The sequence below is a fragment of the Rhodoferax sp. BAB1 genome (assembly GCF_013334205.1).
Taxonomy (GTDB): Bacteria; Pseudomonadota; Gammaproteobacteria; order Burkholderiales; family Burkholderiaceae_C; genus Hylemonella.
In genome coordinates this window covers 20,001-77,671 of sequence record NZ_CP054424.1, presented here as the reverse complement: position 1 = coordinate 77,671, position 57,671 = coordinate 20,001, and the positions used below count along the sequence as shown (strand labels likewise).

General features: G+C 66.0%; 44 protein-coding genes, 2 rRNA genes and 2 riboswitches (2 of these 48 cut by a window edge). Of the genes, 9 read left to right on the top strand and 37 right to left on the bottom strand.

Annotation, left to right across the window (positions count from 1 at the left end; translation table 11 throughout):
- Positions 1-1,224: the 5' portion of an adenosylhomocysteinase gene (ahcY, locus tag HTY51_RS00335; RefSeq protein WP_174250866.1), read on the bottom strand. Its footprint begins 207 nt before the window's first position; 1,224 of the gene's 1,431 nt are visible here — the first part of the coding sequence; the start codon lies at positions 1,222-1,224; the stop codon falls past the left edge of the window.
- 71 nt (positions 1,225-1,295) lie between these two features.
- Positions 1,296-1,410, bottom strand: a riboswitch (S-adenosyl-L-homocysteine riboswitch).
- A gap of 43 nt (positions 1,411-1,453) precedes the next feature.
- Complete coding sequence (locus tag HTY51_RS00330) at positions 1,454-2,488, bottom strand: nitronate monooxygenase family protein (protein ID WP_174250865.1); 1,035 nt, start codon at positions 2,486-2,488, stop codon at positions 1,454-1,456.
- Between the two features lie 156 nt (positions 2,489-2,644).
- Between HTY51_RS00330 and HTY51_RS00325 the strand changes: the two genes are divergently transcribed.
- Positions 2,645-4,276: a peptide chain release factor 3 gene (locus HTY51_RS00325; RefSeq protein ID WP_174250864.1), complete on the top strand. Its 1,632-nt coding sequence runs from the start codon at positions 2,645-2,647 to the stop codon at positions 4,274-4,276.
- Here HTY51_RS00325 and HTY51_RS00320 read toward each other — a convergent pair whose 3' ends face one another.
- Positions 4,277-5,167, bottom strand: a complete 891-nt coding sequence (locus HTY51_RS00320) for an alpha/beta hydrolase (RefSeq protein ID WP_174250863.1) — start codon at positions 5,165-5,167, stop codon at positions 4,277-4,279. It lies immediately after the preceding gene.
- A gap of 51 nt (positions 5,168-5,218) precedes the next feature.
- Between HTY51_RS00320 and HTY51_RS00315 the strand changes: the two genes are divergently transcribed.
- Together HTY51_RS00315 and HTY51_RS00310 are read left to right on the top strand one after the other, a co-directional pair.
- Complete coding sequence (locus HTY51_RS00315; RefSeq protein WP_174250862.1) at positions 5,219-6,004, top strand: HAD family hydrolase; 786 nt, start codon at positions 5,219-5,221, stop codon at positions 6,002-6,004.
- Between the two features lie 210 nt (positions 6,005-6,214).
- Complete coding sequence (locus HTY51_RS00310; protein WP_174250861.1) at positions 6,215-8,068, top strand: sensor domain-containing diguanylate cyclase; 1,854 nt, start codon at positions 6,215-6,217, stop codon at positions 8,066-8,068.
- 4 nt (positions 8,069-8,072) lie between these two features.
- On the opposite strand, the gene HTY51_RS00305 is transcribed toward HTY51_RS00310, so the two are convergent.
- Positions 8,073-8,894, bottom strand: a complete 822-nt coding sequence (locus HTY51_RS00305; protein ID WP_174250860.1) for a DUF4399 domain-containing protein — start codon at positions 8,892-8,894, stop codon at positions 8,073-8,075.
- 111 nt (positions 8,895-9,005) lie between these two features.
- On the bottom strand, positions 9,006-14,828 hold the full coding sequence (gene uvrA / locus HTY51_RS00300; RefSeq protein WP_174250859.1) for an excinuclease ABC subunit UvrA: 5,823 nt from the start codon (positions 14,826-14,828) through the stop codon (positions 9,006-9,008).
- A 136-nt stretch (positions 14,829-14,964) separates the two neighbouring features.
- On the opposite strand from uvrA, the gene HTY51_RS00295 reads away from it, so the two are divergent.
- Positions 14,965-16,068, top strand: coding sequence for an ABC transporter substrate-binding protein (locus tag HTY51_RS00295; RefSeq protein WP_174250858.1), 1,104 nt, complete (start codon positions 14,965-14,967; stop codon positions 16,066-16,068).
- Between the two features lie 22 nt (positions 16,069-16,090).
- On the opposite strand, the gene HTY51_RS00290 is transcribed toward HTY51_RS00295, so the two are convergent.
- From HTY51_RS00290 to HTY51_RS00250, 9 genes are read right to left on the bottom strand one after another with little or no spacing between them, the layout of a single operon-like run.
- A complete protein-coding gene (locus tag HTY51_RS00290; RefSeq protein WP_174250857.1) occupies positions 16,091-16,714 on the bottom strand; it encodes a 2-hydroxychromene-2-carboxylate isomerase in 624 nt (207 codons plus the stop codon).
- On the bottom strand, positions 16,711-16,938 hold the full coding sequence (locus HTY51_RS00285; protein ID WP_174250856.1) for a DUF1289 domain-containing protein: 228 nt from the start codon (positions 16,936-16,938) through the stop codon (positions 16,711-16,713). Before HTY51_RS00285 ends, HTY51_RS00290 begins: the two co-directional genes overlap by 4 nt.
- Before the next feature lie 10 nt (positions 16,939-16,948).
- Positions 16,949-17,854: a hydroxymethylglutaryl-CoA lyase gene (locus HTY51_RS00280; protein ID WP_174250855.1), complete on the bottom strand. Its 906-nt coding sequence runs from the start codon at positions 17,852-17,854 to the stop codon at positions 16,949-16,951.
- 22 nt (positions 17,855-17,876) lie between these two features.
- Entirely contained in the window at positions 17,877-18,797 is a 921-nt protein-coding gene (locus HTY51_RS00275) for a glyoxylate/hydroxypyruvate reductase A (protein WP_174250854.1), read from the bottom strand.
- 35 nt (positions 18,798-18,832) lie between these two features.
- Complete coding sequence (locus HTY51_RS00270) at positions 18,833-20,836, bottom strand: acetyl/propionyl/methylcrotonyl-CoA carboxylase subunit alpha (RefSeq protein ID WP_174250853.1); 2,004 nt, start codon at positions 20,834-20,836, stop codon at positions 18,833-18,835.
- Positions 20,829-21,515: a dethiobiotin synthase gene (gene bioD, locus HTY51_RS00265; RefSeq protein WP_254606936.1), complete on the bottom strand. Its 687-nt coding sequence runs from the start codon at positions 21,513-21,515 to the stop codon at positions 20,829-20,831. Before bioD ends, HTY51_RS00270 begins: the two co-directional genes overlap by 8 nt.
- A gap of 4 nt (positions 21,516-21,519) precedes the next feature.
- The gene (gene bioF, locus HTY51_RS00260; protein WP_174254102.1) at positions 21,520-22,710 is read right to left on the bottom strand and encodes an 8-amino-7-oxononanoate synthase; all 1,191 of its coding nucleotides are present in this window, start codon (positions 22,708-22,710) and stop codon (positions 21,520-21,522) included.
- A 2-nt stretch (positions 22,711-22,712) separates the two neighbouring features.
- Entirely contained in the window at positions 22,713-24,053 is a 1,341-nt protein-coding gene (gene bioA / locus HTY51_RS00255; protein WP_174250851.1) for an adenosylmethionine--8-amino-7-oxononanoate transaminase, read from the bottom strand.
- Between the two features lie 48 nt (positions 24,054-24,101).
- Complete coding sequence (locus HTY51_RS00250; protein WP_174250850.1) at positions 24,102-25,709, bottom strand: carboxyl transferase domain-containing protein; 1,608 nt, start codon at positions 25,707-25,709, stop codon at positions 24,102-24,104.
- Between the two features lie 184 nt (positions 25,710-25,893).
- On the opposite strand from HTY51_RS00250, the gene HTY51_RS00245 reads away from it, so the two are divergent.
- The gene (locus HTY51_RS00245) at positions 25,894-28,059 is read left to right on the top strand and encodes a bifunctional diguanylate cyclase/phosphodiesterase (RefSeq protein ID WP_174250849.1); all 2,166 of its coding nucleotides are present in this window, start codon (positions 25,894-25,896) and stop codon (positions 28,057-28,059) included.
- A 3-nt stretch (positions 28,060-28,062) separates the two neighbouring features.
- Here HTY51_RS00245 and HTY51_RS00240 read toward each other — a convergent pair whose 3' ends face one another.
- The 11 genes from HTY51_RS00240 to HTY51_RS00190 all read right to left on the bottom strand — a co-directional run bounded on the left by HTY51_RS00240 (position 28,063) and on the right by HTY51_RS00190 (position 39,075).
- Complete coding sequence (locus HTY51_RS00240; protein ID WP_174250848.1) at positions 28,063-28,713, bottom strand: HAD family phosphatase; 651 nt, start codon at positions 28,711-28,713, stop codon at positions 28,063-28,065.
- A 10-nt stretch (positions 28,714-28,723) separates the two neighbouring features.
- Positions 28,724-29,122: a YchJ family protein gene (locus HTY51_RS00235; RefSeq protein ID WP_254606935.1), complete on the bottom strand. Its 399-nt coding sequence runs from the start codon at positions 29,120-29,122 to the stop codon at positions 28,724-28,726.
- Between the two features lie 2 nt (positions 29,123-29,124).
- Entirely contained in the window at positions 29,125-29,541 is a 417-nt protein-coding gene (locus HTY51_RS00230) for a rhodanese-like domain-containing protein (RefSeq protein WP_174250846.1), read from the bottom strand.
- Between the two features lie 16 nt (positions 29,542-29,557).
- The gene (locus HTY51_RS00225) at positions 29,558-30,445 is read right to left on the bottom strand and encodes an amidohydrolase (protein WP_174250845.1); all 888 of its coding nucleotides are present in this window, start codon (positions 30,443-30,445) and stop codon (positions 29,558-29,560) included.
- 16 nt (positions 30,446-30,461) lie between these two features.
- Positions 30,462-31,589 (bottom strand): acyl-CoA dehydrogenase family protein, encoded by a 1,128-nt coding sequence (locus tag HTY51_RS00220; protein WP_174250844.1) that lies wholly within the window; start codon positions 31,587-31,589, stop codon positions 30,462-30,464.
- Positions 31,590-31,666: 77 nt separating this feature from the next.
- Complete coding sequence (locus tag HTY51_RS00215) at positions 31,667-33,187, bottom strand: methyl-accepting chemotaxis protein (RefSeq protein ID WP_174250843.1); 1,521 nt, start codon at positions 33,185-33,187, stop codon at positions 31,667-31,669.
- Positions 33,188-33,287: 100 nt separating this feature from the next.
- Entirely contained in the window at positions 33,288-34,469 is a 1,182-nt protein-coding gene (locus tag HTY51_RS00210) for an acetyl-CoA C-acyltransferase (protein ID WP_174250842.1), read from the bottom strand.
- A gap of 84 nt (positions 34,470-34,553) precedes the next feature.
- Positions 34,554-36,440, bottom strand: coding sequence for a phosphomethylpyrimidine synthase ThiC (gene thiC, locus HTY51_RS00205; RefSeq protein WP_174250841.1), 1,887 nt, complete (start codon positions 36,438-36,440; stop codon positions 34,554-34,556).
- Positions 36,441-36,554: 114 nt separating this feature from the next.
- Positions 36,555-36,654, bottom strand: a riboswitch (TPP riboswitch).
- Between the two features lie 98 nt (positions 36,655-36,752).
- On the bottom strand, positions 36,753-37,412 hold the full coding sequence (gene can / locus HTY51_RS00200) for a carbonate dehydratase (protein WP_174250840.1): 660 nt from the start codon (positions 37,410-37,412) through the stop codon (positions 36,753-36,755).
- A gap of 47 nt (positions 37,413-37,459) precedes the next feature.
- Positions 37,460-38,638, bottom strand: coding sequence for an isovaleryl-CoA dehydrogenase (locus HTY51_RS00195; RefSeq protein WP_174250839.1), 1,179 nt, complete (start codon positions 38,636-38,638; stop codon positions 37,460-37,462).
- Between the two features lie 35 nt (positions 38,639-38,673).
- A complete protein-coding gene (locus HTY51_RS00190; RefSeq protein WP_174250838.1) occupies positions 38,674-39,075 on the bottom strand; it encodes a MerR family DNA-binding transcriptional regulator in 402 nt (133 codons plus the stop codon).
- A gap of 113 nt (positions 39,076-39,188) precedes the next feature.
- Here HTY51_RS00190 and HTY51_RS00185 point away from each other — a divergent pair, with 113 nt between their 5' ends.
- Both HTY51_RS00185 and HTY51_RS00180 read left to right on the top strand, forming a co-directional pair.
- Positions 39,189-40,271, top strand: a complete 1,083-nt coding sequence (locus HTY51_RS00185; protein WP_174250837.1) for an MBL fold metallo-hydrolase — start codon at positions 39,189-39,191, stop codon at positions 40,269-40,271.
- 48 nt (positions 40,272-40,319) lie between these two features.
- Positions 40,320-41,429, top strand: a complete 1,110-nt coding sequence (locus HTY51_RS00180) for an HPP family protein (protein ID WP_174250836.1) — start codon at positions 40,320-40,322, stop codon at positions 41,427-41,429.
- A 6-nt stretch (positions 41,430-41,435) separates the two neighbouring features.
- Here HTY51_RS00180 and HTY51_RS00175 read toward each other — a convergent pair whose 3' ends face one another.
- The 10 genes from HTY51_RS00175 to HTY51_RS00130 form a co-directional block, all read right to left on the bottom strand.
- Entirely contained in the window at positions 41,436-42,167 is a 732-nt protein-coding gene (locus HTY51_RS00175; RefSeq protein WP_174250835.1) for an ABC transporter substrate-binding protein, read from the bottom strand.
- 131 nt (positions 42,168-42,298) lie between these two features.
- Positions 42,299-43,552 (bottom strand): DUF4010 domain-containing protein, encoded by a 1,254-nt coding sequence (locus HTY51_RS00170; protein WP_174250834.1) that lies wholly within the window; start codon positions 43,550-43,552, stop codon positions 42,299-42,301.
- A gap of 1 nt (position 43,553) precedes the next feature.
- The gene (locus HTY51_RS00165; RefSeq protein ID WP_174250833.1) at positions 43,554-44,510 is read right to left on the bottom strand and encodes a M48 family metallopeptidase; all 957 of its coding nucleotides are present in this window, start codon (positions 44,508-44,510) and stop codon (positions 43,554-43,556) included.
- A gap of 19 nt (positions 44,511-44,529) precedes the next feature.
- The gene (locus tag HTY51_RS00160) at positions 44,530-45,264 is read right to left on the bottom strand and encodes a 1-acyl-sn-glycerol-3-phosphate acyltransferase (protein ID WP_174250832.1); all 735 of its coding nucleotides are present in this window, start codon (positions 45,262-45,264) and stop codon (positions 44,530-44,532) included.
- 11 nt (positions 45,265-45,275) lie between these two features.
- Positions 45,276-45,833 carry a D-glycero-beta-D-manno-heptose 1,7-bisphosphate 7-phosphatase gene (gmhB, locus tag HTY51_RS00155; RefSeq protein WP_174250831.1) on the bottom strand — a complete coding sequence of 186 codons (558 nt, stop codon included), beginning with the start codon at positions 45,831-45,833 and terminating at the stop codon, positions 45,276-45,278.
- 20 nt (positions 45,834-45,853) lie between these two features.
- On the bottom strand, positions 45,854-48,001 hold the full coding sequence (gene glyS, locus HTY51_RS00150) for a glycine--tRNA ligase subunit beta (protein ID WP_174250830.1): 2,148 nt from the start codon (positions 47,999-48,001) through the stop codon (positions 45,854-45,856).
- Between the two features lie 4 nt (positions 48,002-48,005).
- Positions 48,006-48,911, bottom strand: a complete 906-nt coding sequence (gene glyQ / locus HTY51_RS00145; protein ID WP_174250829.1) for a glycine--tRNA ligase subunit alpha — start codon at positions 48,909-48,911, stop codon at positions 48,006-48,008.
- Positions 48,912-49,034: 123 nt separating this feature from the next.
- Complete coding sequence (gene lnt, locus HTY51_RS00140; RefSeq protein ID WP_174250828.1) at positions 49,035-50,549, bottom strand: apolipoprotein N-acyltransferase; 1,515 nt, start codon at positions 50,547-50,549, stop codon at positions 49,035-49,037.
- Positions 50,542-51,423 (bottom strand): HlyC/CorC family transporter, encoded by an 882-nt coding sequence (locus tag HTY51_RS00135; RefSeq protein ID WP_174250827.1) that lies wholly within the window; start codon positions 51,421-51,423, stop codon positions 50,542-50,544. The genes lnt and HTY51_RS00135 overlap by 8 nt, the downstream gene beginning before the upstream one ends.
- An 86-nt stretch (positions 51,424-51,509) precedes the next feature.
- Entirely contained in the window at positions 51,510-52,226 is a 717-nt protein-coding gene (locus tag HTY51_RS00130; protein ID WP_174250826.1) for a GNAT family N-acetyltransferase, read from the bottom strand.
- A gap of 141 nt (positions 52,227-52,367) precedes the next feature.
- Here HTY51_RS00130 and HTY51_RS00125 point away from each other — a divergent pair, with 141 nt between their 5' ends.
- Together HTY51_RS00125 and HTY51_RS00120 are read left to right on the top strand one after the other, a co-directional pair.
- On the top strand, positions 52,368-54,053 hold the full coding sequence (locus tag HTY51_RS00125; RefSeq protein WP_174250825.1) for an AMP-binding protein: 1,686 nt from the start codon (positions 52,368-52,370) through the stop codon (positions 54,051-54,053).
- Entirely contained in the window at positions 54,050-54,982 is a 933-nt protein-coding gene (locus HTY51_RS00120) for an MBL fold metallo-hydrolase (protein ID WP_174250824.1), read from the top strand. Before HTY51_RS00125 ends, HTY51_RS00120 begins: the two co-directional genes overlap by 4 nt.
- A 64-nt stretch (positions 54,983-55,046) precedes the next feature.
- Here the strand turns inward: HTY51_RS00120 and rrf are convergent.
- Both rrf and HTY51_RS00110 read right to left on the bottom strand, forming a co-directional pair.
- Positions 55,047-55,159, bottom strand: a 5S ribosomal RNA gene (rrf, locus tag HTY51_RS00115).
- A 112-nt stretch (positions 55,160-55,271) separates the two neighbouring features.
- Positions 55,272-57,671 (bottom strand): 23S ribosomal RNA (locus HTY51_RS00110) (it continues 477 nt past the right edge of the window).

Below are 57,671 nucleotides of genomic sequence, written 5' to 3'. Positions count from 1 at the left end.
CTGGTTGGCGAAGGAGGAGCTCATCACGAAGCTCGGGTGACCCGTGCCGCAGCCCAGGTTCACCAGGCGGCCCTTGGCCAGCAGGATGATGCGCTTGCCGTCCGGGAAGATCACGTGGTCCACCTGGGGCTTGATCTCTTCCCACTTGCACTTGGTCTCCAGCGTGGCGACCTGGATCTCGTTGTCGAAGTGACCGATGTTGCAGACGATGGCCTGGTCTTTCATCTTGGCCATGTGCTCATAGGTGATGACGTCCTTGTTGCCGGTCGTCGTCACGAAGATGTCGGCCTTGTCGGCGGCGTACTCCATGGTCACGACCTTGTAGCCTTCCATGGCAGCCTGCAGGGCGTTGATGGGGTCGATCTCGGTCACCCAGACCTGGGCGGAGAGGGCGCGCAGGGCCTGGGCCGAGCCCTTGCCCACGTCGCCGTAGCCGGCCACGCAGGCCACCTTGCCGGCGATCATCACGTCGGTGGCGCGCTTGATGCCGTCCACCAGGGACTCGCGGCAACCATAGAGGTTGTCGAACTTGCTCTTGGTCACCGAGTCGTTGACGTTGATGGCGCGGAACATCAGGGTGCCCTTGGCGGACATTTCCTTGAGGCGGTGCACGCCGGTGGTGGTCTCTTCGGTCACGCCGATGATCTGGGCGCCCTTGCGGCTGTACCAGGTGGGGTCCACGGCCAGCTTGGCCTTGATGGCGGAGAACAGCTCGCGCTCTTCCTCGCTCTTGGGGTTGGCGATCAGCGAGGCATCCTTCTCGGCGTTCTTGCCCAGGTGCATCAGCAGGGTGGCGTCACCGCCATCGTCCAAGATCATGTTCGGGCCTTCGCCGTCCGCGCCCTTGGGGCCGAAGTCGAAGATGCGGTGGGTGTAGTCCCAGTAGTCCTTCAGGGTCTCGCCCTTGTAGGCGAAGACCGGCGTGCCCTTGGCCACCAGGGCGGCGGCGGCGTGGTCCTGCGTGGAGAAGATGTTGCACGAGGCCCAGCGCACTTCGGCGCCCAGGGCTTCCAGCGTTTCCACCAGCACCGCTGTCTGGATGGTCATGTGCAGGGAGCCGGTGATGCGCGCGCCCTTCAGGGGCTGCTTGGCCGCGAACTCTTCGCGGATGGCCATCAGGCCGGGCATCTCGGTCTCGGCGATGCGGATTTCCTTGCGGCCCCAGTCGGCCAGCGTCAGGTCGGCAACAACGTAGTCTTGGGCGGGTTTGAGAACGGCACTCATGGTGTACTCCTGCTAAAGGTTGAACACCACTGGCTGTGCAAGGGGAAGGCAGACTCACCTCACAGCAAACCAGTGGGTGAGCGCAGTTGGAAGGCGGGGCACTGGGTAAGCCCCAGCCCCGGGTTCCGAGCCTCACCCGTCGGCCTGGTGAAACAGGCGGGACGAGCTGCAACGCTCCTCGGAAAGGCGTGATTATACGGAGCCTGAAGCTTTTGCGCTGGTCAAGCGATCAAGGGCTGGCCAGCTCACGCGTCAGCTGCGCCGCCGGCACCGGACGGCAAGCACTGGTGTTTTGCCCAGCCCAGAGGGGCGAGAAATCCCCGTTGCCCGCGGCTTCCGCTTTGGCTCGCAGGGGGGCCACTGCCGCCGTGGCCAGCGGGAAGGCGGGGGCCATGGCATTCATCGGGCCCTGCTCACGCATCAGCCGGGTCAGGATGCCGCGCGCCGGGCGGCCGGTGTAGAGATTGGTCAGGGCCGTATGCGTGGCCGCCGGGCTCTGCAGGGCGGCCCGGTGCACGGCGCTGGTGGTGGCTTCCGGGCACAGCAGGTAGGCCGTGCCCACCTGCACCCCTGCCGCACCCAGGGCCAGGGCAGCCCGCACACCAGCGGCATCGCTGATGCCGCCGGCGGCGACCACCGGCACCCGCACCGCCCGCACGACCTGCGGCAGCAGCGCGAAGGTGCCGACCTGGGTGCTCAGGTCCTCGCTCAGGAACATGCCGCGGTGGCCGCCGGCTTCCAGCCCCTGGGCAATGATCACGTCCACGCCGCGCGCCTCCAGCCAGCGCGCCTCGTCCACCGTGGTCGCCGAGGACAGGATCTTGGCGCCCCAGCTGCGTACGCGCGCCAGCAAGGATTCATCGGGCAGGCCGAAATGGAAACTCAGCACCGGCGGCTTGAATTCGGCCAGCAGTTCAGCCGTAGCGGCATCAAAAGGCAGGCGGCCGGGTCCCGTGGACAGGGTCGCCGGGTCGATGTCGAACTCGCGGTAGTAGTGGGCCAGGTTCTGCCGCCACAGCGCCTCGCGCATCGCATCCGGGGCCGGCGGACGATGGCAGAAGAAGTTGACGTTGTAGGGCCGGTCGGTCTGCGCGCGGATCTTGCCCAGCTCGGCCCGCATCGCGTCCGGCCCGAGCATGGCGCAGGGCAGTGACCCCAGCCCCCCGGCATTCGAGACGGCAACAGCCAGCGCACTGTCCTGCACGCCGGCCATGGGCGCCTGGATGAGGGGCAAGGCCATGCCCAGTGTTTGCTGAAGAACCATGGATGCCTCCTGTCGCTGCGAGCTGCTTCCAGGCGACTGTACAAGACCGGCCGGTTAAAATTGCCACCCTGGCTGCCGCCTGCCCCCGGGCAGAGTCGGCGACCCGCTCCTCCATCCTGGCTGCGCCACGCGCCGCCCCTAGCTTCTGGAACCCCTGTGTCCTACGCCCCCGAAACCCGGCGCCGCCGTACCTTTGCCATCATCTCGCACCCCGACGCCGGTAAAACGACGCTGACCGAGAAGCTGCTGCTGTTCTCGGGCGCGATCCAGATCGCCGGCTCGGTGAAGGCGCGCAAGGCCTCGCGCCATGCCACCTCGGATTGGATGGAAATCGAGAAACAGCGCGGCATCTCGGTGGCCAGCTCGGTGATGCAGATGCAGTACCGCGACCACGTGATCAACCTGCTGGACACGCCCGGCCACAAGGACTTCTCCGAAGACACCTACCGCGTGCTGACCGCTGTGGACTCGGCGCTGATGGTGATCGACGCGGCCAACGGCGTGGAGGCTCAGACCCGCCGCCTGATCGAGGTCTGCCGCCAGCGCGACACGCCCATCATCACCTTCGTCAACAAGATGGACCGCGAGGTGCGCGACCCGCTGGACATCCTGGACGAAGTGGAACGCGAGCTGGGCATGCCCTGCGTGCCCATGACCTGGCCGGTCGGCCAGGGCAAGAGCTTCGGCGGCATCATCAACCTGCGCACCCAGGCCATGACGGTCTTCGAATCGGGCAGCGAACGCCGCCCGCAGGACTTCGACACGGTGCCGCTGAGCGACCGCGACAATCTGATCAAGCGCTTCGGCTCCGAGTTCGAAGCCGCCGAAGAAAGCATGGAACTGGCCACCGGCGCCTCGCCGACGTTTGACCGCGCAGCCTTCCTCGCCGGCAAGCAGACTCCTGTGTTCTTCGGCTCGGGCGTGAACAACTTCGGTGTCATGGAGGTGCTGGACGCGCTGGTGGACCTGGCGCCCTCGCCCGGCCCGCGCACCAGCTCGCTGGTGGTGAACAAGCAGCCGGTCGTGAAAGAGATGCAGCCCGACGACGAGGCCTTCTCCGGCGTGGTGTTCAAGGTGCAGGCGAACATGGACGCCAACCACCGCGACCGTATCGCCTTCGTGCGCGTCTGCTCAGGCAAGTACGCGCCGGGCATGAAGCTCAAGGTGCAGCGCTCGGCCAAGGAGCTGCGCCCCACCAGCGTGGTGACCTTCATGAGCCAGCGCCGCGAGGCGGTGGAAGAGGCCTATGCCGGCGACATCGTGGGCTTCACCACCCACGGCGGCGTGCAGCTGGGTGACACCATCACCGACGGCTCCATCGCCCTGCAGTACACCGGCCTGCCCTTCTTCGCCCCCGAACTCTTCATGACTGTGGTGCTCAAGAACCCGCTGCGCACCAAACAACTGCAGCAGGGCCTGGCCCAGCTCGGCGAGGAAGGCGCCATCCAGGTCTTCCGCCCCGAGATGGGCGGCAACATGCTGCTTGGTGCTGTCGGCCAACTGCAGTTCGAGGTGGTGCAGCACCGCCTGAAGGGCGAGTACGACGCCGACGTGCGGCTGGAAGGCTGCCAGTACACCGGCGCGCGCTGGATCACCGCCGACACACCGGCCGAGCTCAAGGCTTTTGTGGACGCCTATCCCACGCGCATGGCGCGTGATGCGGCGGATACGCTGGCTTATCTGTGCACCTCACCGTATGACGTGCGGCTGGCGCAGGAGCGGTTTCCGAAGATCCATTTCCATCCGCTGCGGGAGCATGCGGGGCTGGCGTTGCAGAGCGCGGGCTGATCAGGGCGCAGCGAACCAATCCGCCACCGCGCGCTGCAAGCGCGCATGGCCTTTCTGCAGGTGCAGCATGTGCCCACCCTCGGGCACCACGGTGTACTGCTTGTCCGGATTCGGCAGCGCCGTGAAAAAGGGCAGCAGTCCGGGCAGATCCGCCACGTCGTCGTACTGGCCGTGAATCATCATCGTCGGGACGGTGATCTTGCTCGCGTCGATCAGCGGCTGGCGCGTGAGCAGGTCCACCTGCGGACCCGTGGGTGATTTGAGCTCGACCAGAGCGGCGGCCTTGGCGAAAGCGTCCATCACCACCGGGTCATTGACCTCCGGGGGCGTGAGGGAGTTGAAGCGCAGCTTCCAGCCTTGTTCCGTGATGCGGATGTACGGTGCGCGCTGGAAGGTCGCCAGCCGTTCGCGGCGCGCCTCCAGGTCCGGGCTCCTGGCATGCATCTGGGCATAGGCTGCGTAACGCTTTACCTTTTCGGGATGCGCCATCACGAACTGGCCGCCGTACTGCGTGCCCCAGGACCAGGCCAGCAAGTGCACTTGCGAGACGCCGCGCAGCTTGAGGATGAAATCGACCACGGCACTCAGATCGCCGGCGGCCTGCTCGGTCGTGATATGCCCCTCGGGTTTGGTGGAGCTGCCGAAGCCCCGCATGTCGGGCGCAAAGACGTCGAAGCCCTGCTTGGCCAGAAAGTCCATCAGGCTGTACTCCGGGTGGCCCGGCACCCTGAGGTCGAAGGTCTCACGGCCCGCCGTGGCCGAGCCGTGGGCCAGCACCAGCACGGGCTTGCCCTGGGGACTGCCCTGGTATTTCTCCCAGAGGAAGAGGCGCACCTCGTCCTGCAACACCCAGTGCTGGGTGCCCTGCACGGGCAGCTCGTTCTCTTTCATAGCGTTTTGGACGTCTCAGTTAAAGTGGCTGCGATTTTGCTTGAACTCCGCATGCACCCCTTATCCGACTGGCCCGCCGAGCAGCGCCGCACCATCCACGGCGTGCTCACCGACATCGACGACACGCTGACCACCGAAGGCGCCATCACCCCTGACGCGCTGCAGGCCCTGCACGCGCTGCGCGCGGCCGGCCTGCACGTGATCCCCGTCACCGGCCGGCCGGTGGGCTGGAGCGTTCCCTTTGCGCAGAGCTGGCCGGTGGACGCCATCGTGGCCGAGAACGGCGCGGTGGCGCTGGTGGACGGCGGCACGCGCAAGATCTACCAGCAAGACGCGGCCACGCGCGCCACGAACTACGCCCGCCTGCAAGAGGTAGCGCAGCAGGTGCTGCGCGAGGTGGCCGGCGCCACGCTGGCACAGGACAGCCCGGGCCGAGAGACCGACATCGCCATCGACCACAGCGAGTTCAGCCACCTGCCGCCGGAGCGCATCGACCAGGTGGTGGCCCTCATGCGCCGCGAGGGCCTGCACGCCACGGTCAGCAGCATCCACATCAACGGCTGGATCGGCGCGCATGACAAGCTGGCCGGCGCACGCTGGATCGTGCGCGAGCTGCTGGGCCGCGATCTCGATGCGGAAATCGAGCACTGGGTCTACGTGGGCGACTCCACCAACGACCAGCTGATGTTCCAGCACTTCCCGCACAGCGTGGGTGTGGCCAACATCCGGCGTTTCGAGGCCCAGCTCAGCCACAAGCCGCGCTACATCACACGCCTGGAGCGGGGCGGCGGTTTTGCCGAAGTCGCGCAGGCCCTGCTGCAGCACCTGCCGCCCTGAAGCGGCGCCGGGCGACGGGCTGGCCGCAGCCGTCAATCTACGTATACTGAGTCGCGGGAACAGGAGGAGCCCCACTTCCTCCCTCACGGCCGGGGAGGTCGTCGCGTCGATGTCAGTCGTCTCCAACTTCTGTCCAGGCTTGAACGGATGGCCCCGCCGCCTGGTCGGCATGCTGATCGTGCGCAGGCGCCTGCGTCGCAAGCCCATGCCATGAGCCCCGCCGCCTCCGAACCAGCGCTCACACTGCGCCAGGCCCTGCTGGTCCTCGTGCTTTACGGTCTGGCGGCCCTGCTGTCCATCTGGCTCTCGGCCCGGCCGGGCCAGATCGCCGCCCCCTGGTTTGCCAACCCCATCGGCACCGTGGCCCTGCTGGCCTTGCCGTCCCGGCGCTGGCTGCCCATGCTGCTGGCCCTGGGCCTGGTCAACCTGCTGGTCAATCTGGGCACCCTGCCGGGTGCCTGGCGCTGGGCGCTGCAGCCCGGCCTCGATGCCGTCGCCTTCGTGCCGGGCAACGCCGCCGAAATGCTGCTGGCAGCCGTGCTGCTGCGCCACCTGGGCATGAACGCCGACACGCTGCGCCAGCCCGGGCGTTTCGGTCGTGTGCTCGTGCTGGGCGCCTTGCTGCCCACCTTCTGCAGTGCCTTTGTCGGGGCGGCCCTGGTCGCAGCGCCGACGCACCCATTTACCGAAGCCTGGACCGAGTGGTTTGCCGGCAGCCTGATCGGCAGCGTGGCCGTGCTGCCGCTGGTCTTGGCCATCTGGCTGCTCGGCACGGCCGCTTTGCGCCGGTCACTGCGTCAGCCCCGCACCATCGCTTATCTGGTACTCAGCGCAGCCATCACCCTGCTGGCCATGACCACGCTGCCGCGTCCCTTCGTGGTGATGAGCATCGGCCTGGTTCTGGTGGCGACGCAAACCAGCTTCGCCGTCACCACCCTGGCCACCCTGGTCAACACGGTCCTGCTGGCACTGCTGCACACCACGGGCATGCTGGTCCCGCCGCCCGCGGTCGCCTGGTGGGAACCCGGCCTCTACCAGCTCTCGGTCATCGCCAGCCTGCTGCCCGGCCTGCTGCTGTCGAGCTCGATGGAAGGCCAGACCCAGGCCATGCGGCATCTGCTCGCCAACGAGCAGCGCTTTCGCTCGCTCTACACGCGCACACCGGCCCTGATGCATTCGATCGACCCGCAGGGCCGGATCCTCAGCGTCAGCGAACTCTGGCTCCAGACCCTGGGGTACGAAGAACGCGAGGTGCTGGGCCATCACACGACCGAGTTCATGACGCCGGAAACGGCACGTTATGCGCGTGATGTCGTGATTCCGCAAGCCAAGCGCAACGGCCGCTGCGACAACATCGAATACCAGATGCGCGCGCGCGACGGCCGCGTGCTGGACGTGCTGCTCTCGGCCATATGGCTCTACGACAAGGACGGCCAGCCCCTGCACAGCCTGGCTGTGCTGCAGGACGTGACCGAGAAAAAGCGCCTGCAGGCCCTGAGCTACTACGCCGCCCACGACCCGCTGACCGGCCTGCCCAACCGTGTGCTGCTGCAGGACCGGCTGGAACGCAGCTGCGTGCAGCACGCACGGCATGGCACGCGCTTTGCCATCGGTTTCCTGGACCTGGACCACTTCAAGGCGGTCAACGACACACACGGCCACCATGCCGGTGACCTGCTGCTCAAGCGTGTGGCGCGTCGCCTGCTGACAGCGCTGCGCGCTTCCGACACGGTCTGCCGGCTGGCGGGTGATGAATTCGTGCTGCTGTTCGCCGACGTGGAACACGACACGGACCTGCACCACCTGGTGCAGAAGATCCTGGCCAGCGTGGCCCTGCCTGTGCGCCTGGGAGATCTGCCGGACTCTCCGGTCGTCACCGTGGCGGCCAGCATGGGCCTGGCCCTCTGTCCCGACCACGGGCAGGATCCCCAGACCCTGATGAGCCATGCCGACCAGGCCATGTACACCGCCAAACGCAGCGGGCGCAACCACTACGAGATCTACCAGCCCGGGAGCACCCCCGGCGTATCGAGCCGGCGCGAGGCCGGTGAAGGCGCCAGCTGAGACTTCAGCGCGCGACGACCTTGACGGCGACCGGCTCGGAGCGGGTCATCACGTTGCCGGCCGCCGTGGTGCTGACCAGTTCCAGGCGCAGGGTGTAGTCATCGACGGGCGGGTTGAGCCAGACTTCCGTCTGCCCCGCCGTGAAGTTCATCACCTCCGGCTTGCGGCCGCTACGCTCCATCAGCAGGCGGAAGTGGCCCGTGTCAGCCGCCTTGGCCCCGATGTGGGAGATGTTGTAGCCGCTGGCATGGAACTGGACACGGAAGGGCGGACGCACCGCTTCCTGGTCAGCCGGGCTCTGGATCTCGATGCGCGCCGGGCCCAGCAGGCTGGCCGGCGTCACGTCCTGGTTCTGCTTGCTGATGGTCAGGCTCAGGGGTTTGCTGTAGACGAAAAAGGGGATGTGGCCCTGGTCAGCCAGCAGCATGCGCAGTTCGTACTTGCCCGGCGGCAGGTTCAGCACCGTTTCCATCTGTCCCTTGCCGAAGTGGATGTACTTCTCGGTGAAGGGCAGCGGCTTGTTGAAGTCCAGCGGCAGGGACTGGTTCACCAGCAGGTGGTGGTGTCCGGCGCGGCCAGCCGTCTTGCCGGCCGGCACGATGCCGCGCATGGACAGGCCGAAACGCACAACCAGTGGCGCTTCCCTCACCTCCCCGTCCTTGAGGTTGGTGAAATAGGACTCGGCCGTGCGCGACGTGGGCAGCGTCACCCAGGGGTGGGGCAGCAGTTCGGGTGCGTCGGCAGTGGCCGCCGGCACCTGGGCGGCCACCGCGGTCGTGAAGAGCAAGAGGGCCGCAAGCACCGTCCGTGACATCTTGTTCTGCATAAGGTCTTCTATAAGAGTAGAGGTCAAGGCTAACAGGAAACCTTGACTTCCGTCAAAACAGGGGCATTCGCAGGGACGACGGCGCCCTGATATTCCGCATGCTGCCCGGGCTCAGCCCCGCGCCAGCACCGGCCCCAGTGCCTGCCCCGTGTGCGTGGCCAGCCGCACCACCTCTTCCGGCGAGGCCGCCGCCACGATACGACCACCGTCCTTGCCCCCGTCGGGACCGAGGTCCAGGATCCAGTCGGCTTCGGCGATCACATCCAGGTCGTGCTCGATCACCACCACGCTGTGGCCGCCATCGACCAGGCGGTGCAGCACGCGAATGAGCTTGTCCACGTCGGCCATGTGCAGGCCTACGGTGGGTTCGTCCAGCACATAAAGCGTGTGCGGCGCCTTCTGGCCGCGGCGACCGACCTCGTCACGCACCTTGCTCAGTTCGGTCACCAGCTTGATGCGCTGCGCCTCACCGCCACTCAGGGTGGGCGAGGGCTGTCCCAACGTGAGGTAGCCCAAGCCCACGTCCTTGAGCAACTGCAGCGGGTGGGCGATGCTGGGCATGGCGGCGAAGAAGTCCACCGCCTCGTCCACTTCCATCTGCAGCACGTCGCCGATGCTCTTGCCGCGCCAGGTCACGGCCAGGGTCTCGGGATTGAAACGCGCGCCCTTGCAGCTCTCGCACAGCACCTTCACGTCGGGCAGGAAGCTCATCTCGATGGTGCGCACGCCCTGGCCTTCGCAACCCGGGCAACGGCCTTCGCCGGTGTTGAAGCTGAAACGACCGGCCGCGTAACCGCGCGCCTTGGCCTCCAGGGTTTCGGCAAAGAGCTTGCGGATGGTGTCCCAGAAACCGATGTAGGTGGCAGGACAACTGCGCGGCGTCTTGCCGATGGGGGTCTGATCCACTTCGAGCACGCGGTCCACGGCCTCGTAGCCACTGACACCTTCGCAACCGCTCCAGTCCACGCCACGGGCCAGCGCATCGCGCCCAGCCTTGGTGGCACGCTTGGCCACGACGGCCGCCACATTGGCCAGCAGCACGTCGCGCGCCAGCGTGGACTTGCCGGAACCGCTGACACCGGTGACGGCCACCAGGCGCTTGAGCGGCACCTGGGCCGTGACCTGCTGCAGGTTGTGCAGCTGCGCGCCCTGCACGGTGAGCCACTGCAGATCCGCGGCCTTCATGTCACGGCGCGGCTGCAGCGGGTGCTTCATGGCGTGCAGCAGGTAACGGCCGGTCTGCGAGTCTTCCGTGTCAGTCACGTTTTGCACCGAACCTTGCGCCACCAGCCGGCCGCCGCGTTTGCCAGCGCTGGGGCCGATATCGATGATGTGGTCGGCCCGGCGTATGGTGTCCTCGTCGTGCTCCACCACCACCAGGGTGTTGCCCTGGTCGCTCAGGCGCTGCAGGGCATTGAGCAGGATCTGGTTGTCACGCGCGTGCAGGCCGATGGTGGGCTCGTCCAGCACGTAACAGACCCCCTGCAAGTTGCTGCCCAGTTGGGCGGCCAGGCGGATGCGCTGCGCCTCGCCGCCACTGAGCGTGGGCGCGCCACGGTCCAGCGTGAGGTAGCCCAGGCCCACCTGCTCCAGGAACTCCAGCCGGCTCTTGATCTCGGGAATCAGGTCACGTGCGATGTCGCTTTCGCGCTGGGTCATGCGGCCGATTACCTGCAGGGTCTCCACCCAGGCTCGCACATCGCTCACGCTCAGTCGCGCGATCTCGGTGATGCCCACGCCGTTGAACTTGACCGCGCGTGCGGTGGCGTTCAGGCGGGTGCCCTGGCACGACGGACAGGCGATGTCGGCCACATCCTCCACCTCGGGTTCGGCAAAGGTCTGCTCACGGCCCTTCTCCTTGTCGTCGCGCACCGAGTCGTCGAGCAGCTTGCGCTGTTCCTTGCTGAGCTTGACGCCCGTACCCACGCAGTCCGGGCACCAGCCGTGTTTGCTGTTGTAGGAGAACAGGCGCGGGTCCAGCTCGGCGTAAGACGTGGCGCAGACCGGACAGGCGCGCTGCGTCGAATAGGCCTGCAGCTTGCCGATGCCGGCGGTGGGCGCGCCGCTCTTCATGGCCTCGGCCAGGCCGTCCAGGGAACTCAGCACGTGCAGCACGCCCTTGCCGTGCTCCAGCGCTGTCGTCAGCGCCAGGCGCAGCGCAGCCTCGTTCGCAGGATCCACCATCAGGCTGGCGACCGGCAGCTCGATGGTGTGCTCCTTGAAGCGGTCGATGCGCGGAAAACCCGTGGTGGGCAGGAAGTTGCCGTCCACCCGCAGATGGGTGTAACCCCGCGGGCGCGCCCACTCGGCGAGTTCGGTGTAGACACCCTTGCGGTTCATCACCAGCGGCGCCAGCAGGCCGATTTCCTGGCCGCGGAACTGCTTCATCAGCTGGGCCAGGATGCTGTCGGGCGTCTGCGGCGCCACCGCAGCGCCGTCGTGCACGCAGTGCTGCATGCCGAGCTTCACGAACAGCAGGCGCAGGAAATGCCAGACCTCGGTGGTAGTGCCGACCGTGGACTTGCGGCCACCGCGGCTGAGGCGCTGCTCGATCGCCACCGTGGGCGGGATGCCGTAGACCGCGTCCACCTCGGGCCGGCCCGCGGGCTGCACGATGCTGCGGGCGTAGGCGTTGAGCGACTCCAGGTAACGGCGCTGCCCCTCATTGAACAGGATGTCGAAAGCCAGGGTGGACTTGCCCGAGCCGCTGACGCCGGTGATGACGTTGAACTTGCCGCGCGGGATGTTGACACTCAGGCTCTTGAGGTTGTGCTCCTTGGCGTTGACGATCTGGATCGCGTCGGGCGCGTCCGACTTCTTGCGCACCGGCTTGTGGCCGGGTGTGAAAGCCTGCGGGATGAAACGCGCTGCGCCCTCCTGCGCCTCGTGCACCTCGCCCATGGCCAGCGCGTACTCGCGCAGGGCGCGGCCGGTGTGGCTACTGGGGTGCAGGCGCACCTCTTCCGGTGTGCCCACGGCCACCAGCTCGCCACCGGCGTCACCACCTTCGGGGCCGAGGTCGATCAGCCAGTCGCTGGCGCGCATCACGTCCAGGTTGTGCTCGATGATGAGCAGGGAGTGGCCGGCATCGAGCAGCTTGCGCAGTGCGCGCATGAGCTTGGCGATGTCGTCGAAATGCAGGCCGGTGGTGGGCTCGTCGAACAGGAAGAGCGTGCCCTTCCTGCCCACGACCTGCCGGCTGGCCGTGGCGCTTTTGGCAGCCTCGGCCAGGAAGCCGGCGAGCTTGAGGCGCTGCGCCTCGCCGCCCGAAAGCGTGGGCACAGGCTGGCCCAGGCGCACGTACTCCAGGCCCACGTCCACGATGGGTTGCAGGGCGCGGATCACGTCACGGTCGTTGGCGAACAGCCCGGCCGCCTCGCTGACGGTGAGCTCCAGCACGTCGGCCACGTTGAGCAGGCGCCCGCCACGCTCCACGGTGATCTCCAGGATCTCGGGCCGGTAGCGTTTGCCATCGCAATCCGGGCAGCGCAGGTAGACATCGCTGAGGAACTGCATCTCCACGTGCTCGAAGCCCGAACCGCCGCAGGTGGGACAGCGGCCGTCGCCGCTGTTGGCGCTGAACTTGGCCGCGGTGTAGCCACGCTGGCGCGACAGCGGCGCATTGGCGTAGATCTCGCGGATGGCGTCCCAGGCACCCACATAACTCACGGGGTTGGAACGCGCGGTCTTGCCGATGGGCGACTGGTCGACAAACACCACGTCGGCCAGCTGCTCGGCGCCCAGCAGACGCTCATGCGCCCCCGGGGTTTCCGTGGCCCGGCCGAAGTGGCGCATCAGCGCCGGGGCCAGCACGTCCTGGATCAGCGTGGACTTGCCCGAACCCGAGACGCCGGTCACGCAGACCAGGCGGCCCAGCGGAATGTCGACGGAGATGTTCTTGAGGTTGTGCTCGCGCGCACCCTCGAGGATGAGGCGCGGCGTGTTCTCGGCCACCATGCGCTTGAAGCCCATGCCGACCTGCTTGCGCGCGCCGAGGTAGGCGCCCGTGAGCGTGTCGGCATTGCGCAGGTCATCCGTGCTGCCGTCGAAGACGATCTGGCCACCGCGCTCACCCGGCCCCGGGCCCATGTCGATCATGCGGTCGGCGGCGAACATCACGGCCGGGTCGTGCTCGACCACCACCAGGGTGTTGCCGGCATCACGCAGGCGGTGCATGGCCTCGATGATGCGGTGCATGTCGCGCGGGTGCAGGCCGATGCTGGGCTCGTCCAGCACGAACAGGGTGTTGACCAGCGAGGTGCCCAGGGCCGTGGTGAGGTTGATGCGCTGCACCTCGCCGCCCGAGAGCGTGCGGCTCTGGCGGTCCAGCGTGAGGTAGCCGATGCCCACGTCGCACAGGTACTTCAGGCGGGTGGTGATTTCCTCGAACAGCAGTTTCAGCGCCTGCGCTTCGCCCTCGGCATGGGTCGAGGCGGTGATCTCGCTTTGCTGGAAACCGTCGAAGAAGCGGCGCAGGCGGTCCAGCGGCAGCAGCATCAGGTCGTGCAGGCACAGGCCGGGCAGCGCCTCCAGCTGGGCGCGGCTCCACTGGGTGCCGGCCGGCAGGAAACGCTTGGCGGGTTCGAGCACGGCATCGGCGTCGGCCTTGCTGCCGATGCGCCAGAGCAGGCTCTCGGTCTTGAGGCGGGCACCGTTGCAGGTCTCGCAAGGCGTGTAGCTGCGGTACTTGGACAGCAGCACCCGGATGTGCATCTTGTAGGACTTGGTTTCCAGGTACTCGAAGAAACGCTTGATGCCGTACCACTGCTGGTTCCACTTGCCCTTCCAGTTGGGTGAGCCGTAGATGACCCAGCCCTTCTGCTCCTCGGTCAGCTTGTACCAGGGGGTGTCGCGCGGGATGCCGGCCGCCTCGGCGTGGCGCATCAGGTCGTCCTGGCACTCGGCCCAGGCGGGGGTCTGGATGGTCTTGATGGCGCCGGCGCGCAGGGTGAGCTTGTCGTTCGGGATGACCAGGCCATAGTCCACCCCGATCACGCGGCCGAAACCGCGGCAGACCTCGCAGGCACCCACGGCCGAGTTGAAGGAGAACATGGAGGGGATGGGGTCGGCGTAGCGCAGGTCGCTGTCTGGGTTGTGCAGGCCGGTGGAGAAACGCCAAATCTCAGGCTCGCCTTCATCCTGCAGACGGTAGACGTTGAGCCGCCCGCTGCCGCGCTTGAGCGCGACCTCGATAGCCTCGACCACACGGGCACGCTCGGCGCCCCCGATGCGGAACCGGTCCGCCACCACGTCAAGGACTTTGACAGCCCCCACGCTCGACACTGACGTGTCCTCGCTGCCCCCCGAGGGGGCGCTCGCTTGCTTGGGGCGGCCCGGCGCGGCGCTCGTGCGCGGCCCGGCCGGTGTGGCCACCTCGCGCTCGGCCTGCACCTTGGTGAAGCCGCTGGCCGACAGCCACTGCTCGATCTCTTCGCGGCTGGTATTGCCGGGCAGTTCGACCGGGAAGGTGAGCACCAGGCGCGGATCGCCGGCTTGGGCGGCACGTTTCTGCAGCTCGGCGTAGATGCTGTCGGCGCTGTCGTGCCGCACGGGCTGGGCCGTCTGACGGTCGAAGAGCTGGGCGGCGCGTGCATAGAGCAGCTTGAGGTGGTCGTTGAGTTCGGTCATCGTGCCCACCGTGGAGCGCGAGGAGCGCACCGGGTTGGTCTGGTCGATGGCGATGGCCGGGGGCACGCCCTCCACCTTGTCGACCGCCGGCTTGTCCATGCGGTCGAGGAACTGGCGGGCGTAGGCGCTGAAGGTCTCGACGTAACGGCGCTGGCCCTCGGCGTAGAGGGTGTCGAACACCAGGCTGGATTTGCCGGAGCCGCTGGGCCCCGTGACCACCGTCAGCTCACCCGTACGTATGTCCAGATCGAGGTTCTTGAGGTTGTGCTGGCGCGCGCCGCGGATGCGGATGGTCCCCTGGGTCATGGCTGCTGTCTTTCGGTGTGGCCCGAACATTCTAGGCATGCCCCCTTACCCCAGCATGACCACGGGGCATGCACCCGGACAGCCCGCTTCCGCTAGACTAGCCCCTCCTCCAAAACTACAAATCCACGGAGACAAGATGCAAAGCTTCAAAGTGTTGGGAACCGTCCTGCTCACCCTGGCGGCGGCGGCCAGCCAGGCCCAGATCCTGATCGGCCAGACGGCCGGTTTCAGCGGCGCGGTGGCCGCCGGCGTGAAAGAAACCACCGACGGCGCCAAACTCTATATCGATGCCATCAATGCCAAGGGCGGCATCGCCGGCCAGAAGATCGAACTGATCTCGCTGGACGACAAGTTCGACCCCAAGCTCGCGGCGGAAAATGCCCGCAAGCTGATCGAGGAAAACAACGTCTCGGCGCTATTCCTCAACCGCGGCACGCCGCACTCCGAAGCCATCATCCCCCTGCTGGACAAGCATGGCATTGCGCTGATCGCCCCCTCCACCGGTGCCATGAGCCTGCATCAGCCCGTGAAAAAACACGTCTTCAACGTGCGGGCCACCTACCAGCGCGAAGCCGAAAAGGCCGTGGGCCATCTGGTGACGATCGGCATCACCAAGATCGCCCTGGTGCATGTGGACGACAGCTTCGGCAATGACGTGCTGATCGGCGCACAAAGAGGGCTGGCCAGCGCCAAGCTCCAGCCGGTGCTGCTCGAAAAATACGACCGCACCAAACCCGACTTCTCCAGGATCGCCCCGGCACTGGCCCAGTCCGGCGCGCAGGCCGTGGTCCTGATCGCCTCGGGCGCGGCCGCGGCGGACGCCGTGAAGGCCTTCCGGGCCGCCGGCAGCATCGCCCAGGTGGTCACCCAGTCGAACAACGCCTCCGGTGGTTTCATCAAGAGCCTGGGTGAACATGCGCGCGGTGTCATCGTCTCCCAGGTGTTCCCGCAGTCGCTGTCCTACACCTTGGTCAAGGAAGCACAGGACATGGCACGCGCCAAGGGCTTGGCGGAAGTCACGCCCGCCATGCTCGAAGGTTTCGCCGCAGCCAAGGTGCTGGTGGAGGCCCTGCGCCGTGCCGGCCCCAAACCCAGCCGCGAGCGCATCCAGGCCGCCCTGGAAGGCCTGAGCAAGTTCGACATCGGCGGCCTGGAAGTGAACTTCAGCCCCCAGGACCACACGGGCCTGGACTTCGCCGACCTGTCCATCATCACGGCGGACGGCCGCTTCCGGCGCTGAGTCGCGGGCGCCAGCGCGCGGCTCAGACTGGGCCGGCCGTCTGCGCCAGCCAGCCTGGGCCGTCGAACCAGGCATCACCTTCGAGGTAACGGCGCAGCATGGGCAGGCTGTCCAGGCCCCAGAACATGCGCCCATCCACCACAAAAGACGGCACGCCGAACACGCCGGCGGCCACGGCCTCGTCGGTGTTGGTCCGCAGGCGGGCCTTGACGGTCTCGTCGTCGGTTTCGAGCCTTGGCGCCAACTGCTCACGCAGGGCCTGCAGGCGCACGGGGTCGTTGGCATCCAGACCGCCATGCCAGACATGGCGCAGCAGGGTCTCGCAGACATAACGGTTGGGGTCGCCGCCCTGCGCGGCAGCAATCGCCAGGCGCAGCAGGGGCAAGGGGTTGAAGGGGTGCACAACCGGCATCTGCAGCGGCACCCCGTGCTGCTGGCCCAGCCACATCACATGCCGGTAGGTCCATTCGCGTTTGGCCGGCACCTCGGCCGGGCCGAGCAGCTTGTGCTGCCGCAGCAGGGCGCCCAGCAGCACCGGCCGGTAGGTCACGGAATAACTCAAGCCCATCAGCGCCTCGGGCAGCTTCTCGAAGGCCAGATGGGTATAGGGCGAGATGAAGTCCAGGTAGAAGGTGATCTGTTTCATGGTCTCGCTCTTTCCTCTTGCTTGGCCCGCACTTCGATGCGCGCCCAGACGGCACGTTTGCCCGTGTCGTCCAGCGTGGACCAGGCGGCGATCTCGTCCAGCGTGCGCAGGCAGCCGCGGCACAGGCCGCTGGCGATCTCCATCGTACAGACCGAGATGCAGGGCGACGGCAGGTCGCGCTGCTTGGCCTGCGCCCGCACCGCCTGTCTGGCCAGCCATTCCATTCCGGGAACCTCAGCCACGCTTGTTCAGCAGGGCCGTCGCGGCACGCGAATTCGGCTTGCGCTGCAGGAAGTCGCTGATGTACTGACCCGCGTCCACCAGCCGGTCCAGATCGATGCCGGTATCTATGCCCATGCCGTGCAGCAGGTAGACCACGTCTTCGGTCGCCACATTGCCGGTGGCCCCCTTGGCATAGGGGCAACCGCCCAGGCCGGCCACGGAGGACTGGAAATTCCAGACCCCCATCTCCAGCGCGGCGTAGGTGTTGGCCAGCGCCTGGCCATAGGTGTCGTGGAAGTGGCCCGAGATGGCGTCGATGCCGAAGTGCGGCAGCGTGGCCTCGATCGCGCGCCGGACCTTGAGCGGCGTGCCGGTGCCGATGGTGTCGGCCACGTCCACCCGCTGCACGCCGATGTCCTTCATCAGCCGCGCCAGCATGCCCACCCGCTCGGGCGCGACCTCACCCTCGTAGGGACAACCCACGGTGCAGCTCATGGCACCGCGCACCCGGATGCCCGCCTTGAGCGCAGCCTCCACCACGGGCGCAAAGCGCTCGATGCTTTCGGCGATGGAGCAATTGATGTTCTTCTGGCTGAACAGTTCGCTGGCCGCGCCGAAGACCACGATCTCGTCGGGCCTGGACAGCACTGCGGCTTCAAAGCCCTTCATGTTCGGCACCAGCACCGAATAAGACACGCCGGGCTGGCGCGTGAGGCCGGCCATGACCTCGGTGTTGTCGGCCATCTGCGGCACCCACTTCGGCGACACGAAGCTGGTGACCTCGATCTCCTTCAGACCCGCGGCCTGCAGGCGCTGCACCAGCCCGATCTTGACGGCCGCCGGCACCGGCTGCTTCTCGTTCTGCAGGCCGTCGCGCGGACCGACGTCGATCAGTTGAACTCGGGTGGGCAGGCTCATGGTGTTCTTTCTGCTGAAGTGCTCAGTATCCCTTGAGATGATCGACCACGCCGGCGATGGGCTTTCCCTGTTCAAGGGCCGTGATCTTGCCGGCAATCTGCGCCACGCTTTCGTCGCGCAGGGTGCGTGCCGCCGTGTGTGGCGTCACCGTGATCTTCGGATGGCGCCAGAACGGGTGGCCGGCAGGCAGCGGTTCCTGGCGGAACACATCCAGCGCGGCGCCGGCCAGATGCCCGCTGTCCAGCAGCGAAATCAGGTCTTCCTCCACCAGATGCGCGCCACGTGCCACGTTGATCACATAGCCGCCGGGCTGCAACAGCGACAGGGTCTCGCGCTTCATGATGCCGCGGGTCTCCTCGGTCAGCGGCAGCAGGCAGACCAGCACTTTGGTCTCGGCCAGGAATTCGGCGAACTGTGCTTCCCCCGCATAACAACGCACACCCGGCAGTTCCTTGGAGGAGCGGCTCCAGCCCCGCACCGGGAATTCAAACTGCTGCACGGCACGGACCACGCGCTGGCCCAGCACGCCCAGGCCCATGATGCCCACGGGAAAGTCCTCGCGCAGGCGCGGCTTGCGGAAGGACCACTTGCCGCTGGCCACGTCGGCTGCATAAACGTCGAACTCGCGGAAGTGGCGGATCAAGGCATGCACCACGTACTCGGCCATTTGCACCGACATGCCGGCATCGTCCAGGCGCACCAGCTTCGTCCTGGGCGGCAGCCTGAGCTGCGTGAGGGCATCCACACCGGCACCGATGTTAAAGAGCGCCTTGATCTGCGGCTGCTCGTCGAGAAACTGTTGCGGCGGGGCCCAGACCACGGCGTAGTCGGCCGGGCCGGCGCCCGGCGTCCAGACCTCGATCTCGGCCTGGGGCAGCGCGGTGCGCAGCGCAGCCAGCCAGGGTTCGGCCTTGAAATCGGTGCAGCAGAAATAGATCTTCATGGCGCGAGCTTAGCGGCAGTTGTCTGCTTGCCCCGTCACGCCACGGACAGCTTCAACAGCTCCGCCCCTTCGGCCACCTGGTCCCCCGGCGCATACAGCAGCTCGGCCACCACACCCGCGGCCGGCGCGGCGATGGTGTGCTCCATCTTCATGGCCTCCATCACGGCCAGCACCTGGCCCTTGCTCACGGTGTCGCCGGCCTTGACGGCAAAGGACACCACCTTGCCCGGCATGGGCGCGGTCAGGCGCCCGCCCTCGGCCTGCGCCTCGCCGGCATGGGCCAGCGCGTCCAGCACGGTGATCTGGGTCGCGCCCTGCGGGGTGTAGACGTGGGCCACCTCGCCACTGCGCAGCACCTGCACGAGCACACGCAGACCAGCGTAGCGCAGGACGATGTCGTCCCCATGGCGACTGAACTGCAGCGCGGCGCCTGCCTCTTCCACCCGCAGCTGCAAGGCCCCGTCGTGCAGGTAGCTCAGCACCGCCGTGTGCAGCTCGCCGTGGAACTCCAGGTCGAAGTAGCGTTGCATCAGGCCGTGTGTACACCAGCCGTCGCGCCGCGCCCAGGGATCGACCCAGCCCGCCGACTGTGCGGCTGCCTGTTCCTGCAGCAAGGTGTGCGCCACCACCGCAGCCGCAGCCAGTGGCAGGCCCACCTTTTCCTGTTCGAAGAGCACGGCGGCCTCGCGCACGATCAGCGCGGTGTCCAGGTCGGCTTGGGCAAAGGAGCGGCAACCCACCACATGGCGCAGGAACTGCACATTGGTCTGCAGGCCCACGATGCGGGTGGCCGCCAGCGCGGCGTCGAGCCGGGCCAGGGCCTGCTCGCGCGTGTCGCCGTGCACGATGAGCTTGGCGACCATGGAGTCATAGAACGGACTGATGGTGTCACCTTCACGCACACCGGAATCCACGCGCACATCGGCCCGCTCGAAGGTGCTGCATGCTGGCAGGGCATAAACCTGCAGCGTGCCCGTGGCGGGCAGGAAATGCTTGTCCGGGCTCTCGGCGCAGATGCGCGCCTCGATGGCGTGGCCGTGGATCTTCAGCTGCTCCTGCTTCAACGGCAGCGGCTCGCCGGCCGCCACACGCAACTGCCACTCGACGAGATCGAGCCCCGTGATGGCCTCGGTCACCGGGTGCTCGACCTGCAGGCGGGTGTTCATCTCCATGAAGAAGAAGCTCATCTTTCCTTCACGTTGTTCAACAATGAACTCCACCGTGCCCGCACCCACGTAATTCACGGCGCGCGCCGCCGCCACGGCGGCCTGGCCCATCTGCAGTCTCAACTCGGGTGTCATGCCCGGCGCCGGCGCCTCCTCCAGCACCTTCTGGTGGCGGCGCTGCACCGAGCAGTCGCGCTCGAAGAGGTAGACGCAGTGGCCCTGCGTATCGCCGAAGACCTGGATTTCGATGTGGCGCGGGCGCAGCACGTACTTCTCGATCAGCACCGCCGCGTCGCCGAAGCTGTTGATGGCCTCGCGCTGGCAGGAGGCCAGCGAGCTCTCGAAGTCCTCGCGCTTTTCCACCACCCGCATGCCCTTGCCACCGCCGCCGGCACTGGCCTTGATCAGCACCGGGTAGCCGATGCGGTCCGCCTCGTGCTGCAGGAGTTTCGTGTCCTGGTCGGCGCCGTGGTAACCCGGCACCAGGGGCACACCGGCTTTTTCCATCAGGCGCTTGGACTCGGCTTTCAGGCCCATGGCCTGGATGGCCGAGGCCGGCGGGCCGATGAAAACCAGGCCGGCTTTCGCACAGGCCTGGGCAAAGGCCTCGTTCTCGCTCAGGAAACCGTAGCCCGGGTGGATGGCCTGGGCGCCGGTCGCCTGGGCGGCTTCGATGATGCGCTCCCAGCGCAGATAACTCTCGGCCGGCGCGCTGCCGCCGATAAACACGGCCTCGTCGCAGACCGCGACGTGTTTGGCGTTCGCATCGGCATCGGAATAGACAGCGACGGTGCGGATGCCCATGCGTTTCGCCGTGGCCGCAACCCGGCAGGCGATCTCTCCACGATTGGCAATCAGGATTTTCTTAAACATGCTTCACCTTTCCCAGGTCGAGATAAGTCGCTGCCGCAGCTGCGGTGGGATGTTCGAGTCGCGGCACATGGCCGAGCAGCGGGGCCGAAATGCGCGCGGCGATCGCTTCGATATTGCCGTCCATGTGGGCCATGGCCGGGTCCACGGTGTTGGCCACCCAGCCGGCCAGCTTGAGACCACGCGCGGCGATGGCCTCGGCGGTCAGCAGGGCATGGTTGATGCAGCCCAGGCGCAGGCCCACCACGAGGATGACGGGCAGGCCCAGCTGGCGGGCAAGGTCCGAGGTGTCGTAGCCGTGGGTCAGCGGCACGCGCCAGCCCCCCACGCCCTCGACCACCACGGCCTCGGCCTGGGTCCGCACCTGTTCGTAGCTGGCGATGATGCGGCGCGGCTCGATCAGCACGCACTCCAGCGCCGCCGCGATATGGGGCGCGGCCGGCGTGCGCAGCAGGTAGGGGGTGGTCAGTTCGCGCTGCAGCTTCAGGGGCGCGGCGTCATAAAGCTGGTCTACGTCCTCGTTGCGCCAGACACCGTCGCGTAACTCGGCGCCAGCTGCCAGCGGTTTCATGCCGGCGGCGCGCACACCGGCCTGGCCCAGCGCATACAACAAGGCACTGCTGATGAGGGTCTTGCCGATCTCGGTGTCGGTGCCGGTGACGAAGCAGGAAAAAGCCTTCACGGTCTCAGGCCTCCTGCGCCAGCTGACCCAGCGCGGCCAGCAGCCGCGCCACATCGTCGTGGGTATGGGCAGCGGACAGCGTGATCCTCAGGCGCGCCGTACCGGCCGGCACCGTGGGTGCGCGGATGGCCGAGACCCAGAGGCCCTGGGCTTCCAGTGCCTGCGCGGCCGCCATCACCTCGGCATTGCCGCCGATCACCAGCGGCTGGATCGGCGTGGCGGAGTCCAGATGCAACCAGCCCGCGCGTACCGGCATGCCGGCCAGTTGGTGGCGCAGCAGGTCCAGCTGGGCGCGGCGCTGCTGCCCTTCCCGGCTGTCGATCAGGGCAATGCTGGTCAGCAGCGCATGGGCCAGGGCCGGTGCGGCGGCGGTCGTGTAGATATAGGGCCGGGCGCGCTGCACCAGCCAGTCGATCACGGTTTCGTGCGCGGCGACGAAGGCGCCACTGACACCGGCGGCCTTGCCCAGTGTGCCCATGTAGACCAGCTGCGGTGAGCGCAGCTTGAAATGCTCCAGCGCACCGCGGCCGTGCTCGCCGAGCACGCCGAAACCGTGCGCGTCGTCCACCACCAGCCAGGCAGCAAAGCGTTCGCACAGGTCCAGGATCTGCGGCAGCGGAGCGATGTCGCCGTCCATGCTGAAGACGCTGTCGGTCACCACGATCTTCGTTTTCGCCGTGCTGGCGGCCAGCGCGGCCTCCAGTGCCCCCACGTCGCTGTGCGCATAGACCGTCACCTTGGCCCGCGCCAGGCGCGTGCCGTCGATGATGGAGGCGTGATTGAGAGCGTCGGAAAAAATCTCGACCTCGCCCGGCGTGGCGGCGGCCAGGGCCGTCAGCACCGCCAGATTGGCCATGTAGCCGGTGCTCAGGTACAGCGCACGCGCCTGCTCCAGGTGCGGCGCCTCGAAGGCGGCCAGGCGCTCCTCGAGTTCCTCATGGGCTTTGGAGTGCCCGCTGACCAGGTGCGAGGCACCGCTGCCGGCGCCGTAGAGGCTGACACCCTCCTTCAGCGCCGCGGCGATGCGCGTATCGGCCGCCAGGCCCAGGTAGTCGTTGCTGTTGAAGCTCAGCACGCGCTGGCCGTCCAGCATGAGGTTCGGCGCGCAGGCGGTTTCGGCCGTGCGGCGGCGGCGGCGCAGACCCTGGGCGTCCAGACGGTCGATTTCTTTCTGCAGTGTGTCGAGCATGGCCAAGCTCATGCCATCACCTCATCGAACACCGCGCACGTGCGCTGCGCCAGCTGGGTGATTTCTTCGTCGTTCAGGATGTAGGGAGGCATGAGATAGACCGTGCGGCCGATGGGGCGCAGCAGCAGGCCGCGTTGCAGGGCCGTCGTGAAGAAACGCCGCGAGAAGGTGGCGGCCTGGGCCGGGTCATCGACCACGGCATCGAAGGCCCAGATCATGCCGCGCCGGCGGAAATGCCGCACGCGCTCATCGGTGGCCAGAGGTGCCAGCGCCATCGTCAGTTCATGCGCCCTCAAACGGTTGGCATTCAACACATCGTCCTGGGCAAAGATGTCCAGCGTGGCCAGCGCCGCGCGGCAGGCCAGGGGGTTGCCGGTGTAGGAATGCGAGTGCAGGAAACCCCGCGTGACGTCGGCGTCGTAGAAGGCCCGGTAGATGGCTTCGCGTGTCATCACCAGCGACAGCGGCAGGTAACCGCCGCTGATGCCCTTGGACAGGCAGACGAAGTCGGGCCAGATGCCGGCCTGCTCGCAGGCGAAGAAGCTGCCGGTGCGGCCGCAGCCCACGGCGATCTCGTCGGCGATCAGGTGCACCTGGTGGCGGTCGCAGATGGCGCGCACTTCCTTCAGGTAGACCGGGTCATGCATGGCCATGCCGGTGGCGCACTGCACCAGCGGCTCGACGATGACGGCAGCGATCTTGCCGGCACGTTCCTGCAGCAAGGTCTCCAGCGCTGCCGCCGCACGCCGCGCCACATCCTCTGCACTCTCGCCGGGCTGGGCCAGCCGCGCGTCGGGCGAGGCCACCACATGGGCGCGCTGAATCAGCGGGCCATAGGCGTCACGGAACAGGGCCACATCGGTCACGGCCAGCGCGCCGATGGTCTCGCCGTGGTAGCTGCCGGACAGGCAGACGAATTCCTGTTTCTGGCTCTGGCCGCTGTTGCGCCAGTAATGGAAACTCATCTTCAGCGCGATCTCCACCGCCGAAGCACCGTCGGAAGCATAGAAGCAATGGCCCAGCACCCCGCCGGTCAGCGCGCCCAGGCGCTCGGACAGCTCCACCACCGGCTGGTGCGTGAAACCCGCCAGCATGGCGTGCTCCAGCCGGTCGAGCTGGTCTTTCAGCGCCGCGTTGATGCGCGGATTGGCATGACCGAAGAGGTTGACCCACCAGGAGCTGATGGCGTCCAGATACGCCTTGCCCTGCACGTCGACCAGCCAGGCCCCGCGGCCGTGGCTGACCGGGATCAGCGGCACGGTCTCGTGGTGCTGCATCTGGGTGCAGGGATGCCAGACGCTGCGCAGGCTGCGCGCGACCCAGTCGGAGGAGAGGTCTTCGGCTTTCAATTCGATGCTTTTCGTTCAAGGGGGCCCGCATTCTGGCAGGGGGGCTCCTCACATCCTGAAAACGCCGAATTTCGTCTCGGGGATGGGGGCATTGAGCGCCGCGCTCAGACCCAGGGCCAGCACCCGCCGCGTATCGGCCGGGTCGATGATGCCGTCGTCCCACAGGCGGGAGGTGGCGTAATAGGGATGGCCCTGCTCTTCGTACTGCTGGCGGATCGGCGCCTTGAAGGCTTCTTCCTCCTGCGCACTCCATGCGCCGCCCTTGCCCTCGATGCCGTCGCGTTTGACGGTGGCCAGCACGCTGGCGGCCTGCTCACCGCCCATGACGCTGATGCGCGCATTCGGCCACATCCAGAGGAAACGCGGGCCGAAGGCACGGCCGCACATGCCGTAGTTGCCGGCGCCAAAAGACCCGCCGATGATGACGGTGAACTTGGGCACCTGGGCGGTGGACACCGCCGTGACCATCTTGGCGCCGTTGCGTGCAATGCCTTCGTTCTCGTACTTGCGGCCCACCATGAAACCCGTGATGTTCTGCAGGAAGACCAGGGGGATCTTGCGCTGGCAGCAGAGTTCGATGAAGTGCGCGCCCTTGAGCGCGCTCTCGGAAAACAGGATGCCGTTGTTGGCGATGATGCCCACGGGCATGCCCTCGATGCGCGCAAAACCCGTCACCAGCGTGCTGCCGTACCGTGCCTTGAACTCGTCGAAGTCCGAGCCGTCGACGATGCGGGCAATGATCTCGCGCACGTCGAAAGGCTTGCGGGTGTCGGCAGGGATCACGCCGTAGAGCTCCTCGGCCGGGTAGCGCGGTGCTTGCGGCGCGCTCAAAGCCGGCGGCGGGACCTTGCTGATATTGAGATTTTTCACCGAGGCGCGGGCCAGGGCCAGCGCGTGCAGGTCGTTCTGCGCCAGGTGGTCGGCCACGCCCGACAGGCGCGTGTGCACGTCGCCGCCGCCCAGGTCTTCCGCAGTCACCACCTCGCCCGTGGCGGCCTTCACCAGCGGCGGGCCACCCAGGAAGATGGTGCCCTGGTTCTTGACGATGATGGCCTCGTCGCTCATGGCCGGTACGTAGGCGCCGCCGGCGGTGCAGGAGCCCATGACCACGGCGATCTGCGCCAGGCCCTGGGCGCTCATGTTCGCCTGGTTGTAGAAGATGCGGCCGAAGTGATCGCGGTCCGGAAACACCTCGTCCTGGTTGGGCAGGTTGGCGCCGCCCGAGTCCACCAGGTAGATGCAGGGCAGGCGGTTCTGCTGCGCGATCTCCTGCGCCCGCAGATGCTTTTTCACCGTCATGGGGTAGTAGGTGCCGCCCTTCACCGTGGCGTCGTTGCAGACGATCATGCAGTCCACGCCGCTGACCCGGCCGATGCCGGCGATCAGGCCGGCGCAGGGCGCGTCACCGTTGTACATGCCCATGGCCGCCAGCGGGCTCAGCTCCAGGAAGGGCGTGCCGGGGTCCAGCAGGCGCTGCACCCGTTCGCGCGGCAGCAGCTTGCCGCGCGCCGTGTGCTTGGCACGCGCGGCCTCGCCGCCGCCCTGGGCCACCTGGTTCACCTGGGTCTGCAGGTCCGCCACCACGGCACGCATGGCAGCAGCGTTGGCCTGGAAGTCGGCGGAGCGGGCGTTGAGCTGGGTTTCCAGTAGGGACATGGGCGTGTTTTCCGTAGAAGGTCCGGGGCGCGGTCTGCGGCGGCGAATTGACGTTTACGTAAACGTCAATTGTGGCAGATTTGGGGCCGTCCACGACAGCCGGCCGCCTGAACGCACCACGGCGGTGCACAACCCCGGCATGGTGCTTGCTACTCAAAACGGGCCCGCCTCAAAAAGCACCACCATGTCTGTCCACCCCGCCCGTATCCGCCGCACCAGCCTGCTCAGCACGGGTGAACTGGACCGGGCGCGCGTGCTCGACACCCTGGTCAACAATCTGGACGGCATGGCCTACCGCTGCCTGCACGACGCCAGCTGGCGCATGATCTTCGTCAGCCAGGGCTGCCTGGCCCTGACCGGCTACGGCCCGGTCGAACTGGTGCAGAACGCGACCATCAGCTGGGAGGACATCACCCACCCGCTGGACCGCCCCCGCGTGCGCGGGCAGATCGATGCCGCCGTGCGCAGCGGACAACGCTTCACGGTGGACTATCGCATCACGACCCAGGCCGGGCAGATCAAGTGGGTGCACGAACGCGGCATCGCCGTGCCCGACGAGCAGGGCGAACTGGTGATCGAGGGTTTCATCGAGGACGTGACCGCGCAGCGCGAGATGGCGCAGGCCCAGAAGGAGGCCGAGCTGCGCTACCGCAGCATCTTCGAGCACGCCTCCGAGGGCATCTTCCAGACCTCGATCGACGGCCGTTACCTGGCGGCCAACCCGGCCCTGGCCCGGCTCTACGGCTACGCCAGCCCGGCCGCGCTGATGGCGGGCCTGGACGACATCGGCACCCAGCTCTATGTGCGCAGCAGCCAGCGCGAGCGCTTCCGCCAGCTCATGGCCCAGCAGGGTGAGGTGCTCAACTTCGAGTCCGAGGTCTACCGCCAGGACGGCACGCGCATCTGGATCTCCGAAAACGCCCACGCCGTGCGCGACAGCGAGGGCCAGACCCTCTACTACGAAGGCACGGTGCAGGACATCTCGGAGCGCAAGCGCCACCAGGAAGAACTGGAGCGCCAGGCCAACCACGACATGCTGACCGGCCTGCCCAACCGCATCCTGCTGGACGACCGGGTCGAGCAGGGCATCGCGCGCGCCTCGCGCCTGGGTTATTACCTGACCGTGGTCTTCATCGACCTGGACAACTTCAAGTTCATCAACGACAGCCTGGGCCACGGCGCAGGTGACGAACTGCTCAAGGAAATCGCCAACCGCCTGCGCCACTGCGTGCGCACCTCCGACACGGTGGCGCGCCTGGGCGGTGACGAATTCGTGCTGCTGCTGGGCGACCACTTCCGCGCCAGCACCGTGATCTCGCAGCTGCGCCGTGTGCTGGCCGAGATCGGCCGCCCCGTCATGCTCTCGGGGCGCGAGTTCCACGTGGGCGCCAGCCTGGGCGTGGCCATGTACCCGGCAGACGGCGAAGACCCGGCCAGCCTGCTCAAGCATGCCGACACCGCCATGTACGCGGCCAAGAACCGCGGGCGCAACAACTTCCAGTTCTTCACTAGCGAACTCAACCGCGTGGCCGACGAACGCCTGAACCTGGAAGCGGCGCTGCGCCAGGCCATCGAGCGCGACGAGTTCGAGGTGCACTACCAGCCCAAGGTGGACCACCGCCGCCGCATTGTCGGCGTGGAGGCGCTGGCGCGCTGGACCCACCCGGAGTACGGCCCCATCAGTCCGGACCGCTTCATCCCCATCGCCGAGGAGACCGGGCTCATCGTGCCGCTGACCACCATCATCCTGCGCCGCGCCTTCGCCGCAGCGCGTGACTGGAACCGGCGCTTGCCCACGCCCCTGCACGTGGCGGTCAACCTCTCGCCGCGTCTTTTCCTCAGCGGCGACATCGTGGCCCATGTGGCCAGCCTGCTGGAGGAGGCCCAGCTGCCCTCTTCCCTGGTCGAGCTGGAAATCACGGAGACCGTCTTCATGGGCGACAGCGACAGCGTGGTCGCCACCCTGGGCGACTTCAAGGCCCTGGGTGTGCAGCTGGCCATGGACGACTTTGGCACCGGTTACTCGGCGCTGAGTTATCTGCGCCGTTTTCCGCTGGACATCATCAAGATCGACCGCTCCCTGGTCACCGGCATCGAGCATGAGGAAGAAGTGGCCATGATCGCGCGCGCCGTGATCTCCCTGGGCCAGAGCCTGCGCAAGACCGTGGTGGCCGAGGGCGTGGAGAACCAGGCGCAGTTCGACTTCCTGCGTTACCAGGGTTGCCACGAATTCCAGGGTTATCTGCTCTCGCGCCCCCTGCCCCAGGCCGAGATGACGCGCCTGCTACAGGCCGGCGGCGTGCTGGCGGCACCGGCACGGCCGGCCTCGGGTTTTGCGCCGCTGGCCTGAACTTCAGGCCAGCAAGCCGGGCAGCTGGGCCATGTCGCTGAACACCGCGGCCACCCCGGCGCGCAGGAAGGGCCCGGCCTCGCCCTGCGGCACATAGGCAAACACCGTGGCGCCGGCAGCCAGGCCGGCGGTGGCGCCGATCAGCGTGTCTTCCACCACGGCGCAGCGCTGCGGCGGCGCCGCGAGTGCGGCCGCAGCGGCCAGGTAGACATCGGGGTGCGGCTTGGAGCGCGGCATCTCGTGGCCGCTGAAGATGCGGCCTTCGAAGTAATCGTGCAGGCCGACCTTGCGCAGCTGCAACTCCACCTTGTGCCGGTCCGCGCCGGAAGCGCAGGCAATGCGCGCGTCCAGCCGTTCGTGCACGGCATGCACCGCGGCCTGCGCGTTGGCCACGATGCGCAGCTCGTTCTCCAGCGCGGCATTGCGGCGCTCGCGGAAGCTGGCCAGCCAGGCCTCGGTCAGCGGCTGGCCCGTGTGAAACTCGATGCGCTCTTTCTCATCGCGCACCATCCGGCCGATGAAGATGCGCATGCATTCTGCTTCGCTCAGCACCCAGCCTCGCTCGGCCAGCATGGCGCGCAACACGCCGTTGACGATGGGCTCGGAGTCGACCAGCACGCCGTCGCAGTCGAACAGAACGGCTTCGAACCTCATGCCGGGCGCCTCACTTCCAATCCCCGTCCACGTAGTACCAGCGTCCATCCTCGCGCACGAAACGGCTGCGCTCGTGCAGGCGCACGGCGCGCCCGCCCTTGTCGCGCTGGCGTGCCACGAACTCGACTTCGGCGTGGCCGGCATCGATCACCTTGTGATCCCGCACCTCCAGCCCCAGCCATTTCACACCGGGGTCGAACGTCACTTGCGAGGGGCGCCTGCCGGCCTGCCAGGTGGCGAGCAGGTAATCAGCCCGCTCCAGCACGAAGGCGCTGTAACGCGAGCGCATCAGGGTTTCGGCATCCGACGCGGGCGTGCTGTCATACGCTTCCACGTAGCGGCCGCAGCATTGCAGATACGGCAGCACACCACCGGCCGCATCGCGCCGGCCGCAGGGACAGTCACTCACCCTCAACCGCCCTTCTTGGCCTTGCGCTGCTCCAGCGTTTCCACCGGACCGCCGTGCTTGACCCATTCGGCGTAACCCCCGTCGATGTGCGAGACATTGCGCATGCCCATGTCCTGCAGGGTCTTGGCCGCCAGCGCGCTGCGCCAGCCCGCGCCGCAGAAGAGAACAAAGTGTTTGCTCTCGTCGGCCCACATGGGCTTGTGGTAGGGCGACTCGGGGTCGACCCAGAACTCCAGCATGCAGCGCGGTGCGTGCGTGCTGCCGGTGACGGTGCCTTCCTTGAGTTCACGCACATCGCGGATGTCGACGATGTGCACCTTGGGGTCGTCCAGCATGGCCAGCACCTCGGGCACGCTTAGGGTCCTGACTTCGGCCATGGCCTCGTCGACGAGGGCGCGGAATCCTTTGGTGATGGGCATGGTGCTACTCCTTCAATCAGTCGGCCAGACGGTACACGCGCGCGGCGGTACCGCCAAAGATATCGGCCTGCTCGGCCGCAGTCAGGTCTTGCACGGCGGCGCGATGTGCCGCGATCAGGCTGGCATGGTCGGTCCAGAGTTTCTCGATGGGGAAGTTGGAGCCGTACATGCAGCGCTGCGCGCCAAAGAAAGTCACGGTCTGCCCCACGACCAGGGCAATGTGCGCCGGATCGTTGCGCTGCAGGAAGGTGCCCAGGCCCGAGAGCTTCACAAACACATTGCGCTGCGCGGCCAGCTTGCCCATGCCCTCGCGCCAGGCCCGCAAACCCACATGCGAGGTGTCGGCCAGCATGCCGGCATGGACCAGGATGAAATTCACCTTGGGGTTCGCGGCCGCCAGCTGGGCGGCATCGGCCATCTGGCCGGAAAAGACCTGCAGATCAAAGCTGTAGCCGTAGTCGGCCAGGTGAGCGATGTTGCGGCTCAGCACGGGGCTGCGCACCTGCTCGGGCCCGGGGGCGAAACGGTAAAGCGGGTTCTCGTGCCAGTGCAGCTGCATGCGCACGCCGCGCACCAGGGGATATTTCTTCAAGACATCGAGCTGCGGCCGCACGTCGGCGGCCATCATGTCGGCATAGGCCACCATGGCCTGCGGCCAGCCGCTGCGCTGCGCCTCGGCCTGCACCCAGGCGGCTTCCTGTTCGAACTGGGCCGGCGGCCAGTTGGTCTGCACGTAGACGGACTGCATGATGCCCGAGCCGGCCTGGTCGGCCAGGAACTCCTCCACCGCGTAGTCGCGGCGGATCGCCTCGTAAGGCCCGAAGATGCGCGGCACCATGGGGCCTTGCAGCCAGGGCAGGTCCTGCTGGCGCCAGATGTGGTGATGGGCGTCGATGATGTGCATGCGGGGAGTATGGGGCTCAGAGCGCGCGCTGGATCAGTATTTTCTGCACGTCACTGGTGCCTTCGTAGATCTGGCAGACACGCACGTCGCGGTAGATGCGCTCGACGGGAAAATCATTCACATAACCATATCCGCCCAGGGTCTGGAGGGCGGCGCTGCAGACCTGCTCGGCCATCTCGCTGGCAAAGAGCTTGGCCATGGCCGCTTCCTTGAGGCAGGGGCGGCCGGCATCGCGCAGCGCGGCAGCGTGCCAGGTCAGCTGGCGCGCCGCTTCGATCTTCGTCGCGCACTCGGCCAGGCGGAACCCCACGGCCTGGTGATTGAAGATGGGCTGGCCAAAGCTTTCGCGCTCCTTGGCGTACTGGATGGCCACCTCCAGCGCGCTGCGCGCCATGCCTATGCTCTGCGAGGCGATGCCGATGCGCCCGCCCTCCAGGCCGCCCAGGGCAATCTTGTAACCCTCGCCTTCCGAACCAATCAGGTTCTCGGCCGGGATGCGGCAGTTCTCGAAATTGATCTGCGCCGTGTCACTGCTGTGCTGGCCGAGTTTCTCTTCCAGCCGCGCCACCACGTAGCCGGGCGCATCGGTGGGCACGAGGAAGGCGCTCATGCCCTTCTTGCCCGCGCCCTTGTCGGTCACGGCGATGACGATGGCCACCTGCCCGTGCTTGCCGCTGGTGATGAACTGCTTGACGCCGTTGAGCACATAGCCATCGCCCTCACGCCAAGCCGTGGTACGCAGGCCGGAGGCGTCCGAGCCCACGTGCGGCTCGGTCAGACAGAACGCCCCCAGCATCTCGCCGCGCGCCAGCGGAGCGAGCCATTGCTGCTTCTGCTGCGCATTGCCATGTTTCATCAGGATGGCGTTGACCGGGCAGTTGGTGACGCTGATCGCCGTGCTGGTGCCGCCGTCACCCGCCGCGATCTCTTCCAGCACCAGGGACAGGCTGAGGTAGTCCAGATGGGCGCCGCCGTATTCCTCGGGCACGCAGATGCCGTAGGCGCCCAGCGCGGCCAGGCCGCGGTGCACCTCTTTCGGAAAGTGGTGCTCACGGTCCCAGCGCGCGGCATGGGGCCAGAGCTCGGCACGCGCAAAGTCGCGCACCGCATCGCGGATCATTTCCTGGTCGGGGGTCAGCAGCATGGCAGGCCGGCTTCCAATTGACGTTGACGTAAACGTCAATTATGCCGATCCGCGCCCGGCCCCCGTCTCGCGGCCGCTCAGAGCCGGAAGGTTCCCACCAGCTGGTTCAGGTGCTGGGCCTGTTCACGCAAGCTCATGGCTGCGGCGGTGGATTCCTCCACCAGGGCGGCGTTCTGCTGCGTGGCCTGGTCCATCTGCGTCACGGCCTCGCCCACCTGGGCCACACCCTGGCTCTGCTCGCTGCTGGCCGCGCTGATCTCGCCCATGATGTCGGTCACGCGCCGGATACTGGCCACCACCTCGTTCATGGTGCTGCCGGCCTGGTCCACCAGAGCCGTACCCTGCCCCACGCGCTCCACGCTGTCGGTGATGAGGGTCTTGATTTCCTTGGCGGCTTCGGCGCTGCGGCCGGCCAGGCTACGCACCTCGCTGGCCACCACGGCAAAACCGCGGCCCTGCTCGCCCGCCCTAGCCGCTTCCACCGCGGCATTGAGCGCCAGGATGTTGGTCTGGAAGGCAATGCCGTCGATCACGCTGATGATGTCGGCGATCTTGCGCGAGCTGTCGTTGATGCCCTTCATGGTGTCCACCACCTGGGCCACCACCTCACCGCCCTGCACGGCCACGGTGGACGCGCTCTGCGCCAGCTGGTTGGCCTGGCGGGCGTTGTCGGCGTTCTGTTTCACGGTGGAAGAGAGCTCTTCCATCGAGGCCGCGGTTTCTTCCAGCGCGCTGGCCTGGCTTTCGGTGCGAGCACTCAGGTCCTGGCTGCCGGCGGCGATCTCGCTGCTGGCCGTGGTGATGCTGTCGGTCGAGTGGCGCACCTCGCCGACCAGACGGCGCAGCGACTCCTGCATCGTCACCAGCCCTTCCATCAGGCTGCCCTGGAAACGCGTTGGCGGCACGGGGTAGGCCAGGTTGCCCTCGGCAATCTCCGACAGGGCCTGGCGCGCATCGCTCGGGTCGCCCCCCAGTTCATTGCAGACCGTGCTGCGCAGGTAAATCGTGAAGCCGGTGGCCACAACGACGGCCAGCACGGCCAGGGATATGGAAAAGAAGATGACCCGATTGGCCTGGCGCTCCACATTCGCCTGGGCTTCTTCCGACACCTTTTCGGCCATCTCGACCTGCTTGAGCAGTTCGCCACGCAGATTGCGCCAGGCCGGCGTTTCGGCGCTGTTGAGAAACTGCACCGTCTCCGTCGACTGCGCCTTGATCAGGGCCAGCACTTTCTCCTGCGCCTGGGCATGCATGGTGCGCAATGGCGGCAGTTTCTCCAGCCCGGCCTCGAAAGCCGTGCCCTTGGCCGTTTTCACGGCATCGGTATAGGCTTTGTCATAGGCCGCGCGTGCCGTGTCCAGATTCCTGGGGGCCTGGGGATTGACCGGGTCGAGCACGATGTTGCGCAGGGCCTGGCCCATCTGCAAGCCCTGCGCGTACATCTCGTTGAGACCGGCGCTGATGCGCTGCTCGGTCTGGATGTAGCGACCGAACTGGTTCTTGGTGTAGACCAGCCCACCGATGCTGCCGGCCAGACCGACGATGAACAGCGCCGCGGGGACCACGGCGCACAAAAGGAGTTTGGAGCTGAATTTCATGCCGGGACCTTGATGGAGAGCAATACCTACATCATCGTCTACTTATGAATTTCTGCTCATACCCCCCGGGCTATTCATGACGCGGATAAGCACCGGTTTTTCAGAGCATTTCCAGCGCCACCGCCGTACCCTCACCGCCGCCGATGCACAGCGTGGCCAGGCCGCGCTTGAGGCCACGGGCCTTGAGCGCGTGCATGAGCGTGACAATGATGCGCGCGCCACTGGCGCCGATCGGGTGACCCAGCGCGCAGGCGCCACCGTTGACGTTGACGATGTCGTGCGAGACCTTGAGCTCTTCCATCAGCGCCATGGGCACCACGGCGAAGGCCTCGTTGACCTCCCACAGGTCCACGTCCTTCACGCTCCAGCCGGCCGCGGCCAGGGCCTTCTGCGTGGCCCCCACCGGGGCGGTGGTGAACCACTCGGGTTCCTGCGCGTACATGGCGTGGGCCACGATCTTCGCCAGCGGCTTGCAGCCCAGCCTGGCGGCGGTGGAGGCGCGCATCATCACCAGCGCAGCGGCGCCATCGTTGATGGAGGAGCTGCTGGCGGCGGTGATGGTGCCGTCCTTCTTGAAGGCGGGCTTGAGTGCTGCGATCTTGTCGAGCTTGGCCTTGCCCGGACCTTCGTCGATGGAGACCACGGTCTCGCCGGCGCGGGTCTTCACGGTCACCGGCGTGATCTCGGCCGCAAAACCACCGTTCTGGATGGCAGCCTGCGCGCGGCGCACGCTGCTGCTGGCGAAATGGTCCTGCTGCTCGCGCGTGAACTTGTACTTGGCGGCGCAGTCCTCGCCAAAGGTGCCCATGGAGCGGCCGGCCTCGTAGGCGTCTTCCAGGCCGTCGAGCATCATGTGGTCGTAGATCTTGTCGTGGCCCATGCGGTAGCCGCCGCGGCCCTTCAGCATCAGATAAGGCGCGTTGGTCATGCTCTCCATGCCGCCGGCGACGACCACGTCGGCCGTGCCGGAATGCAGCATGTCGTGCGCGAACATGGCCGCGCGCATGCCCGAGCCGCACATCTTGGACAGGGTCACCGCGCCCGCACTCTTGGGCAGGCCGCCCTTGAAACCGGCCTGGCGCGCCGGGGCCTGGCCCTGGCCGGCCATCAGGCAGTTGCCCATCAGCACCTCGTTGACGAGTTCGGCCTTGATGCCGGCGCGCTCTACGGCAGCGCGGATGGCCGCGCCACCTAGGTCATGGGCCGAGAGGGAAGAGAAGTCGCCCTGGAAGGCCCCCATGGGGGTACGGGCGGCGCCGACGATGACGATGGGATCGGACATGGTGTGCTCCTGAGAGAGTATGCGTATGCACGCATTTTGCCGCGAAAGGCCCGCGCCCTGGGCGCTTCGCGGCGGTCAGGAGGACTACGTAGGGGTGTTCCCCCGGTCGACGGCCAGGTAGATCTCGCCTCCCGCACGCCGGAACTCGGCAGATTTCTGCGTCATGCCCGCGTCCAGCGCCAGGCTCTCGCTCAGACCCTGGGTTTTCGCGTAATCGCGCACCTCCTGCGTGATCTTCATGGAGCAGAACTTGGGGCCGCACATGGAGCAGAAGTGCGCCACCTTGGCCGCGTCCTTCGGGAGCGTCTCGTCGTGGAAGTTGCGCGCGGTATCCGGATCCAGCGAGAGGTTGAACTGGTCCATCCAGCGGAACTCGAAACGCGCCCTGGACAGCGCATCGTCCCGGGCCCGCGCCCCCGGGTGGCCTTTCGCCACGTCGGCTGCGTGCGCGGCAATCTTGTAGGTGATGATGCCGGTCTTCACGTCATGACGATCGGGCAGGCCCAGGTGCTCCTTGGGCGTCACGTAACACAGCATGGCGGTGCCGAACCAGCCGATCATGGCCGCGCCGATACCGCTGGTGATGTGGTCGTAGCCCGGTGCGATGTCCGTGGTCAGCGGGCCCAGGGTGTAGAACGGCGCCTCGCCGCAGTGCTTGAGCTGCTCGGTCATGTTGGCCTGCACCATGTGCATGGGCACGTGGCCCGGGCCTTCGATCATGGTCTGCACATCGTGTTTCCAGGCGATCTGCGTGAGCTCACCCAGGGTGCGCAGCTCGGCGAACTGGGCCTCGTCGTTGGCGTCGGCACCGGAGCCGGGACGCAGACCGTCGCCCAGCGAGAAGCTCACGTCATAGGCCTTCATGATGGCGCAGATCTCCTCGAAGTGCGTGTAGAGGAAATTCTCCTGGTGATGCGCGATGCACCACTTGGCCAGGATGGAGCCGCCGCGCGAGACGATGCCCGTGACCCGGTTCGCCGTGAGGTGGATGAAGGGCAGGCGCACGCCGGCGTGGATGGTGAAGTAGTCCACCCCCTGCTCGGCCTGCTCGATCAGTGTGTCGCGGAAGATGTCCCACGTCAGGTCTTCTGCCACGCCGCCCACCTTCTCGAGCGCCTGGTAGATGGGCACGGTGCCGATGGGCACGGGCGAATTGCGTAGGATCCAGTCGCGTGTGGTGTGGATGTTCCTGCCGGTGGACAGGTCCATCACCGTGTCCGCGCCCCAGCGCGTGGACCAGACCAGCTTCTCCACCTCTTCCTCGATGCTGGAGGTGACCGCCGAATTGCCGATGTTGGCATTGATCTTGACCAGGAAATTACGGCCGATGACCATGGGCTCCAGCTCGGGGTGGTTGATGTTGGCCGGGATGATGGCACGCCCGCGCGCCACTTCGTCGCGCACGAACTCGGGCGTCACCACCTTCGGGATGGCCGCACCAAAGCTGTTACCCGCCAGACGCAACTCGCGCTCGGGGCTGTTCAGGTACTGTGCCGTCCACTCGCGCTGCTGGTTCTCGCGCAGGGCCACGTACTCCATCTCGGGCGTGACGATGCCGCGGCGTGCATAGTGCATCTGGCTCACGTTGGCGCCCGCCCTGGCGCGGCGCGGCGTGCGCTGCAGGCCGGCGGCCTGGGCGCGCAAGGCGGCCAGGGCGTCGGCTTCGGCGCCCTTCACGCCATCGTCCAGCGCCACGCGCGCGCGGCCAGCGTAGGCCTCGGTGTCGCCACGGGCCTCGATCCAGCCCTGGCGCAGTGCGGGCAGGCCGCGACGCACGTCGATGTCGGCCTGCGGGTCGGTGTAGGGGCCGGAGGTGTCGTACACCAGCACCTGCTCGCCGTTGCTCTGCGTGATCTCGCGCATGGGAACACGCAGATCGGGCCGGGTGCCGGGCACGTAAATCTTGCGGGAAGCCGGCAGGGGCTCGCGCGTGAGGGTGATGAACTGATGAAGTTTGTCGGGTGCGTTCACTGTGGATCTCCTTGAAACAAAAGGTTTTGCTCCGAAGGAGGTTCACAGAACGCGAACCGGAAGACGGCACGGGGCCAGCAAGGGGAAACAGACGCGGCAGGACACGCGGGCGCGGACTGCAGGTCAGGCTCTTCTTACGCCGGTATTAACCGGATCAAGTTCGCGGGTTCGGACAACCGTCTCAGCGCATCACGTGCGCACCCCGGGCAAGACGGAATGTAGCCGAACCGGCGCCGGCCGGGACATGACCGGGGTCAATTTTGGGCGCCACGTCGCGCGGGGTGATGCGCCGGGCCGGGGAGGCGCCGGCGTTCAGCCGCGTTTGGTCTGCGCCACGCCGGCAATGGCCTGGCGGTACAGGGGCTCCAGCGCCTCCTGGCCGTCGACCGTCATCTGCAGGTCTTTCAGCAGACCGTCGTGTACGCCGTAGACCCAGGCGTGCAGGGTGACACTCTGGTTGCGCGCCCAGGCGTCCAGCAGCACCGTGCTCTGCGCCACGTTGACGACCTGCTCGATGGCGTTGAGCTCGACCAGCGCATCATGCCGGTTCGACTCGGGGATGGCGTCGAGCAGATCGCGATGGCGGTCGCGCACGTCCATGATGTGGCGCAGCCAGTTGTCGGCCAGGCCGATGCGCGCGCCTTCCAGCGCCGCCTGCACGCCCGAGCAGCCGTAGTGGCCCACCACCATCACATGCTCCACCTTGAGCCGCTCCACGGCGAACTGCACGGTGGACAGGGCGTTCAGGTCAGAGTGCACCACCACATTGGCCACGTTGCGGTGCACGAAGACCTCGCCCGGCTCCAGGCCGGTGATCTGGTTGGCCGGCACGCGGCTGTCGGAACAGCCGATCCACATGTACTTGGGGCGCTGCTGCGACTTCAGGCTGGTGAAGAAACCGGGGCGCTCGCGCTCCATCTGCGCGGCCCAGGCGCGGTTGTGGGCAAACAGGTCGTCGAGGGTCTTGCTCATGCGCCTATTTTCACCTCAGTTGGGAAGGGCCTGCAAGGCGTTGGGCTTTACATCGTCTCGGCAAACAATTCCCGGCCGATCAGCATGCGGCGAATCTCGCTGGTGCCGGCGCCGATCTCGTAGAGCTTGGCGTCGCGCCACAGGCGGCCCAGGGGGTAGTCGTTGATGTAGCCGTTGCCGCCATAGATCTGCACGCCCTCGCCGGCCATCCAGGTGGCTTTCTCGGCGGTCCACAGGATGACCGAGGCGCAGTCCTTGCGCACCTGGCGCACGTGCTCGGCGCCCAGCAGGTCCAGGTTCTTGGCCACGGTGTAGGCGAAGGAGCGGCCGGCCTGCAGCACGGTGTACATGTCGGCCACCTTGCCCTGGATCAGCTGGAACTCGCCGATGCTCTGGCCGAACTGCTTGCGGTCGTGGATGTAGGGAATGACGTTGTCCATCACGGCCTGCATGATGCCCAGCGGCCCGCCGGTGAGCACGGCGCGCTCGTAGTCCAGGCCACTCATCAGCACCCTGGCGCCGCCGTTGAGCGTGCCCAGCACGTTCTCGGCCGGCACTTCCACATCTCTAAACACCAGCTCACCGGTGTGCGAGCCGCGCATGCCCAGCTTGTCGAGTTTCTGCGCGATGGAAAAGCCCTTCATGCCCTTCTCGATCAGGAAGGCCGTGACACCACGCGCGCCGAGTTCGGGTTCGGTCTTGGCGTAGACCACCAGGGTGTCGGCGTCGGGTCCGTTGGTGATCCAGAACTTGCTGCCGTTGAGCAGGTAGTAGCCACCCTTGTCCTCCGCCTTCAGCTTCATGCTGAGCACATCGCTGCCGGCACCCGGCTCGCTCATGGCCAGCGCGCCCACGTGCTCGCCACTGATCAGCTTGGGCAGGTACTTTTTGCGCTGCGCCTCGTTGCCGTTGCGCTTGATCTGGTTCACGCAGAGGTTGCTGTGCGCGCCGTAGCTCAGGCCCACCGAGGCGCTGGCGCGGCTGATCTCTTCCATGGCGATCATGTGGGCCAGGTAGCCCATATTGGCGCCGCCGTATTCCTCGCCGACGGTGATGCCCAGCACACCCAGGTCCCCCATCTTGCGCCACAGGTCCATGGGGAACTGGTCGTTGCGGTCGATCTCGGCCGCGCGCGGGGCGATTTCGGCCTCGGCGAATTCGCGTACTGCATCGCGCAGGGCGTCGATGTCTTCGCCGAGCTGGAAGTTGAGTCCGGGCAGGTTCATGCGGGTCTCCGTGGATTCTTTGGATGGTGTTGTGGCTACTTGCCGTTTTTCTTGTCCAGCTTGGCCAGCAAGGCACGGGCCTCGCGCTGGTGCGCCTTGATCTCGTCCAGGTTGGCCTGCAGGTCGGCCATCTGCTCCTCGACCTGACCGCGATGTGCAGCCAGCACGTCGAGGAATTTCTTGAGCTGCAGCCCGGTGTCGCGCGGGCTGTCGTACATGTCGATGATCTCTTTGGCCTCGCTCAGGCTCAGGCCCAGGCGCTTGGCGCGAAGGGTGAGCTTGAGGCGGGTGCGGTCGCGCCCGCTGTAGACGCGGATGCGCCCGCCCGGCCCGCTGCGCTCGGGCTGCAGCAGGCCCATGTCTTCGTAGAAGCGCATGGCACGCGTGGTCAGGTCGAACTCCCGGGCCAGATCGCTGATGCTGTAGGTCGTTGCCATGGTCGGTGGTGGTGAAAACAAAGGCGACAAGGTGGCGCCATGGGCGCGCCTAGAATGCCGGATGCCAGTTGACGTTTACGTAAACGTCAATTATGTCGCAATTCACACCGCCCATGAACGAACTCGAACGCCAGCTGCACTACCCCCTGGGCGAAGCCCTGCCCGAGCCCGGCCAGACCATCGAGCTGGCCCCCGGCGTGCGCTGGATCCGCATGGCCCTGCCCTTTGCGCTGGACCACATCAACCTCTGGCTGCTGCGCGACAGACTGGACGGCCGCGAGGGCTGGACCGTGGTGGACTGCTGCATCAGCCGCGACGAGGCCCGCGCCCAGTGGGAGCAGCTGTTTGCCGGCAGCTTCGAGGGCCTGCCCCTGCTGCGTGTCATCGTCACGCACATGCACCCGGACCACATCGGCCTGGCCGACTGGCTGTGCGCGCGCTGGAGCACCCCCGAACACCCCTGCCGCCTGTGGATGAGCGCCACCGACTACAACCTCGCGCGCATCGGCTCCTCCGGCAGCAACGGCTTTGGCGGCGACAGTTCCGCCCTCTTTTTCGCCGCGCACGGCCTGCGCGACCCGGCCTCGATGGACAAGATCCGCGAGCGCGCCAGCTACTACCCCACCCTGGTGCCGGCGGTGCCGCGCCAGTTCCGCCGGCTCATGGAAGGCGACGTGGTGGCCATCGGCGGGCGCGGCTGGCGCTGCATCAGCGGCCACGGCCATGCACCCGAGCACATCGCGCTCTACTGCGAAGAGCTGAATCTGCTGATCGGCGGCGACATGATGCTGCCGCGCATCTCCACCAATGTCAGCGTCTTCGACATGGAGCCCGAGGCCGACGCGCTCAAGCTCTTCCTGCAGTCCATCGACAAGTTCAAGGCCCTGCCGGCCGACACGCTGACCCTGCCCTCGCACGGCAAACCCTTCACCGGCCTGCACCGGCGCATCGAGCAGCTGCACGAACATCACCGCGACCGCCTGGCCGAGGTGATGGAAGCCTGCGCCTTGAAACCCTGCAGCGCGGCCGACGTGCTGCCCATCCTCTTCAAGCGCAAGCTCGACCTGCACCAGACCACCTTCGCCATGGGCGAGGCCGTGGCCCATCTGCACGCCCTGTGGTTCGAAGGCCGGCTGCAACGCCAGCGCGATGCCAAAGGGGTTTACCGCTTCAGCTCGCCCCATCCCACTCCCTGAAACCGGCCCCTCCTACAATGCCCCGTTTTGGTGCTTGCAGGAGTGTGTGTGCATCCTCTCTTCCTCTGGCTGCGCAGTTTCTGGCCCGCGCCGCTGTCGGTCAGCCGGCGTGAGATCTGGCTGGGCTGCCTGGGCGCCGGCCTGGGCCTGTTCGGCAGCGAAGGGCTCAGCCATCTGGCGCTGGGCGAACTCAATCCCTGGTTCATCGCCCCCATGGGCGCCTCGGCCGTGCTGCTCTTTGCCGTGCCGGCCAGCCCGCTGGCCCAGCCCTGGTCCATCCTGGGCGGCAACCTGGTCTCGGCGCTGATCGGCGTGCTGTGCGCGCACACCCTGGGCCATGGCGGCCTGGCGGCCGGTGTTGCTGGCGCCGGGGCCATTGCCGCCATGTTCGCCCTGCGCTGCCTGCACCCGCCCGGTGGTGCCGTGGCGCTGACCGCCGTGCTGGGCGGGCCGGCCATCAGCCAGCTGGGCTATGGCTATGCCTTGTGGCCGGTGGCCGCGAACTCCGCCCTGCTGCTCGGCCTGGCCCTGCTCTTCAACAACCTGATGCAGCGGCGCTACCCGCACCAGGCCGCTTCCCAACCCCACCCGCACCGCACGGCCGACCGGCTGCCCAGCGCACGCCTGGGCGTGAGCAAAGAGGATCTGGAGGCCGCCGTGGCCAGCCAGGGCCAGTTGCTCGACATCAGCCCCGACGACCTGGAGCAGATCCTCACGCGCGCGCAGCTGCAGGCCAGCCGCCGCAAATGGGGTGATGTGTACTGCCGCGACATCATGTCGCGCGACGTGATCCATGTCCGGCCGCTCGATTCGGTGGACGAGGCCTGGGCCCGGCTGGCGCGGCACAAGGTCAAGGCGCTGCCCGTGATCCGCCTCGACGGCACGCTGGCCGGCATCGTCTCACTGCACGACTTCTTCGTCGGGCACAGCGCGCCGGATCCGCGCAAGATGCCCGTCATGAGCACCGCGCGTTACGTGGCCGACATCATGACGCGCAAGGTGCGCGTGGCCCGCCCAGAGACCTTGATGGTGGACCTGGTGGCACTGTTCTCCGATGGCGGCCTGCACCACATGCCGGTGGTGGACGAACAGCTGCACGTGGTCGGCATGATCACGCAGTCCGACGTGGTGGCGGCGCTGTTCAAGACCGGTTCCTGAGGACGCTCAACGGCCGGCCGGTGCCACCGCCGCGCCCTGGATGGCATGGCGCCAGAGCGCGTCCGCCACGAAACCGCTGGCTTTCATCTCTTCCACGAAGGCATACAGGGCATCGCTCGCCGCCTGGCCCCGGCTCTTGGGGGTGCCCATGGCCTGCCGGATGACCATGAAACGTTCCGGCAGCAGACGCAGGCCCGGAAAACGCCGGGCATCGGCCTCCAGCTGCTGCTTGACGCCGGCCGCCACATCGTGCCCCTGCGCCAGGAAGGTCTCCACCACGGCCGGTGAGCTGGGCGCCCGCACCAGTTCAGCCTGCTTGATCTCGCGGCTGAGGTACAGGTCATAGGCGCTGCCCGCGCCCACCGTCACGCGCAGGCCGGGCTGGTCCACCTCCTCACTGTGCTGCAGCGGGGAATCCTGGCGCACCAGGTAAAAGCCCTCGATCAGCACATAGGGCCCGGTGAAGGAGATTTCCTGGCCACGCAGCGGATCGACTGCGAAGAAGCCGATGTCGGCCTGCTCCTGCCGCACGGCATCAACCGACTTGCCGGCCGTGTCCAGCACGACCAGTTCCAGGGGCACACCCAGCCGTTCGGCAAACGCACGCGCCAGATCGACCGACACGCCCACGGGCTGGCCGCTGCGCGGATCCTTGTTGGCCAGGATCGGGTTGCCGAGGTTGATCGAGGCGCGCAAGCAGCCCGTCGGGGTGAATGAGGCCTTCAGACTGGCGTCCATCGTTCTGTTTCCTTTTCCATCATGGGTCCGGGGGGAGCCCGGTCGTCACGTCGCCATGCGAGGACCGAAACGCGTTGCCGGGTCTCGAACACATCGACTTTTCATCATAACGAAGCGCCCCCCGGGCTCGTTCAGGAGGCGGACAGACGCAGCCAGAGCCAGGGCATCCAGGCCGCCAGCGCCACCAGCGCCAGCCCCGCACTCACGATGCTGCCGTAACGCGCCCCGCCGGCAAGGTAGGCGGCCACCATCTTGCTGAGGTTGTTGCTGCTGAAGGCCAGCAGCACGGCAGTGAGCATGGTGGGCGGCTCGAGCTCGCCGCGTGCGGCCAGGCTCATCACGGCAGCGGCCGAGGAGTGCGCATCGGCCAGGCCAGCCAGCGCCGTGGCCGCCAGCGTGGCGATCGTGCCCAGGCCCTGCTGCAGCCAGGCCACGGCCACCGCAATGCCGGTGAACAGCAGGGCCAGCAGGATGGACTGCCGCAGACTGAAAGCCCGCCCCGCAGCCGCCGTGTCATCCAGAGGCAGCGCACTGCGGCGAAAGGCGGCCAGCCCGAGCAGCAGTGCCACCAGCAGCGCGCTGCCCAGGGTCGGCGCAAAAAGCGCCAGCCCCGCGGGATACAGCAGGCCGGCGATCAGCAGAATCTGCAGGGCCGTGGAGACCGTGGAAAACCAGGCACCCGCCACGCAGGCCGTGCGCAACTCGGGATGACGCACGGCACGCGCGCCCATGGCTGCGATGGTGGCGGTGCTGGAAACGAAACCGGACACCAGCCCCGACAGGGGCAGGCCGAGCCGGGCGCCGAACAGGCGCAGTGCCACATGGCCCAGGGCCTGCACCGTCATGATCAGCACCACCAGCTGCCAGACCACGCGCAGGTTGAGGCCCCCCAGCCAGGGCAAGGCCTGGTTGGGCGCCAGCGGCAGCACCACCAGGGCCGAGGCCAGCAGCAGCAGGGCATCGCGCAGTTCCTGCTCGCTCAGCACCTGGGTCGAGAAACGCTGCAGGGGCACACGGGCGACCAGCAGCACGGCCACCGTCACGCCCAGCGCCGCGGCCAGGGCCGGTTCGGGCACGCTGAGCAGGCCCAGCAGGAACGTGAGAAAGAGCGCGATCTCGGTGGTGACGCCCGGATCGCGTGAACGGTCCTTGTAGTGCGACACCAGCGCCAGCCCCGCCACCAGGGCGGCGGCAACAGCCGTCAGCCAGGCTTGCCCCAGCAGCTGCACACCGGCCCCGGTCAGGGAGGCCAGGGCAAAGGTGCGGATGCCGGCAAAGCGGCGCGTGTGCCCGCTGCCCTTGCGGCGCTCGCGTTCGATGCCGATCAGCAGCCCCAGGCCCAGGGCCAGCGCCAGGCTCATCAGGGTGGCCGTCTCGAAAGCCATCTCAATGCCAGCGCGGCAAGGCTTCGTCGCGCAGTTCGCCGCGCAGGCTCTGGTAGTCGGGAACGACCGAACGCACCGTCTCCCAGAACCGCGGGCTGTGGTCCATCACGCGCAGGTGGCTGAGTTCGTGCGCGACCACGTAGTCGATCACGCTCTGGCGGAAATGGACGAGGCGCCAGTTCAGGCGAATCGCACCGTCACTGCTGGCGCTGCCCCAGCGCGTGCCGGCGCTGCTGAGCGAGAGCTTGCGCCACTGCACGCCCAGTTGCGGCGCGTAGTGCTGCAGCCGTTCAGTGAAGACGCGATGGGCCTGGCGCATCAGCCAGGCCTGCACGGTGTCGCGGATCTGCTGGGTGCTGGCGTGCTGCGGCAGGCCGATGTGCAGGGTCAGGTGCGGCACGCCGTCCAGCGTGAGGTTGGGCGCCTGGGCGTCGGTATGCAGCACCACCTCCACGTCATCGGCCTTGAGGCTTCCGCCCACCGTACGGTAGGCGTGGGTCGGGTCGAGCACCACGATCACCGTCTCGCCCAGGAAGGGGAAACTGCTGCCGTCGCGCCACTCGATGTGGGTCGAATCCAGGCGCTGCTGGCGCTCGCGCATCTCGCCGAGCTTGCGCACGATCCAGCTGGCCTTCTCCTGCAGTGCGGCTTCCACCTCGTACAGCGGCACCCAGCGCGGCGCGCTGACCACCAGGCCGTCGGGCCCCACCTGCATGCCGATGGTGCGGCGTTTGCCGCGCTTGAATTCGTAGGCCACCTGTGCGTCGCACAGGCGCGTCTCGCGGGTGGCGCGCGGGTGGCTGAACTGCGCCGGCGCCATCACGCTGGTGATGGACTGGGCCGGCTGCTGCGGCCCGTGCAGTTCCGGGCGGGGCTCGGGGACGACGATCGAAGGCGGCGGCGCCTGCACGGGCGCTGCATCGAAGAGGTCGAGGGCGAGCTGGAGGAAGCTGCGCATGCCTGATCTTAGTGAAATCTCAGCGGTAGGCCTCAGGATCCAGGCGGCGCATCTCGGCCTCGATCCAGGCCTCGACTTCACGCATCAGCTCGGCCGGCTCGCGGCCCGCGCTGGGGATGGGCTGGCCGATGGACACGTCCACCACCCCCGCACGCTTGATGAAAGCCTTGCGCGGCCAGCACTTGGCCGAGCTCACGGCGATCGGGATCACGGGCGCACCGGTGGCCACGGCCAGGCGTGTGCCGCCGGTCTTGTAGGTGCCCTGCTTCCCGCGCGGGATGCGTGTGCCTTCGGGGAACATGATGATCCAGACGCCGCGCGCCAACAGCTCCTTGCCCTGCGCCACCACCTTGGCAAAGGCCTGTGAGCCCTGCGAGCGGTCGATGTGGATCATGTCCAGCCGGCCCATGGCCCAGCCGAAGAAGGGCACGTACAGCAGCTCCTTCTTGAACACATAGGCCAGCGGGTGCGGCATCAGTGTGGGCATGAGGAAGGTTTCCAGCGTGGACTGGTGCTTGACCAGCAGGATGGCCGGACTGGTCTCGCCCACCGGCAGGTTCTCCATGCCGCTGACACGGACCTGGATGCCCAGCAACACGCGGGCACCGTCGATGGCCCAGCCCAGCCAGCGCGCCGCCATCCAGTACAGCGGGTTGCCGCGCACGCGTATCGAGGCCACCACCATGATGATGCCCCAGGGAATCACCGTGACGATCATCCACAGGAGATGCAGCAGGGAACGGAGCAGTGCCATGGTCGGGTTCCTCAGGCGGTGGTGTCGCGCGCCACCAGGTAGTCGGCGAAGGCCAGCAGGTCCTCGTGCACGCGCGTGCCGGCCGGAAAGTTGTCGGGCAAGGGCTGGCCGCGCAGGGCCGCGCCCTTGCCGGTCAGCACCAGGTGCGGCTCGCAGCCCACGGCTGCACCGGCCATGATGTCGCGCGCCGAATCACCCACCGTGGGCACACCCTTGAGCGAGACGCCGTAGCGCTCGCCGATCTGCTCGAACAACCCCGGCAGCGGCTTGCGGCAGCGGCAGGTCTGATCGGGCGCATGCGGGCAGTAGAAGACGGCCTCGACACGTCCGCCAGCCGTGGCCAGCAGCTTGTGCATCTTGGCATGCATGGCGTTGAGCGCTGCCACGTCGAACAGGCCGCGGCCCAGACCTGACTGGTTGCTGGCCACCACCACATGCCAGCCGGCATGGTTGAGCTTGGCAATCGCCTCCAGCGCGCCGGGCAGCGGTTTCCATTCGGCGGCGGACTTGATGAACTCCGAACTGTCCTCGTTGATGGTGCCGTCGCGGTCGAGGATGACCAGCTTCATGGTGTGCATCCGATGCGCCCTTATGTCGCCAGGCGCGACAGGTCGGCCACGCGGTTCATGGCGTCGTGCAGGCTCTTGAGCAGGCCCTGGCGGTTCAGGCGCAGGTCCAGCTCTTCGGCATTCACCATCACGTCGTCGAAGAAGGCGTCCACCGGAGCGCGCAGGGCGGCCAGGGTCTTGAGCGAGGCGGTGTAGTCACCGGCCTCGAACTGGGCGTTGGCCTGGGGCACCACATTCTTCAATGCGGCGTAGAGGTTTTTCTCGGCCGTTTCCTTCAGCAGCACTTCGCTGACGTGGGCATCGACTTCCTGTGCTTTCTTGAGGATGTTGCTGATGCGCTTGTTGGCCGCGGCCAGGGCGGCCGCTTCGGGCAGGGCAGCGAAGGCGCGCACGGCGGCCAGTTGCCTAGGCACAAGATTCAGACGCACCGGGTTAAGCGCCATGACGGCGTCAACCTCCTGTGGCGTAAAGCCTTCCTCACGCAGCAAGCCCGCAAACCGATCGAGCATGAAAATCAAAAGATCAGTATTTGCTTGGCCAATCAACCCTTTTGGGAATGCCGCAAAGGCAGCACCAATCAGACCGAACAAGGAAACTTCCAGGTCGCGCTCCACAAGGATGCGGATCACGCCCAGCGCGTGACGGCGAAGCGCAAAAGGATCCTTGTCGCCGGTGGGCAGGTTGCCGATGCCGAACATGCCGACCAGGGTCTCCAGCTTGTCGGCCAGTGCCACCACCAGACCGGTCGTATTGCGCGGCAACTCGTCACCGGCGAAGCGCGGCTTGTAATGGTCTTCGATGGCGTTGGCCACCTCCTCGCCCAGGCCGTCATGGCGCGCGTAATACCCGCCCATGATGCCCTGCAGCTCGGGGAACTCGCCCACCATGTCGGTCAGCAGGTCGGTCTTGGCCAGGCGCGCAGCCGTATCGGCAGTGGCGACCAGCTTGGTGTCGCCCAGTTGCTGGGCAATGGCCTTGGCAATGGCACGCACGCGCTCCACCCGCTCACCCTGGGTGCCGAGCTTGTTGTGATAGACCACCTTGCCCAGGCCCTCGACGCGCGATTCGAGCGTCTTCTTGCGGTCCTGGTCGAAGAAGAACTTGGCATCGGCCAGGCGCGGGCGCACCACGCGCTCGTTGCCACCGATCACCGCGCTGGCATCGGTCGGGCTGATGTTGCTGACCACGAGGAATTTGTTCGTGAGCTTGCCGGCCGCGTCCAGCAGCGGGAAATACTTCTGGTTGGCCTTCATCGTGAGGATCAGGCATTCCTGCGGCACGCCGAGAAACTCCTGCTCGAACTGGCAGACCAGCACATTGGGGCGCTCGACCAGGGCCGTCACCTCGTCGAGCAGCGCATCGTCCTCGATCGGACGGGCTCCCCCGCCGACCTTGGCCGCTGCAGCCGCCAACTGGCGCGCAATCTCGGCCTTGCGCTCGGCAAAGGAGGCGATCACTGCGCCCTCGTTCAGCAGCGCGCTGGCGTAGCTGTCGGCATCCTTCAGCACCACGACTTCGCTCTTGGCCTCGAAGCGGTGACCGCGCGTGCTGTTGCCGGCCGTCAGGCCCAGGGCCTTCACGGGCACCACGGTGCTGCCATGCAGGGCCACCAGACCGTGCGCCGGGCGCACGAAGTTGACACTGCTCCAGCCCGGCAATTCGCAATCCGTCTCGAGCTGGTAGCTCATGACCTTGGGGATGGGCAGCTTGGCAATGGATTCGGCAAGAGCAGCTTCCAAACCAACCTGCAAGCTACCGCCGACCGCCAAGCCGCGCATGTAGACAGCGTCAGTTTTGCCATCGTTCTGGACAAGCAGACTATCCGACCCGTCCACCGCATTCGGCCAGAGGTCTGCCAAGTGTCCCCGCCCCTCTTTCGCCAGCCTCTTGCGAAATGCCTCCGTAGGCTTGCCATCTTTAATCGCGATTGCAAGTGGCATCAGCTTTTCGACAACTTCCTTGTCGGCACCTCGCTCACGCACATTCGTTATATGAGCTGCCAGTCTACGTGGCGAGGCAAACGAAGTCAGGACTGAGTTATCGGAAGTCAGGCCGCGCAACTTGAGTTCCTCGAATAGCACACCGGCAAAAGCGTCACCAAGCTTCTTGAGCGCCTTGGGCGGCAGCTCTTCGACAAACAGTTCAACAAGAAGGTTTTGGGTCGTCATGGTGTCAGGCTGCCTTCTTCGTCATTTGCTCGACCCAGGCACGCGGGGCCATGGGGAAACCCAGGCGCTCGCGGCTTTCGTAATAACTCTGCGCCACGGCACGGGCCAGGTTGCGGATGCGGCCGATGTAGGCGGCGCGCTCGGTCACCGAGATGGCGCCACGTGCGTCCAGCAGGTTGAAGCTGTGCGCACACTTGAGCACCTGCTCGTAGGCGGGCAATGCGAGCTGCTGTTCCATCAGGTGCTTGGCCTGTTTTTCATGCGCCGTGAAGGCGGTGAAGAGGAAGTCGGCGTCGCTGTGTTCGAAGTTGTAGGCCGACTGCTCTTTTTCGTTCTGCAGGTAGACGTCGCCATAGCTCATGGTGTCGGTCCACTTGAGGTCGTAGACGTTGTCCACGCCCTGCAGGTACATGGCCAGGCGCTCCAGGCCGTAGGTGATCTCGCCGGTGATGGGCTTGCAGTCGATGCCGCCGACCTGCTGGAAGTAGGTGAACTGCGTCACCTCCATGCCGTTGAGCCAGACTTCCCAGCCCAGGCCCCAGGCGCCCAGCGTGGGGTTCTCCCAGTCGTCCTCGACGAAGCGGATGTCGTTTTTCTTCAGGTCGAAGCCCAGCGCTTCGAGCGAACCCAGGTACAGCTCGAGGATGTTGCTGGGCGCGGGCTTGAGCACCACCTGGTACTGGTAGTAGTGCTGCAGGCGGTTGGGGTTCTCGCCATAACGGCCGTCCTTGGGGCGGCGGCTGGGCTGCACATAGGCGGCCTTCCACGGTTCGGGGCCGATTGCTCTCAAAAACGTAGCGGTGTGCGACGTGCCGGCGCCGACTTCCATGTCGTAGGGCTGCAGGAGCGCGCAGCCCTGGGCATCCCAGTAGGACTGCAGTTTCAGGATGATTTGTTGGAAGGTCAACATGGTTGGATCAGGTGCAGGCGCATGCACCCGGCAGGCGGGTGCAGCGCGCCGGGGCGCTGAAATAGGCGGATTTCCGCGTAAGCCCTTGATTTTACGGGGCTTCGGGCCGCTCCCCAGGGGGGATCAGGCTCTTTTGCGCCAGACGGCCCACAGCAGCCCGGCCAGCCCGGCCAGCCACAGCGGCCACAAACCCGTGTGCGCCACCCAGCGGGCGTACAGCGTCAGCCCCTCGCGGCCCTCGACTTCGCCCCGCAGCACGCCCTGGGTGTGGCGCGGCAGTTCGGCGATGACCTGGCCGCGGTGGTCGATGATGGCCGTCGAGCCCGTGTTGGTGGCCCGCACGAAAGGCCGCGCGAACTCCAGCGTGCGCATGCGCGAGATGTGCAGGTGCTGGTCGATCGCCACCGTGTTGCCAAACCAGGCGATGTTGCTGAGGTTGACGAACACCGTGGGTGCCTGGGCCGGGTCCCGGAAACGCGCCGCCAGTTCTTCGCCGAACAGGTCTTCGTAGCAGATGTTGGGCGCCAGGCGCTGGCCTGACCAGGCAAAGGAGGGCTGGCCGACATCACCGCGATTGAAATCCCCCAAGGGGATCTGCATCATGGCGGTGAACCACTTGAAGCCGGTCGGCACGAATTCGCCGAAAGGCACGAGGTGGTGTTTGTCGTAGCGCCAGGACGGCTGGTCCGGCGCCAGTCCCACGGCAGCATTGGTGTAGCCCTCGCGGTGGCTGCCCAGCGGCAAGCCGACCAGCGCCGCCTGCTCGCCCCGGGCATAACGCTGGCGCAGGGCCGCCCAATAGCCCTCGGGCAACTGTTGCGGCAGCAGCGGCAGCGCCGTTTCGGGGGCCACGACCAGGGCGGCCGTTTGCTGCTGCAGCTGCTCACCGTACCAGCGCAGGGCCGTGGGCACACCGGTACCGGGCTGGAATTTCTCGTCCTGGGGGATGTTGCCTTGCAACAGGGCCACGCTCAGAGGGCCGGTGGAGCGGGTGCTCTCGACCCCATCCATCTGATGCACCGAGGGCAGGGCCAGCACCACCAGGGCCGCCAGGCGCTGCCAGTGCCCGCAGGCCCAGATCTGCGGGATCGTCATGGCCAGCCAGGCGGTCAGCGCCGAAATACCGTAGACACCCAGCCAGGGCGCGTAGCCAGCCAGCGGCCCTTCGACATGGGCGTAGCCGCTGCCACCCCAGCCGAAGCCCGTGAACCAGACGCCGCGCGCCAGCTCCGCCAACAGCCAGAGCGCCGCAAACAGCAGGGCCCGCAAGGCGCGCTGTACGGGTGCATAACGCTGTTGCAGCGCGCAGGCCACCGCGTAGTACAGCGCCAGCGCCGCCGCCAGGGCCAGCACGGCGAGCACGGCGAGTGCAGCCGGCAGTCCGCCATAGGTGTGCATGGAGATGTAGAGCCACCAGAAGGTGGCGGCCAGCCAGGCCGTGGCAAACAGCCAGCCGGCCAGCGCCGCCTGCTTCCAGCTGGTGCTACGCTCGAGTTGCCAGGCCAGCAGGCCCAGGGCCAGGAGTTGCAGCCACCAGCGCGGCTGGCCATCCCAGGGCGCGGCCATGGCCAGCGCCTGGGCCAGCCCGGCGGCGCTGCTCAGCGCCCAGGAGCCGGCCCGCGCCCAGCGCTCACGCATCGGTCGCGGCCTTGTGCGGCGTCACGGGCGAAACCTTGAACCACTTCACGGCACCGCCCTTGGTGTGCAGCACGAGGAACTTGAGCCCGGCAATCACATGCTGCTCGCCCCGGCGCGGCACATGGCCCATCTCGTGGGCGATCAGGCCTCCGATCGTGTCGAAACTCTCGTCGGGGTCGCTGCCGGTGATGGTGACACTGAAGGCCTCATTGACGCGCTCCACCGCCGCGCTGCCGTTGACACGGTAGGTCTGGTCGGCCAGGCCGAAGATGTCGCCCTCGTCCTCGGAGATATCAAATTCGTCCTCGATCTCGCCCACGATCTGCTCGAGCACGTCCTCGATGGTGATGAGCCCGGCCACACGGCCGAACTCGTCGATCACGATGGCCAGGTGATTGCGATTGCCGCGGAATTCGTGCAGCAGGTCGTTCAGGCCCTTGCTCTCGGGCACGAAGACGGCGGGCCGCAGCAGGGCCCGGATATTGAGCTCGGGCGCCCGCTGCAGCTTGAGCAGGTCCTTGGCCATCAGGATGCCGATGATGTTCTCGCGCTCGCCCTCAAAAACCGGGAAGCGGGAGTGGGCGGTGTCGATCACCACATTGAGCAACTCGTCGAAGGGTGCGTTGATGTCGATCAGGTCCATGCGCGGGGCCGGCACCATGACATCGCCGGCTGTCATCTCGGCCATGCGCAGCACACCTTCGAGCATGTAGCGCGATTCGGCGCCAATGACCTGATTGTCTTCGGCTTCGGCCAGGGTTTCGATCAGCTCGGCGGTGGAATCCGGTCCCGGGTGGATGAACTCGGCCAGCTTCTTCAGGAACGTGCGTTTGTCCTCTTTTTCGGGGACACGCGCGGGGTAGGGGTCTGACACTGACGGCGGCACGGGGGTGCTGTGGTTACGACCCCCATAGGATAGCGGATCACCGCGGCAGGCTCATGACGAGCGGACGGCCGGCTTCAGGGTGAGGATTTGTGCCGTGCCTCGCGCACGCCACGGCGCACGTCCTGCAGACCGGAGAGGAATTCCCAGAACTGCTTGGCCTGCACCTTGAGGCGGTAATCTGTCTGGGCCAGTTGTTCCTCGACCATTTCCGTCACCTGGCTCTCGAAAGTGGCTGGCGGAAGGCGCAAGTAGGCGCTCGCCTCTGAGCCGTCGTACTCCACCGATGCACCGGCCTTGCGAGCGATGCTGAGCATGGCCTTGTTCTCGCTGAGGGCGTGGATGAACATCAGGTGCACGCCCTCATTGCGCGCATGCCGCATGGCCCGTGCAAACAGCTTGCTGCCATAACCGTGGCCGCGTACGGAAGGCAGCACCGAGACCCCGAATTCCGCACAGGCATCGAAGTTCCGGTCCACCGAGTGCGCCAGGTGGGCCATGGCCACCAATTCCAGCCGGCGGTTGTAGATGCCGAACACGGCGTCATGCTCGAAGTCCAGGGTGTCGACGTAGGCCTGGATCTGGGCATCATTGGCCAGATAACCGAAGCGCAGGTAACGATCGCGCTCGTCCAGCGCCTGCAGATGGCGTGCGATGCGCCCCCGGTGCCTGGCCCCCAAACGGCGGATCACGGCCACCCAGGGCGCCCTGGCCGAGGCACTTTGCTCCGGGGGCAGCACACGCAGCAGCTCACTGCCCGGCTCGGTTGCGCTGCTGTCCTTGTTCGTGTCCATGCCGCCAATGTAAGGTCATTTGCCGTTTTCATCCAGTCTGCGGCCTTGACGCGTGCGTGACAGTTTTGCCCCGAACCTAGGAGAAGCCCGGTGTCGCGCCCTTCGCCTCTGCGGTTCAATAGCCCTGTCATGGAGTGATTGATGGAAAAATTCTGGTTACCGAGTTACCCCGCCGGGGTGCCGCACAATGTCGATCCGGGCCAATACAGTTCGCTGGCACAGCTGCTGGAGGAGTCCTTCCGCAAGAATGCCACCCAGCCCTTTTCGGTCTGTATGGAACGGTGGATGAGCTACCGGCAACTCGACGATCTGTCCGCGGCATTCGGCGCCTGGTTGCAGCGCCTGGGACTGGAGCCCGGCGCACGGGTGGCCATCATGCTGCCCAATGTGCCGCAGTTCGCCGTGACCATGGCGGCCATCCTGCGAGCGGGGTATACCTGCGTTAATGTCAACCCGCTCTACACCGCGCGGGAACTCGAGCACCAGCTCAAGGACTCGGGCGCCACGGCGATTGTCGTGCTCGAGAATTTCGCACACACGCTGGAGGAAGTCATCAGCCGCACGCCGGTCAAGCATGTGGTGCTGACCGCATTCGGCGATCTGCTGGGCCCCTGGTACGGGCGCTGGCTCACGTTTGCCGTACGCCACCTGGCCAAGATGGTGCCCCCTTTCCGCCTGCCCACAAACGAGGGGCGTACGGTCACCCCTTTCCGCAAGGCACTGGCCGAGGGCTCCCACCTGTCACTCAAACCAGCGGCCACCAACCTCGATTCGATCGCCTTCCTGCAATACACCGGCGGCACCACCGGTTTGAGCAAGGGCGCGGTATTGACCCACCGCAACGTGGTGGCGGCCATCCTGCAGGCTGAGGCCTGGTTCACGCCGGCCCTCGATCGGGTCGGCAACGTGCGCGAGACCAATAGCATTGCGGCGCTGCCGCTGTACCACATCTTTGCATTGACCCTGTGTTTCCTGGCCATACGCTGGGGCTCACATATCACGCTGGTACCCAATCCGCGCGACATCGGCAAGTTCGTGGAAGTCCTCAAGCGGCGTCCGTTCCACATGCTGCCGGCGGTGAACACCCTCTTTAATGCCCTGTTGCAGCACCCGCAGTTCCGTACCGTGGATTTCTCCCAGCTCTGTGTCTCCCAGGCCGGTGGCATGGCCGCTTCCGAAGGAACCGCGAGGCACTGGCGTGAAGTCACCGGCTGCGCCATGGTGGAAGGCTGGGGCATGAGCGAGACCTGCGCCATCGGCACCAACAACCCCGTCACGACCGACAAGTTCAGCGGCACCATAGGCCTGCCGCTGCCCGGCGTCGAAATCGCCATCAAGGACGACGAGGGCAAGTCGCTCGCTGTCGGCGATTCAGGTGAAATCTGCATCAGGGGTCCGAACGTGATGACGGGTTATTACATGCAGCCGGTCGAGACCGCCCAGGCCTTCACGGCGGACGGTTTCATGCGTACCGGCGACATCGGCATCATGGACACTCAGGGCTACACCCGCATCGTTGATCGCAAGAAGGACATGATCCTGGTCAGCGGCTTCAACGTCTTCCCCAGCGAACTCGAGAACGTCATTTCCCTGTGTGACGGCGTGCTCGAATGCGCCGTCATCGGCGTGCCCGATGCCAAGCAGGGCGAAGCGATCAAGGTCTATGTGGTCCGCAGCGACCCGACCCTGAGCGAGGACGATGTGGCCAAGTACTGCGCCCAGAACCTGACCGGCTACAAACACCCCAAGTACATCGAGTTCCGCGACGAGCTGCCCAAATCCAATGTCGGCAAGATCCTGCGTCGCGAGCTGCGAGCCGGCAAGTGAGTCCCGCCGCCCTGCCGCCTGACATCGTTGTCCTGGAGCGGGGCTGGCTCTCCTCGAACAACATCCTGCTGCTGGGTTCTGAGCAGACGGCCCTGGTCGACAGCGGTTACGGTACGCATGCGGCCCTGACACTGTCTCTGGTTCAGGCCCAACTTGCTTCGCGGCCGCTGGATCTGCTCATCAACACCCATCTGCACAGCGACCACTGCGGCGGCAACGCAACCCTGCAAGCCACTTACCCGGCACTGCGAACCCATATTCCGCCGGGGCTGGCCCCAGCCGTCCGTGCCTGGGACGAGGAGGCGCTGAGCTACACCCCGACCGGGCAGTTTTGCCCTCGATTCTCGTATCAGCAGCTGCTCACTCCGGGCCATACGATCCATCTTGGGGGTCGTGATTGGGAAATCCACGCGGCCCCCGGGCACGACCCTGACTCGGTCATCCTGTTCCAGCCGGAACTGCGCATCCTGATATCGGCCGATGCGCTCTGGGGCAACGGTTTTGGCGTCGTTTTTCCAGAGATCGAAGGGACATCTGCCTTCCATGAGGTCGGCCAGACACTTGATCTCATCGAGTCCCTGCGCCCCAGCCTGGTCATTCCCGGGCATGGCCCCGTTCTGCACGATGTGCAGGGCGCACTGGACTATGCACGGCAGCGCCTTGATCTGTTCACCACCGATCCAGTGCGCCATGCACGGTATGCCGCCAAGGTTCTGCTGAAATTCAAGCTGCTGGAGTTGCAGCAGATCACGCTACGGGACTTGCGGCTCTGGGCCCGCGCGACAAGTTATTTCAGCCTGCTGCAGTCACGACACTTTGCGGGCGTTAATTTCGAGAACTGGCTGGACGATCTGATCCAGGATCTCATACGTTCAGGTGCGGCCCAGGCCGTCGACATCGCCGGCGAACCCGGCCTCCTGAATCATTGAGTCGTCTTTCTGACGCACAAATAAAAACGCCCCGTCGAATGACGGGGCGTTTTCTGCTGTAAGAGCCTGACGATGACCTACTTTCACACGGGAACCCGCACTATCATCGGCGCTGAGGCGTTTCACTGTCCTGTTCGGGATGGGAAGGAGTGGGACCACCTCGCTATGGTCATCAGGCATAACTTTTTGCCATCTTGACTGGGTCAAGACGACGAATTTATAGAGCGAATCAGCTTATTTTGAATGCGTCACTTGGCATAACAACCTTGATTGCTTCAATCAAAGTTATAGGGTCAAGCCGCACGAGCAATTAGTATCAGTTAGCTTAACGCATTACTGCGCTTCCACACCTGACCTATCAACGTCCTGGTCTTGAACGACTCTTTAGGGGGCTCAAGGCCCCGGCAGATCTCATCTTGAAACGAGTTTCCCGCTTAGATGCTTTCAGCGGTTATCTCTTCCACACATAGCTACCCGGCAATGCCACTGGCGTGACAACCGGTACACCAGAGGTGTGTCCACTCCGGTCCTCTCGTACTAGGAGCAGGCTTCCTCAAATCTGCAGCGCCCACGGAAGATAGGGACCAAACTGTCTCACGACGTTTTAAACCCAGCTCACGTACCTCTTTAAATGGCGAACAGCCATACCCTTGGGACCGGCTACAGCCCCAGGATGAGATGAGCCGACATCGAGGTGCCAAACACCGCCGTCGATATGAACTCTTGGGCGGTATCAGCCTGTTATCCCCAGAGTACCTTTTATCCGTTGAGCGATGGCCCTTCCATACAGAACCACCGGATCACTATGTCCTGCTTTCGCATCTGCTCGACTTGTCAGTCTCGCAGTTAAGCACGCTTATGCCATTGCACTATCGTCACGATGTCCGACCGTAACTAGCGTACCTTCGAACTCCTCCGTTACGCTTTGGGAGGAGACCGCCCCAGTCAAACTGCCTACCATGCACTGTCCCCAATCCCGATAAGGGATCCAGGTTAGAACCTCAAACACACCAGGGTGGTATTTCAACGTTGGCTCCACGATACCTAGCGGCACCGCTTCAAAGCCTCCCACCTATCCTACACAGATCTGTTCAAAGTCCAATACAAAGCTACAGTAAAGGTTCATGGGGTCTTTCCGTCTTTCCGCGGGGAGATTGCATCATCACAAACATTTCAACTTCGCTGAGTCTCAGGAGGAGACAGTGTGGCCATCGTTACGCCATTCGTGCAGGTCGGAACTTACCCGACAAGGAATTTCGCTACCTTAGGACCGTTATAGTTACGGCCGCCGTTTACTGGGACTTCAATCAAGAGCTTGCACCCCATCATTTAATCTTCCAGCACCGGGCAGGCGTCACACCCTATACGTCCACTTTCGTGTTTGCAGAGTGCTGTGTTTTTAATAAACAGTCGCAGCCACCGATTCTTTGCAACCTCATTGGGCTCCCCAAGTAAATGGTTCACCTACTAAAGGCACACCTTCTTCCGAAGTTACGGTGTCAATTTGCCGAGTTCCTTCTCCTGAGTTCTCTCAAGCGCCTTAGAATACTCATCTCGCGCACCAGTGTCGGTTTGCGGTACGGTCGTGTGTAGCTGAAGCTTAGTGGCTTTTCCTGGAAGCAGGGTATCACTCACTTCGGCAGCAAGCTGCCTCGTTATCACCCCTCATCTAAGCCCGGCGGATTTGCCTACCAGGCACGACTACAGGCTTGAACCAACATATCCAACAGTTGGCTGAGCTAACCTTCTCCGTCCCCACATCGCACTACACATCGGTACAGGAATATTGACCTGTTTCCCATCAGCTACGCATCTCTGCCTCGCCTTAGGGGCCGACTCACTCTACGCCGATGAACGTTGCGTAGAAAACCTTGCGCTTACGGCGAGGGGGCTTTTCACCCCCTTTAACGCTACTCATGTCAGCATTCGCACTTCTGATACCTCCAGCAGCCTTTACAAGCCACCTTCACAGGCTTACAGAACGCTCTCCTACCACTTGCAATAAATTGCAAATCCGCAGCTTCGGTAACTGGCTTAGCCCCGTTACATCTTCCGCGCAGGACGACTCGATCAGTGAGCTATTACGCTTTCTTTAAATGATGGCTGCTTCTAAGCCAACATCCTGACTGTTTTAGCCTTCCCACTTCGTTTCCCACTTAGCCAATTTTAGGGACCTTAGCTGGCGGTCTGGGTTGTTTCCCTCTTGAGTCCGGACGTTAGCACCCGGTGCTCTGTCTCCCAAGCTGTACTCATCGGTATTCGGAGTTTGCCTTGGTTTGGTAAGTCGCCATGACCCCCTAGCCAAAACAGTGCTCTACCCCCGATGGTAATACTTGAGGCACTACCTAAATAGTTTTCGGAGAGAACCAGCTATTTCCAAGTTTGTTTAGCCTTTCACCCCTATCCACAGCTCATCCGCTAGTTTTGCAACACTAGTCGGTTCGGACCTCCAGTACCTGTTACGGCACCTTCATCCTGGCCATGGATAGATCACTTGGTTTCGGGTCTACACCCAGCGACTGAACGCCCTATTCGGACTCGATTTCTCTACGGCTTCCCTATTCGGTTAACCTTGCCACTGAATGTAAGTCGCTGACCCATTATACAAAAGGTACGCCGTCACCCTTGCGGGCTCCGACTTTTTGTAAGCATGCGGTTTCAGGATCTATTTCACTCCCCTCCCGGGGTT

Coding starts and splice junctions, on each gene's coding strand:
- HTY51_RS00330 (WP_174250865.1), bottom strand. CDS start 2,488: ATGGTTCTTCAGCAAACACTGGGCATGGCCTTGCCCCTCATCCAGGCG.
- HTY51_RS00320 (WP_174250863.1), bottom strand. CDS start 5,167: ATGAAAGAGAACGAGCTGCCCGTGCAGGGCACCCAGCACTGGGTGTTG.
- HTY51_RS00315 (WP_174250862.1), top strand. CDS start 5,219: ATGCACCCCTTATCCGACTGGCCCGCCGAGCAGCGCCGCACCATCCAC.
- HTY51_RS00310 (WP_174250861.1), top strand. CDS start 6,215: ATGAGCCCCGCCGCCTCCGAACCAGCGCTCACACTGCGCCAGGCCCTG.
- HTY51_RS00305 (WP_174250860.1), bottom strand. CDS start 8,894: ATGCAGAACAAGATGTCACGGACGGTGCTTGCGGCCCTCTTGCTCTTC.
- uvrA (WP_174250859.1), bottom strand. CDS start 14,828: ATGACCCAGGGGACCATCCGCATCCGCGGCGCGCGCCAGCACAACCTC.
- HTY51_RS00295 (WP_174250858.1), top strand. CDS start 14,965: ATGCAAAGCTTCAAAGTGTTGGGAACCGTCCTGCTCACCCTGGCGGCG.
- HTY51_RS00290 (WP_174250857.1), bottom strand. CDS start 16,714: ATGAAACAGATCACCTTCTACCTGGACTTCATCTCGCCCTATACCCAT.
- HTY51_RS00285 (WP_174250856.1), bottom strand. CDS start 16,938: ATGGAATGGCTGGCCAGACAGGCGGTGCGGGCGCAGGCCAAGCAGCGC.
- HTY51_RS00280 (WP_174250855.1), bottom strand. CDS start 17,854: ATGAGCCTGCCCACCCGAGTTCAACTGATCGACGTCGGTCCGCGCGAC.
- HTY51_RS00275 (WP_174250854.1), bottom strand. CDS start 18,797: ATGAAGATCTATTTCTGCTGCACCGATTTCAAGGCCGAACCCTGGCTG.
- HTY51_RS00270 (WP_174250853.1), bottom strand. CDS start 20,836: ATGTTTAAGAAAATCCTGATTGCCAATCGTGGAGAGATCGCCTGCCGG.
- HTY51_RS00250 (WP_174250850.1), bottom strand. CDS start 25,709: ATGTCCCTACTGGAAACCCAGCTCAACGCCCGCTCCGCCGACTTCCAG.
- HTY51_RS00245 (WP_174250849.1), top strand. CDS start 25,894: ATGTCTGTCCACCCCGCCCGTATCCGCCGCACCAGCCTGCTCAGCACG.
- HTY51_RS00240 (WP_174250848.1), bottom strand. CDS start 28,713: ATGAGGTTCGAAGCCGTTCTGTTCGACTGCGACGGCGTGCTGGTCGAC.
- HTY51_RS00230 (WP_174250846.1), bottom strand. CDS start 29,541: ATGCCCATCACCAAAGGATTCCGCGCCCTCGTCGACGAGGCCATGGCC.
- HTY51_RS00225 (WP_174250845.1), bottom strand. CDS start 30,445: ATGCACATCATCGACGCCCATCACCACATCTGGCGCCAGCAGGACCTG.
- HTY51_RS00220 (WP_174250844.1), bottom strand. CDS start 31,589: ATGCTGCTGACCCCCGACCAGGAAATGATCCGCGATGCGGTGCGCGAC.
- HTY51_RS00215 (WP_174250843.1), bottom strand. CDS start 33,187: ATGAAATTCAGCTCCAAACTCCTTTTGTGCGCCGTGGTCCCCGCGGCG.
- HTY51_RS00210 (WP_174250842.1), bottom strand. CDS start 34,469: ATGTCCGATCCCATCGTCATCGTCGGCGCCGCCCGTACCCCCATGGGG.
- can (WP_174250840.1), bottom strand. CDS start 37,412: ATGAGCAAGACCCTCGACGACCTGTTTGCCCACAACCGCGCCTGGGCC.
- HTY51_RS00195 (WP_174250839.1), bottom strand. CDS start 38,638: ATGAACCTGCCCGGACTCAACTTCCAGCTCGGCGAAGACATCGACGCC.
- HTY51_RS00190 (WP_174250838.1), bottom strand. CDS start 39,075: ATGGCAACGACCTACAGCATCAGCGATCTGGCCCGGGAGTTCGACCTG.
- HTY51_RS00185 (WP_174250837.1), top strand. CDS start 39,189: ATGAACGAACTCGAACGCCAGCTGCACTACCCCCTGGGCGAAGCCCTG.
- HTY51_RS00175 (WP_174250835.1), bottom strand. CDS start 42,167: ATGGACGCCAGTCTGAAGGCCTCATTCACCCCGACGGGCTGCTTGCGC.
- HTY51_RS00170 (WP_174250834.1), bottom strand. CDS start 43,552: ATGGCTTTCGAGACGGCCACCCTGATGAGCCTGGCGCTGGCCCTGGGC.
- HTY51_RS00165 (WP_174250833.1), bottom strand. CDS start 44,510: ATGCGCAGCTTCCTCCAGCTCGCCCTCGACCTCTTCGATGCAGCGCCC.
- HTY51_RS00160 (WP_174250832.1), bottom strand. CDS start 45,264: ATGGCACTGCTCCGTTCCCTGCTGCATCTCCTGTGGATGATCGTCACG.
- gmhB (WP_174250831.1), bottom strand. CDS start 45,833: ATGAAGCTGGTCATCCTCGACCGCGACGGCACCATCAACGAGGACAGT.
- glyS (WP_174250830.1), bottom strand. CDS start 48,001: ATGACGACCCAAAACCTTCTTGTTGAACTGTTTGTCGAAGAGCTGCCG.
- glyQ (WP_174250829.1), bottom strand. CDS start 48,911: ATGTTGACCTTCCAACAAATCATCCTGAAACTGCAGTCCTACTGGGAT.
- lnt (WP_174250828.1), bottom strand. CDS start 50,549: ATGCGTGAGCGCTGGGCGCGGGCCGGCTCCTGGGCGCTGAGCAGCGCC.
- HTY51_RS00130 (WP_174250826.1), bottom strand. CDS start 52,226: ATGGACACGAACAAGGACAGCAGCGCAACCGAGCCGGGCAGTGAGCTG.
- HTY51_RS00125 (WP_174250825.1), top strand. CDS start 52,368: ATGGAAAAATTCTGGTTACCGAGTTACCCCGCCGGGGTGCCGCACAAT.